The 57,671-nt window shown below is 57.4% G+C and carries 45 protein-coding genes, 3 tRNA genes and 1 pseudogene (2 of these 49 running past the window's edge); 18 read left to right on the top strand and 31 right to left on the bottom strand.

The window, feature by feature from the left end:
• The 8 genes from AC1MEA_RS15580 to AC1MEA_RS15545 form a co-directional block, all read right to left on the bottom strand.
• Nucleotides 1–125: the 5' end (the start) of an HU family DNA-binding protein gene (locus AC1MEA_RS15580; protein WP_002552737.1), read on the bottom strand. 148 nt of this gene lie to the left of the window's left edge; the window shows 125 of its 273 coding nt (coding positions 1–125); it begins with the start codon at nt 123–125; its stop codon lies beyond the left edge, outside the window.
• Between the two features lie 142 nt (nt 126–267).
• Nucleotides 268–2,664, bottom strand: a complete 2,397-nt coding sequence (gene lon / locus AC1MEA_RS15575) for an endopeptidase La (protein ID WP_219061474.1) — start codon at nt 2,662–2,664, stop codon at nt 268–270.
• 156 nt (nt 2,665–2,820) lie between these two features.
• Nucleotides 2,821–4,104: an ATP-dependent Clp protease ATP-binding subunit ClpX gene (clpX, locus tag AC1MEA_RS15570; RefSeq protein ID WP_219061475.1), complete on the bottom strand. Its 1,284-nt coding sequence runs from the start codon at nt 4,102–4,104 to the stop codon at nt 2,821–2,823.
• Nucleotides 4,105–4,209: 105 nt separating this feature from the next.
• The gene (clpP, locus tag AC1MEA_RS15565) at nt 4,210–4,851 is read right to left on the bottom strand and encodes an ATP-dependent Clp endopeptidase proteolytic subunit ClpP (protein ID WP_480416692.1); all 642 of its coding nucleotides are present in this window, start codon (nt 4,849–4,851) and stop codon (nt 4,210–4,212) included.
• A 91-nt stretch (nt 4,852–4,942) separates the two neighbouring features.
• On the bottom strand, nt 4,943–6,253 hold the full coding sequence (gene tig, locus AC1MEA_RS15560) for a trigger factor (protein ID WP_219061477.1): 1,311 nt from the start codon (nt 6,251–6,253) through the stop codon (nt 4,943–4,945).
• A 391-nt stretch (nt 6,254–6,644) separates the two neighbouring features.
• Nucleotides 6,645–6,729 (bottom strand) — tRNA-Leu (locus AC1MEA_RS15555).
• A 56-nt stretch (nt 6,730–6,785) separates the two neighbouring features.
• Nucleotides 6,786–6,861, bottom strand: a tRNA-His gene (locus AC1MEA_RS15550).
• A 49-nt stretch (nt 6,862–6,910) separates the two neighbouring features.
• Nucleotides 6,911–6,987: transfer RNA gene (locus tag AC1MEA_RS15545), tRNA-Arg, on the bottom strand.
• A gap of 280 nt (nt 6,988–7,267) precedes the next feature.
• Here AC1MEA_RS15545 and folD point away from each other — a divergent pair.
• Nucleotides 7,268–8,122: a bifunctional methylenetetrahydrofolate dehydrogenase/methenyltetrahydrofolate cyclohydrolase FolD gene (gene folD / locus AC1MEA_RS15540; RefSeq protein WP_480416691.1), complete on the top strand. Its 855-nt coding sequence runs from the start codon at nt 7,268–7,270 to the stop codon at nt 8,120–8,122.
• Nucleotides 8,123–8,186: 64 nt separating this feature from the next.
• Here folD and cysS read toward each other — a convergent pair whose 3' ends face one another.
• Together cysS and AC1MEA_RS15530 are read right to left on the bottom strand one after the other, a co-directional pair.
• The gene (cysS, locus tag AC1MEA_RS15535; RefSeq protein WP_449634946.1) at nt 8,187–9,569 is read right to left on the bottom strand and encodes a cysteine--tRNA ligase; all 1,383 of its coding nucleotides are present in this window, start codon (nt 9,567–9,569) and stop codon (nt 8,187–8,189) included.
• Between the two features lie 9 nt (nt 9,570–9,578).
• Nucleotides 9,579–11,276 carry a glutamine--tRNA ligase/YqeY domain fusion protein gene (locus AC1MEA_RS15530; protein WP_480416690.1) on the bottom strand — a complete coding sequence of 566 codons (1,698 nt, stop codon included), beginning with the start codon at nt 11,274–11,276 and terminating at the stop codon, nt 9,579–9,581.
• A gap of 132 nt (nt 11,277–11,408) precedes the next feature.
• On the opposite strand from AC1MEA_RS15530, the gene AC1MEA_RS15525 reads away from it, so the two are divergent.
• Together AC1MEA_RS15525 and AC1MEA_RS15520 are read left to right on the top strand one after the other, a co-directional pair.
• On the top strand, nt 11,409–11,909 hold the full coding sequence (locus tag AC1MEA_RS15525; RefSeq protein WP_480416689.1) for a peptidylprolyl isomerase: 501 nt from the start codon (nt 11,409–11,411) through the stop codon (nt 11,907–11,909).
• Nucleotides 11,906–12,649 (top strand): UDP-2,3-diacylglucosamine diphosphatase, encoded by a 744-nt coding sequence (locus AC1MEA_RS15520; RefSeq protein WP_480416688.1) that lies wholly within the window; start codon nt 11,906–11,908, stop codon nt 12,647–12,649. Before AC1MEA_RS15525 ends, AC1MEA_RS15520 begins: the two co-directional genes overlap by 4 nt.
• A 387-nt stretch (nt 12,650–13,036) precedes the next feature.
• Here AC1MEA_RS15520 and AC1MEA_RS15515 read toward each other — a convergent pair whose 3' ends face one another.
• The 10 genes from AC1MEA_RS15515 to AC1MEA_RS15470 all read right to left on the bottom strand — a co-directional run bounded on the left by AC1MEA_RS15515 (nt 13,037) and on the right by AC1MEA_RS15470 (nt 25,593).
• Nucleotides 13,037–14,569 (bottom strand): DHA2 family efflux MFS transporter permease subunit, encoded by a 1,533-nt coding sequence (locus AC1MEA_RS15515; protein WP_219061483.1) that lies wholly within the window; start codon nt 14,567–14,569, stop codon nt 13,037–13,039.
• Between the two features lie 63 nt (nt 14,570–14,632).
• A complete protein-coding gene (locus AC1MEA_RS15510) occupies nt 14,633–15,865 on the bottom strand; it encodes an EmrA/EmrK family multidrug efflux transporter periplasmic adaptor subunit (RefSeq protein ID WP_480416687.1) in 1,233 nt (410 codons plus the stop codon).
• Between the two features lie 15 nt (nt 15,866–15,880).
• Complete coding sequence (locus AC1MEA_RS15505; protein WP_480416686.1) at nt 15,881–17,350, bottom strand: efflux transporter outer membrane subunit; 1,470 nt, start codon at nt 17,348–17,350, stop codon at nt 15,881–15,883.
• Nucleotides 17,347–17,835 carry a MarR family winged helix-turn-helix transcriptional regulator gene (locus AC1MEA_RS15500; protein ID WP_480416685.1) on the bottom strand — a complete coding sequence of 163 codons (489 nt, stop codon included), beginning with the start codon at nt 17,833–17,835 and terminating at the stop codon, nt 17,347–17,349. Before AC1MEA_RS15500 ends, AC1MEA_RS15505 begins: the two co-directional genes overlap by 4 nt.
• 171 nt (nt 17,836–18,006) lie before the next feature.
• The gene (locus AC1MEA_RS15495) at nt 18,007–18,846 is read right to left on the bottom strand and encodes an ABC transporter ATP-binding protein (RefSeq protein ID WP_219061487.1); all 840 of its coding nucleotides are present in this window, start codon (nt 18,844–18,846) and stop codon (nt 18,007–18,009) included.
• Entirely contained in the window at nt 18,834–19,637 is an 804-nt protein-coding gene (locus AC1MEA_RS15490) for an ABC transporter permease (RefSeq protein ID WP_219061488.1), read from the bottom strand. The genes AC1MEA_RS15495 and AC1MEA_RS15490 overlap by 13 nt, the downstream gene beginning before the upstream one ends.
• Before the next feature lie 9 nt (nt 19,638–19,646).
• A complete protein-coding gene (locus tag AC1MEA_RS15485) occupies nt 19,647–20,633 on the bottom strand; it encodes an ABC transporter substrate-binding protein (RefSeq protein WP_480416684.1) in 987 nt (328 codons plus the stop codon).
• Between the two features lie 336 nt (nt 20,634–20,969).
• Nucleotides 20,970–22,634: a GMC family oxidoreductase gene (locus tag AC1MEA_RS15480; protein ID WP_480416683.1), complete on the bottom strand. Its 1,665-nt coding sequence runs from the start codon at nt 22,632–22,634 to the stop codon at nt 20,970–20,972.
• Between the two features lie 75 nt (nt 22,635–22,709).
• Nucleotides 22,710–24,080, bottom strand: a complete 1,371-nt coding sequence (locus AC1MEA_RS15475; RefSeq protein ID WP_480416682.1) for an aspartate aminotransferase family protein — start codon at nt 24,078–24,080, stop codon at nt 22,710–22,712.
• 22 nt (nt 24,081–24,102) lie between these two features.
• On the bottom strand, nt 24,103–25,593 hold the full coding sequence (locus tag AC1MEA_RS15470; RefSeq protein WP_480416681.1) for an aldehyde dehydrogenase: 1,491 nt from the start codon (nt 25,591–25,593) through the stop codon (nt 24,103–24,105).
• Nucleotides 25,594–25,856: 263 nt separating this feature from the next.
• Here AC1MEA_RS15470 and AC1MEA_RS15465 point away from each other — a divergent pair, with 263 nt between their 5' ends.
• Nucleotides 25,857–26,774 carry a LysR substrate-binding domain-containing protein gene (locus AC1MEA_RS15465; protein WP_219061493.1) on the top strand — a complete coding sequence of 306 codons (918 nt, stop codon included), beginning with the start codon at nt 25,857–25,859 and terminating at the stop codon, nt 26,772–26,774.
• A gap of 27 nt (nt 26,775–26,801) precedes the next feature.
• On the opposite strand, the gene argE is transcribed toward AC1MEA_RS15465, so the two are convergent.
• From argE to AC1MEA_RS15445, 4 genes are all read right to left on the bottom strand, one after another.
• Nucleotides 26,802–27,965 carry an acetylornithine deacetylase gene (argE, locus tag AC1MEA_RS15460; RefSeq protein ID WP_480416680.1) on the bottom strand — a complete coding sequence of 388 codons (1,164 nt, stop codon included), beginning with the start codon at nt 27,963–27,965 and terminating at the stop codon, nt 26,802–26,804.
• The gene (locus AC1MEA_RS15455; RefSeq protein WP_480416679.1) at nt 27,962–28,639 is read right to left on the bottom strand and encodes a DUF1028 domain-containing protein; all 678 of its coding nucleotides are present in this window, start codon (nt 28,637–28,639) and stop codon (nt 27,962–27,964) included. The genes argE and AC1MEA_RS15455 overlap by 4 nt, the downstream gene beginning before the upstream one ends.
• Complete coding sequence (locus AC1MEA_RS15450; protein WP_480416678.1) at nt 28,636–29,067, bottom strand: RidA family protein; 432 nt, start codon at nt 29,065–29,067, stop codon at nt 28,636–28,638. The genes AC1MEA_RS15455 and AC1MEA_RS15450 overlap by 4 nt, the downstream gene beginning before the upstream one ends.
• A 64-nt stretch (nt 29,068–29,131) precedes the next feature.
• On the bottom strand, nt 29,132–30,640 hold the full coding sequence (locus AC1MEA_RS15445) for a 4-hydroxyphenylacetate 3-hydroxylase family protein (RefSeq protein WP_219061497.1): 1,509 nt from the start codon (nt 30,638–30,640) through the stop codon (nt 29,132–29,134).
• A 226-nt stretch (nt 30,641–30,866) separates the two neighbouring features.
• Here AC1MEA_RS15445 and AC1MEA_RS15440 point away from each other — a divergent pair, with 226 nt between their 5' ends.
• Complete coding sequence (locus tag AC1MEA_RS15440; RefSeq protein WP_449634934.1) at nt 30,867–31,421, top strand: flavin reductase family protein; 555 nt, start codon at nt 30,867–30,869, stop codon at nt 31,419–31,421.
• Here AC1MEA_RS15440 and AC1MEA_RS15435 read toward each other — a convergent pair.
• The gene (locus AC1MEA_RS15435; RefSeq protein WP_480416677.1) at nt 31,418–32,092 is read right to left on the bottom strand and encodes a MiaE family protein; all 675 of its coding nucleotides are present in this window, start codon (nt 32,090–32,092) and stop codon (nt 31,418–31,420) included. The genes AC1MEA_RS15440 and AC1MEA_RS15435 overlap by 4 nt on opposite strands.
• Before the next feature lie 182 nt (nt 32,093–32,274).
• On the opposite strand from AC1MEA_RS15435, the gene AC1MEA_RS15430 reads away from it, so the two are divergent.
• Nucleotides 32,275–33,138 carry a universal stress protein gene (locus tag AC1MEA_RS15430; RefSeq protein ID WP_480416676.1) on the top strand — a complete coding sequence of 288 codons (864 nt, stop codon included), beginning with the start codon at nt 32,275–32,277 and terminating at the stop codon, nt 33,136–33,138.
• A 47-nt stretch (nt 33,139–33,185) separates the two neighbouring features.
• Here the strand turns inward: AC1MEA_RS15430 and AC1MEA_RS15425 are convergent, their stop codons facing one another.
• Complete coding sequence (locus AC1MEA_RS15425) at nt 33,186–33,659, bottom strand: DUF1289 domain-containing protein (RefSeq protein WP_219061501.1); 474 nt, start codon at nt 33,657–33,659, stop codon at nt 33,186–33,188.
• A gap of 405 nt (nt 33,660–34,064) precedes the next feature.
• On the opposite strand from AC1MEA_RS15425, the gene acnB reads away from it, so the two are divergent.
• Nucleotides 34,065–36,665, top strand: a complete 2,601-nt coding sequence (gene acnB / locus AC1MEA_RS15420) for a bifunctional aconitate hydratase 2/2-methylisocitrate dehydratase (RefSeq protein WP_219061502.1) — start codon at nt 34,065–34,067, stop codon at nt 36,663–36,665.
• A gap of 312 nt (nt 36,666–36,977) precedes the next feature.
• Here the strand turns inward: acnB and AC1MEA_RS15415 are convergent.
• A pseudogene (locus AC1MEA_RS15415) lies at nt 36,978–37,205 on the bottom strand (IS630 family transposase); the annotation flags it as partial.
• Between the two features lie 324 nt (nt 37,206–37,529).
• On the opposite strand from AC1MEA_RS15415, the gene AC1MEA_RS15410 reads away from it, so the two are divergent.
• Together AC1MEA_RS15410 and AC1MEA_RS15405 are read left to right on the top strand one after the other, a co-directional pair.
• On the top strand, nt 37,530–38,702 hold the full coding sequence (locus AC1MEA_RS15410) for a hypothetical protein (RefSeq protein ID WP_480416675.1): 1,173 nt from the start codon (nt 37,530–37,532) through the stop codon (nt 38,700–38,702).
• Nucleotides 38,703–38,705: 3 nt separating this feature from the next.
• A complete protein-coding gene (locus tag AC1MEA_RS15405; protein ID WP_480416674.1) occupies nt 38,706–39,830 on the top strand; it encodes a hypothetical protein in 1,125 nt (374 codons plus the stop codon).
• A 692-nt stretch (nt 39,831–40,522) separates the two neighbouring features.
• Here AC1MEA_RS15405 and AC1MEA_RS15400 read toward each other — a convergent pair.
• The 4 genes from AC1MEA_RS15400 to AC1MEA_RS15385 all read right to left on the bottom strand — a co-directional run bounded on the left by AC1MEA_RS15400 (nt 40,523) and on the right by AC1MEA_RS15385 (nt 48,477).
• Nucleotides 40,523–41,416 carry a transporter substrate-binding domain-containing protein gene (locus AC1MEA_RS15400; protein WP_480416673.1) on the bottom strand — a complete coding sequence of 298 codons (894 nt, stop codon included), beginning with the start codon at nt 41,414–41,416 and terminating at the stop codon, nt 40,523–40,525.
• A gap of 616 nt (nt 41,417–42,032) precedes the next feature.
• Nucleotides 42,033–42,575: a DinB family protein gene (locus AC1MEA_RS15395; RefSeq protein ID WP_480416672.1), complete on the bottom strand. Its 543-nt coding sequence runs from the start codon at nt 42,573–42,575 to the stop codon at nt 42,033–42,035.
• A gap of 321 nt (nt 42,576–42,896) precedes the next feature.
• Nucleotides 42,897–47,759 (bottom strand): NAD-glutamate dehydrogenase, encoded by a 4,863-nt coding sequence (locus AC1MEA_RS15390; RefSeq protein WP_480416671.1) that lies wholly within the window; start codon nt 47,757–47,759, stop codon nt 42,897–42,899.
• A gap of 499 nt (nt 47,760–48,258) precedes the next feature.
• Nucleotides 48,259–48,477, bottom strand: coding sequence for an alkylphosphonate utilization protein (locus tag AC1MEA_RS15385; RefSeq protein WP_257604287.1), 219 nt, complete (start codon nt 48,475–48,477; stop codon nt 48,259–48,261).
• Nucleotides 48,478–48,650: 173 nt separating this feature from the next.
• Between AC1MEA_RS15385 and AC1MEA_RS15380 the strand changes: the two genes are divergently transcribed.
• From AC1MEA_RS15380 to AC1MEA_RS15340, 9 genes are all read left to right on the top strand, one after another.
• A complete protein-coding gene (locus AC1MEA_RS15380) occupies nt 48,651–49,010 on the top strand; it encodes a hypothetical protein (protein WP_449634930.1) in 360 nt (119 codons plus the stop codon).
• A 44-nt stretch (nt 49,011–49,054) separates the two neighbouring features.
• Nucleotides 49,055–49,804: an amidohydrolase family protein gene (locus AC1MEA_RS15375; RefSeq protein WP_480416670.1), complete on the top strand. Its 750-nt coding sequence runs from the start codon at nt 49,055–49,057 to the stop codon at nt 49,802–49,804.
• Nucleotides 49,805–50,024: 220 nt separating this feature from the next.
• Nucleotides 50,025–50,984, top strand: a complete 960-nt coding sequence (locus tag AC1MEA_RS15370) for an AAA family ATPase (protein WP_219061506.1) — start codon at nt 50,025–50,027, stop codon at nt 50,982–50,984.
• 4 nt (nt 50,985–50,988) lie between these two features.
• Nucleotides 50,989–51,933: a DUF58 domain-containing protein gene (locus AC1MEA_RS15365; protein ID WP_219061507.1), complete on the top strand. Its 945-nt coding sequence runs from the start codon at nt 50,989–50,991 to the stop codon at nt 51,931–51,933.
• Nucleotides 51,930–52,424: a DUF4381 domain-containing protein gene (locus tag AC1MEA_RS15360; RefSeq protein WP_480416669.1), complete on the top strand. Its 495-nt coding sequence runs from the start codon at nt 51,930–51,932 to the stop codon at nt 52,422–52,424. The genes AC1MEA_RS15365 and AC1MEA_RS15360 overlap by 4 nt, the downstream gene beginning before the upstream one ends.
• A complete protein-coding gene (locus tag AC1MEA_RS15355) occupies nt 52,417–53,487 on the top strand; it encodes a vWA domain-containing protein (RefSeq protein WP_480416668.1) in 1,071 nt (356 codons plus the stop codon). Before AC1MEA_RS15360 ends, AC1MEA_RS15355 begins: the two co-directional genes overlap by 8 nt.
• Complete coding sequence (locus AC1MEA_RS15350; protein ID WP_480416667.1) at nt 53,484–55,217, top strand: vWA domain-containing protein; 1,734 nt, start codon at nt 53,484–53,486, stop codon at nt 55,215–55,217. Before AC1MEA_RS15355 ends, AC1MEA_RS15350 begins: the two co-directional genes overlap by 4 nt.
• Nucleotides 55,214–56,875: a BatD family protein gene (locus tag AC1MEA_RS15345; protein WP_480416666.1), complete on the top strand. Its 1,662-nt coding sequence runs from the start codon at nt 55,214–55,216 to the stop codon at nt 56,873–56,875. The genes AC1MEA_RS15350 and AC1MEA_RS15345 overlap by 4 nt, the downstream gene beginning before the upstream one ends.
• Before the next feature lie 93 nt (nt 56,876–56,968).
• Nucleotides 56,969–57,671, top strand: the 5' portion of a protein-coding gene (locus AC1MEA_RS15340) for an exonuclease SbcCD subunit D C-terminal domain-containing protein (RefSeq protein WP_480416665.1). The gene runs 542 nt beyond the window's last position; only the first 703 of its 1,245 coding nucleotides appear in the window; the start codon lies at nt 56,969–56,971; its stop codon lies off the right edge, out of view.

Here is a 57,671-nt window from a genome sequence, read left to right as displayed (position 1 = left end):
ACAGAGTCGCCAGCCTTCAGAGCGCCAGTGACGGATTCGATTACTGCGTCCAGCGCACGGCCAGCAGCAGCTTTCGGGATATCAGCAGATGCAGCGATAGCATCAATCAGTTCCGACTTGTTCACTCTAAGTCCCCTTATATCTATATTGAGTATGTTTCTAAGTTTTTTGGTGTAGACAAAAACGAGTGCTGAATGGCCTACAGACACTTTAAAGAGCCGCTTTATAACAAGGGCTCTAAAAAGCTGTCAAGGAAGGCCATTCAGGCTAATGCGTGCTGATTCTCTCCTTAGAGTCAGTCTCGCGCTTTTCGTCCTTTGCAACCATCTCCGGGGCCACATCCGGCAAGGGCTCCGGCGCGTATTGCAGCGCAATTTGCAGGACCTCGTCAATCCATTTAACCGGTTTAATCTGCAGGTCCCGTTTGATATTGTCCGGAATCTCTTTCAAGTCCCGTACGTTTTCCTCGGGAATGATCACCGTTTTGATTCCGCCACGGTGTGCCGCAAGCAGTTTTTCCTTCAAACCGCCGATGGCCAGAACCTGCCCCCGCAGGGTGATTTCACCGGTCATTGCCACGTCGGCACGGACCGGGATCTGTGTCAGCGCTGAAACAAGGGCCGTGCACATGCCTACGCCAGCGCTAGGGCCGTCTTTCGGGGTGGCCCCTTCTGGCATGTGGATATGAACGTCACGCTTCTCATGGAAGTCCACGGGGATTCCCAGGCTTTTCGCACGACTGCGCACAACGGTCAGGGCAGCCGTGATGGATTCGACCATCACATCACCCAGTGAACCGGTCTTGATCAACTGACCTTTGCCAGGCACTACGGCCGCTTCGATGGTCAACAATTCGCCGCCCACCGACGTCCACGCCAAGCCTGTCACCTGTCCGATTTGATCCTGTTGCTCGGCCAAACCGTAGCTGAATTTGCGCACACCCAGGAAATGCTCAAGCATTTCCGCGGTAACACGGACCTGGAAGCGTTTTTCCAGCGAGTGTTCCTTGACCGCCTTGCGGCAGATCTTGGCGATTTGCCGCTCCAGGCTCCGCACGCCGGCTTCACGGGTGTAGTAGCGGACGATGTCGCGAATCGCTTCCTCGTCTATCTCAACCTCGCCTTTCTTCAAGCCGTTGGCCTGAATCTGTTTTGGCGACAGGTATTTGACCGCGATGTTGATTTTTTCGTCTTCGGTATAGCCAGGCAGACGGATGACTTCCATCCGGTCCAGCAATGCCGCAGGAATGTTCATCGAGTTCGCGGTGCACAGGAACATCACGTCGGAAAGGTCGTAATCGACTTCCAGGTAATGGTCGTTAAAGTTGTGGTTCTGCTCAGGGTCGAGCACTTCCAGCAATGCAGAAGCGGGATCGCCACGCATATCGCTGCCCATTTTGTCGATTTCATCGAGCAGGAACAGCGGGTTGCGCACGCCCACTTTTGTCATCTTTTGTATCAATCTTCCCGGCATGGAACCGATATATGTCCGGCGATGACCACGAATTTCCGCTTCATCACGCACACCACCGAGGGCCATCCGCACGAACTTGCGGTTAGTCGCATTGGCAATCGACTCTGCTAGAGACGTTTTACCCACACCCGGTGGACCTACCAGGCACAAAACCGGACCGCGAATTTTCTTCACGCGTTTTTGCACGGCGAGGTATTCAAGGATGCGTTCCTTGACCTCATCCAGACCATAGTGGTCGGCATCAAGAATGTCTTCAGCGCGAGCCAGGTCCAGACGCACCTTGCTCTGAGCCTTCCACGGCACTTGCACCAACCAGTCGATGTAGGTACGCACCACGGTCGCTTCAGCCGACATCGGCGACATTTGCTTGAGCTTGTTCAGCTCAGCCAGCGCTTTGGTCAAGGCATCCTTAGGCAAGCCGGCAGCGTCGATGCGTTTTTTCAGCTCTTCGATTTCGTTGTGACCTTCGTCACTGTCGCCCAGCTCTTTCTGAATGGCCTTCATCTGCTCATTCAGGTAGTACTCGCGCTGGCTGCGCTCCATCTGCTTTTTGACGCGGCCGCGAATACGCTTCTCGACCTGCAACAGATCAATTTCAGCATCCAGCAAAGCCAGTACGTGCTCTACCCGTGCAGGCAGATCGACGATTTCAAGAATGGCCTGCTTCTGCTCGATTTTCAGCGCCATGTGCGCAGCCATGGTATCGACCAGGCGGCCCGGCTCATCAATGCTATTGAGAGATGACAAGACTTCAGCCGGGACTTTTTTGCCCAACTGCACATACTGCTCGAACTGGGCCAGCAAGCTGCGCACGAACACTTCAGATTCGCGGTCAGGTGCATCGACCTCGTCGATCAACGTCACTTCAGCGCGGCAATGGCCATCGACCTCAATGAAGCGTTCGACGGTGCCACGCTGCTCGCCTTCGACCAACACCTTAACGGTGCCATCAGGCAACTTGAGCAGCTGCAATACGGTTGCAACGGTGCCGACGCTATAAAGCGCCTCTTCACCTGGATCATCGTCTGCAGGATTTCTTTGCGCGAGCAAAAGAATCTGCTTATCCCCCGTCATCGCGGCCTCGAGGGCTTCGATAGATTTCTCGCGCCCCACAAACAGCGGGATAACCATGTGCGGATAAACCACGACATCGCGCAATGGCAAGAGAGGCAATTCTATGGTGGTCTTCATGATTTCGCCTCTACGGCGGCCATAAGGCCGGAACATATGGAAGTTAGCTTGAAGTCAAGATGGGGGTAGCGTCTTAAAAAAACAAGCTCTGACGCAGGAAAAGCAAAAGGGGCCCGAAGGCCCCCTCTTTATTACCTGTCAACGCAGCAGTTTCGCTTACGCGTCTGGGGCAGCCTTGGCAACCGGCTCGCTGTTTTCGTAAATCAACAACGGCTTGGACGTGCCCTCGATGACGCTCTCATCGATCACCACCTTGCTCACCTCGGACTGCGAGGGGATCTCGTACATGGTGTCGAGCAGAACACCTTCGAGAATGGAACGCAGACCGCGAGCGCCTGTTTTGCGCTCAAGTGCGCGTTTGGCGATCGACTTCAGTGCGTCAGCACGGAACTCGAGTTCCACACCTTCCATTTCGAACAGTTTTGCATACTGCTTGGTCAACGCGTTTTTCGGCTCGGTGAGAATCTGCATCAGAGCAGCCTCATCCAATTCGTCCAACGTCGCCAGAACCGGCAGACGGCCCACGAACTCTGGGATCAGACCGAACTTGACCAGATCGTCAGGCTCAACCTCACGCAGCGATTCGCCAACCTTCTTGCCTTCCTCCTTGCTGCGTACCTCGGCATTGAAGCCGATGCCGCCGCGAGTGGAACGGCTCTGGATAACCTTTTCGAGGCCCGAGAAAGCGCCACCGCAGATAAACAGGATGTTACGTGTGTCCACCTGCAGGAATTCCTGCTGTGGATGCTTGCGACCCCCTTGAGGAGGAACGGAAGCCACGGTGCCTTCAATCAGCTTCAGCAAGGCTTGCTGCACGCCCTCGCCGGAAACATCGCGAGTAATCGAAGGGTTGTCGGATTTGCGCGAAATCTTGTCGATTTCATCGATGTAGACAATGCCCATCTGGGCTTTTTCTACGTCGTAGTCACATTTCTGCAACAGCTTCTGAATGATGTTTTCCACGTCCTCACCCACATAACCAGCTTCGGTCAGGGTGGTGGCGTCAGCGATGGTGAACGGCACATTGAGCAAACGAGCCAATGTTTCAGCGAGCAGCGTCTTGCCGGAGCCCGTTGGGCCGATCAGCAGGATGTTGCTTTTACCGAGTTCAACATCATCATTCTTCTTGTCGCGCTGGTTCAAACGCTTGTAGTGGTTGTACACCGCTACTGCCAGAACCTTTTTTGCACGTTCTTGACCAATCACATACTGATCAAGGATGCCGCTGATTTCTTTAGGCGATGGTAATTTATGCGCGCTGCTTTCGGCCTGAGCTTCTTGCACCTCCTCACGGATGATGTCGTTGCACAGGTCGACGCACTCGTCGCAGATAAAAACCGAGGGGCCGGCAATCAATTTGCGCACTTCATGCTGGCTTTTGCCACAGAAGGAGCAATAGAGCAATTTGCCGTTGTCCTCGCCGTTGCGGGTGTCAGTCATTCGATCGATCCAATCCGGTAGGCTTGCAACACAAGATGAAGGCTATTGCGGGCTTTTTCAAGTCCGCAGGTGGCCAGTTGTTCCAACCACCTACGATTGAGCTGCTTAGCGAGCCATTTGACGCTGAGTAAGAACCTGATCGATCAAACCATATTCAGCAGCGCGCTCGGCGCCCATGAAGTTATCCCGATTGGTGTCTTGCTCGATGGTCTCAATCGTTTGCCCGGTGTGGTGCGCGAGAATTTCATTCAAGCGAGCACGAATGGACAGGATTTCCTTGGCATGGATATCAATATCCGATGCCTGCCCCTGAAAACCGCCCAGTGGCTGGTGAATCATCATTCGCGAGTTTGGCAGGCAGTAACGCTTTTTAGCGGCGCCGCCAGCCAGCAGGAAAGCACCCATGCTGCAGGCCTGACCGATGCAAATGGTCGACACGTCTGGCTTGATGAACTGCATGGTGTCGTAGATCGACATGCCCGCAGTCACCGAACCGCCTGGTGAGTTGATGTAGAGATGGATGTCCTTGTCCGGGTTTTCGGCTTCAAGGAACAACAGCTGCGCCGCAATCAGGTTGGCCATGTAGTCTTCTACCGGACCTACCAGAAAGATCACCCGCTCCTTGAGGAGGCGCGAGTAGATGTCATAGGCGCGTTCGCCACGGGCGGACTGCTCGATAACCATCGGGACCAGGCCGCCAGCGGCCTGGATGTCAGAGTTCTGCTGAATATAAGAATTGCGGGACATGTCTCGCATTCACTCCCAAATAGTCATTTCTTGAATACACATAAGCCAGCACGAAGGCTGGCTTATGGGTGTTTTCGAACGAGAGAAAAAATCAGTCGGCTTGTGGAGCTTCTACCGGCTTGACTGCTTCTTCGTAAGAGACCGATTTGTCGGTCACGCTAGCTTTCTGCAAAACAGTATCCACAACTTGTTCTTCCAGCACAACCGAACGCACTTCGTTCAGCTGCTGGTCGTTCTTGTAGTACCAGGACACGACCTGCTCAGGCTCTTGGTAAGCCGATGCCATTTCCTGAATCATCTCGCGAACACGAGCGTCATCAGGCTTGAGATCGAACTGCTTGACCACTTCAGCAACGATCAGGCCCAGCTCTACACGGCGCTTGGCTTGTTCTTCGAACAGCTCGGCTGGCAGTTGATCCGGCTTGATGTTACCGCCGAACTGCTGAACAGCCTGCACGCGCAGACGGTTCACTTCGTTTTCGAGCAGTGCTTTAGGCACTTCGATCGGGTTGGAGGCCAGCAAGCCGTCCATCACCTGGTTCTTGACCTTGGACTTGATCGCCTGACGCAGCTCACGGTCCATGTTCTTGCGAACTTCGGTACGGAAACCGTCGATGCCTGTTTCCTTGATGCCGAACTGAGTGAAGAACTCTTCGTTCAGCTCAGGCAATTTAGGCTCGGAAACAGTGTTGACCGTCACGGTGAACTCGGCGGCTTTATTGGCCAGCTCCAGGTTCTGGTAGTTTTCCGGGAAGGTCAGGTTCAGAACACGCTCTTCGCCGGCTTTAGCGCCAACCAGACCGTCTTCGAAGCCAGGGATCATACGACCGGAACCCAGCACCAGCTGAGTACCTTTGGCAGAGCCGCCAGCAAACACTTCGCCATCAACCTTGCCAACGAAATCGATGTTCAGTTGATCTTCGTTCTGAGCAGCACGCTCAGTGACTTCGAAACGAACATTTTGCTTGCGCAGGATTTCCAGCATTTTGTCCAGATCGGCGTCAGCCACGTCTGCACTCAGACGCTCGACAGCGATGGACTCGAAGCCTGCAACCGTGAATTCCGGGAATACTTCAAAAGTAGCCACGTATTCCAGGTCTTTACCTTTTTCAAAGGTTTTTGGCTCTACAGAAGGTGCGCCAGCTGGATTGAGCTTCTGCTCAACCACTGCTTCGTAAAACGTTGCCTGAATCAGATCGCCCAGTGCTTCCTGACGAGCGCCGTCTTCATAACGCTGACGGATCACGCTCATAGGCACTTTGCCAGGACGGAAGCCCGGGATCTTAGCTTTACGGGCAGTCTGCTGCAGACGCTTGTTGACTTCAGTCTCGATGCGTTCGGCAGGCACGCCAATGGTCATGCGGCGCTCAAGAGCGGAAGTATTTTCAACAGAAACTTGCATGGATATTCCTCGTTGCACAGACGTTAGCCGGCCGTTTCCGACCCCAGAATCAAGGGCATGCATTCTAGTGGGTCAAACTCAAGAAGTCACCCCACTGAAAAGGGTAAGTAAGCAGCATGAATTCAAGCAGCCGGCAGGGGGGCGACGACGCCCATTGCGAACGATTGACGCAAGGCAGCAAGCGACGCGTCTGGCACACCCTATATAAGGAACCCCTGGTGCGCAGCCTGCCCTTTATATCAACCAAAAAACCGCCGAACGCCAGTAAAAACGGACGAAGCGGGTGGTCGCGCCGGGCGAAATTTTCAATATTCCGAAACAAAAAAAAGCCGCACTAGGCGGCTTTCTGTTGCTTTATGAATGCCGCGGGCATTTCACAAAGCTTGTATCTTGGTGCGGACGGAGAGACTCGAACTCTCACACCTTTCGGCGCTGGAACCTAAATCCAGTGTGTCTACCAATTCCACCACGTCCGCGCTTCAAGCCTTTAAAGCAAAGGCGCCTGATTTTTAAGTCAGGCGCCTTTCGAATATGGGGTGGACGAAGGGGATCGAACCCTCGACAACGGGAGTCACAATCCCGTGCTCTACCAACTGAGCTACGCCCACCATATAGCGTGTGACCGATGTAACATTACTTGTGCCAAAGTTGCCTAAATGGCGCACCCGGCAGGACTCGAACCTGCGACCATCCGCTTAGAAGGCGGATGCTCTATCCAACTGAGCTACGGGCGCTTATTTAATCTGTATTCATTAACCGATTACAAATTAAGAGCTTCAGTCACGCTGAGCCAATCTACAACTCTGCCCGACATTCTTAACCAGTGCTAGGCTGTGCCCGACAAGTGCGACGAATCTTATAGACGAGCCCCGAGGTCGTCAACTCTTTTTCGAAAAAAATTCAGTTAGATAAAGGAGTTAGAGGAATATACAGACCAAGCGCCTTTGCCCTCGCGCCACGGCATGCGAGAATGCGCGCTCTTTTTCAATCCCTTTCGATGGTTAATCACGCGTCATGACAGCAAAACTAATCGACGGTAAAGCGATCGCAGCCGGCCTGCGCCAGCAGATCGCTAAACGTGTCACCGAGCGTCGCGAACAGGGCCTGCGGACACCGGGCCTCGCGGTGATTCTGGTTGGCAACGACCCCGCGTCCCAGGTTTATGTCTCGCACAAGCGTAAAGACTGTGAAGAAGTCGGCTTCAACTCCAAAGCCTATGACTTGCCTACCGACACCTCGCAGGATGAGCTGACCGACCTGATCGATCGCCTCAACGACGATCCGAATATCGACGGCATCCTGGTGCAACTGCCACTGCCCGCGCATCTGGATGCCTCAAAACTGCTGGAGCGCATTCGCCCGGACAAAGACGTGGATGGCTTCCATCCTTATAACGTCGGTCGGCTGGCGCAACGCATCCCCCTGCTGCGCCCATGCACCCCCAAGGGCATCATGGCCTTGCTGGAAAGCACCGGTGTCGATCTTTACGGGATGGACGCAGTCATCGTCGGCGCCAGCAACATCGTCGGCCGCCCGATGGCGATGGAACTGTTGCTCGCGGGCTGCACGGTCACCGTGACCCACCGCTTCACTCGCGACCTGCCAGGCCATGTGGGCCGTGCGGATCTCGTGATTGTCGCTGCCGGCAAACCCGGCCTGGTCAAAGGTGAGTGGATCAAGGAAGGCGCCATCGTGATCGACGTTGGCATCAATCGCCAGGAAAACGGCAAGCTGGTCGGCGACGTAGTGTATGAAACCGCCCTGCCCCGCGCTGGCTGGATCACTCCGGTACCGGGCGGCGTTGGCCCGATGACCCGTGCCTGCCTACTGGAAAACACCTTGTACGCTGCGGAAACCCTGCACGTCTGAGTGCCCGGGATCAGGCATAAAAAACGGCACCCTCGGGTGCCGTTTTTCATGACTCAACAGTCAGTCAGTCCGCCAAACGCCAGGTCGTACCGCCTTTGCCGTCTTCCAACACCACGCCCATCGCCGTGAGTTGGTCGCGAATGCGGTCCGATTCAGCCCAGTCCTTGTTGGCACGAGCACTCAATCGAGCCTGAATCAGCGCTTCGACTTCAACCGCATCGACCCGACCCTCTGCGCCTGCACGCAAAAAGTCATCCGCCTCGAGCTGCAAAACACCCAACACACTGGCCAACTCTTTCAGACGTGCCGCCAAACCCGCAGCAGCCGCCAGATCGGTGTCACGCAGACGGTTGATTTCGCGCACCATCTCGAACAGCACCGCGCAGGCTTCCGGCGTGCCGAAGTCGTCGTTCATCGCCGCAGAGAAACGCTCGACGAACGCGTCGCCACCGGCAGGCGCTACGGCAGGCAAGCCTTTAAGGGCGTGATAGAAACGCTCCAGCGCGCCCTTGGACTCTTTCAGGCTGTCTTCGGAGTAGTTGATCGAGCTGCGGTAATGGCTGGACACCAGCAGATAACGCACCACTTCCGGCTGGTATTTCTCCAGCACGTCGCGAATGGTGAAGAAGTTGTTCAAGGACTTGGACATCTTCTCGCCATTGATGCGGATCATGCCGCAGTGCATCCAGGCATTGGCGTAAGGCTTGCCAGTGGCCGCCTCGCTCTGGGCGATTTCGTTTTCGTGGTGCGGGAACTCTAGATCGTTGCCGCCGCCATGAATATCGAAGGTCTCGCCCAGGCAGCAAGTCGACATCACCGAGCATTCGATGTGCCAGCCCGGACGCCCTGCGCCCCACGGCGACTCCCAGCTCGGTTCGCCCGGCTTGACGCCCTTCCACAGCACGAAGTCCAGCGGATCGTCCTTGGACTCATCCACTTCGATCCGCGCACCGATGCGCAGGTCTTCGATCTTCTTGCGCGACAGCTTGCCGTACCCCATAAACTTGCCGACGCGGTAATACACGTCGCCATTGCCCGGAGCGTAGGCATAACCTTTGTCGATCAAGGTCTGGATCATGGCGTGCATGCCCGCGATATGATCGGTCGCGCGCGGCTCCATGTCCGGCGGCAAAATGTTCAGCCGCGCCTCGTCCTCGTGCATCGCATCGATCATGCGTGCAGTGAGCGCCTCGAAGGACTCGCCGTTTTCACGGGCACGGTTGATGATCTTGTCGTCGATATCGGTGATGTTGCGCACATAGGTCAAGTCATACCCACTGAAACGCAACCAGCGGGTGACCAGATCGAACGCGACCATGCTGCGGCCATGCCCAAGGTGGCAGAAGTCGTACACGGTCATGCCGCACACGTACATCCGCACCTTGTTGCCGTCCAGAGGCTTGAAGACTTCCTTGCTCTTGGTGAGCGTGTTGTAAATTGAAAGCACGATGATTCCTTAGCTCTGACCCCATGAGTCACGCAGCGTCACAGTACGGTTGAACACCGGCTGACCGGGTTTCGAGTCCTTGATGTCCGCGCAGAAATAACCTTCGCGCTCGAACTGGAAACGGTCTTCCGGCTGCGCTTGCGCCAATGACGGCTCAGCACGGCAACCCGTGAGCACTTGCAGGGAATCAGGGTTGATGTTGTCCAGGAAACTGTCGCCGTCTTCCGCTTTGTCCGGGCTCGGCGAGCGGAACAGACGATCGTACAGACGCACTTCGCACTCGAGGCTTGCAGCGGCCGGCACCCAATGCACCACGCCTTTGACCTTGCGCCCTTCAGGGTTTTTACCCAGGGTTTCCGGATCGTACGAGCAACGCAGTTCGACGATGTTGCCGTCGGCGTCCTTGATCGCTTCGTCGGCGCGAATCACGTAACTGCCACGCAGGCGCACTTCGCCGTTGGGCTCGAGACGCTTGTAGCCTTTTGGCGGCTCTTCCATGAAGTCATCACGGTCGATGTAGATTTCGCGCGCAAACGGCAGTTCACGTACCCCCATGTCTTCTTTCGGGTGACGCGCCAGCTCGAGCATCTCGACCTGACCTTCCGGGTAGTTGGTGATCACGACTTTCAGCGGACGCAGCACACACATGGCACGCGGCGCGCTGTGGTCGAGGTCATCGCGGATGCTGAATTCGAGCATGGCGAAATCGACAACGCCATCGGAACGGTTAGTGCCGACCATCTCGCAGAAGTTACGGATCGAACCGGCGGTGTAGCCACGACGACGGAACCCCGACAAGGTCGACATGCGCGGGTCGTCCCAGCCATGCACGTGCTTCTCGTCGACCAGTTGCTTGAGCTTGCGCTTGCTGGTGACGGTGTAGCTCAGGTTAAGACGCGAGAACTCGTACTGACGCGGATGGCTCGGCACTGGAAGGTTGTCCAGGAACCAGTCGTACAGCGGACGATGGCCTTCGAACTCAAGGGTACAGATCGAGTGGGTAATGCCTTCGATGGCGTCCGACTGACCGTGGGTGAAGTCATAGTTCGGGTAGATACACCACTTATCGCCGGTCTGATGGTGATGCGCATGGCGAATGCGGTACAGGATCGGGTCGCGCAGGTTCATGTTCGGCGAGGCCATGTCGATCTTGGCCCGCAGTACACGCTCACCGTCTTTGAACTCGCCAGCCTTCATCCGGGCAAACAGGTCCAGGTTTTCCTCGACGCTGCGCTCACGGAACGGGCTGTTCTTGCCAGGCTCGATCAGGTTACCGCGGTATTCCTTGGACTGCTCGGGGCTCAGGTCGCAGACGAACGCCTTGCCCGCCTTGATCAGCTCTACGGCCCAGTCGTGCAATTGATCGAAGTATTGCGAGGCATAACGCACTTCGCCGGCCCACTCGAAGCCCAGCCACTTCACGTCGCTTTCGATGGCGTCGATGTATTCCTGGTCTTCCTTGGCCGGGTTGGTGTCATCGAAACGCAGGTGCGTTACGCCACCGAACTCCTGAGCCAGACCGAAGTTCACGCAGATCGCCTTGGCGTGGCCGATATGCAGGTAACCGTTGGGCTCAGGCGGGAAACGGGTCACGATCTGGGTGTGCTTGCCCGAGTCCAGGTCTGCCTGCACGATTGCGCGCAGGAAATTGGTCGGGACAGCAGGACCTGCCTTGGAATTCGCAGTGGAGTCAGTGGGCTTGCTCATAGGATCCTTGAACGTACAAGTGCGCGGCCAGGGTAGGCCGACTAAATCAAAGCGCTTATCATAGCCGAAGCTGTCAAGGTGTTGCGACCAGCGCGCGCGCCTTCCACGAATTCAAAACGAGCGATTTTCACAATGTCCAAAGTCAAACTGAGCACGAACCACGGCGACATCGTCCTGCAACTGAACGCCGATAAAGCGCCGGAAACCGTGGCCAACTTTGTGCAGTACGTTAAAGAAGGCCATTACGACAACACCATATTCCATCGTGTGATCAGCAACTTCATGATCCAGGGCGGCGGTTTCGAGCCGGGCATGGCACAGAAAAAAACCCGCGCCACGATCAAAAATGAAGCCAACAACGGCCTTTCCAACCTAAAAGGCACCGTGGCCATGGCCCGCACCATGGAGCCGCATTCGGCGTCCTCGCAGTTCTTCATCAACGCGGGCGACAACGATTTCCTCGACCACACCGCACCGACTGTTCAAGGCTGGGGCTACACCGTGTTTGGTGAAGTGGTAGACGGCATGGACGTGGTCGAGAAAATCAAAGGCGTGGCCACCACCATGAAAGCGGGTCACCAGGACGTGCCTGCCGAAGACGTGATCATCGTGAAAGCCGAGATCGTTGAGTGATATTGCTGATCTCTGATCTGCACCTGGAAGAGCAGCGCCCGGACATCACCCGGGCGTTTCTGGCATTACTCGACGGCCGGGCCCGCGCGGCCGAGTCGCTGTACATCCTCGGGGATTTTTTCGAGGCATGGATCGGCGATGACGCCATGTCGCCGTTCCAACTGTCGATCTGCAAAGCTCTGCGCGCACTAAGCGACAGCGGCACGCAGGTGTTCCTGATGCACGGCAATCGCGATTTCATGATCGGGAACGCGTTCTGCAAGGCTGCAGGCTGCACCTTGTTGAAAGACCCAAGCGTGGTGCAACTCAATGGCGAGCCTGTGCTGCTGATGCACGGCGACAGCCTGTGTACCCGCGACGAAGCCTACATGCGCATGCGCCGCTACCTGCGCAACCCGCTGACCTTGTGGGTCTTGCGCCATTTGCCCTTGGGCACCCGGCACAAGCTGGCGCGCAAGCTGCGCAACGAAAGTCGCGCGCAGACCCGCATGAAAGCCAACGACATCGTCGACGTCACGCCCGAGGAAATCCCACGGATCATGGCGCAATACGGTGTGCGCACGCTGATCCACGGCCACACCCACCGCCCGGCAATTCATAAACTGCAGGTCGGCAACGATGCAGCAAAGCGGATTGTCCTGGGGGATTGGGATCGTCAAGGCTGGGCGCTGCAGGTCGATGAACAGGGTTTCCAGCTGGCGGCGTTTGATTTTGTGCCTGTACCGGCATTGACTCACTGACGCCATCGCGGCGGGGTCGCGTCCGACGGAACCGGTCGCTTTCTTGAGACCGCTGAAGGTCCTTTGGACCTTATCGCAGCCTTCGGCAGCTCCTACAGGACCCAGTTTGCTGCGCGACAGCGCGGCGTCGAAGACGGGACGGTATCTCTTATCAAGCAACCTTTAACTCATTGAAAAATAAAAATAAATTTTATTATATTTTCATCCGAACGCTGATCCTTTGTAGGAGCGTGCTTGCCCGCGATCGGCTGCGAAGCAGTCGCAAAATGGCTGGATTCACTATCGCAGGAAGGTCCTTCGTGTCGGACGCCACCCCCGGCCTATCGCGGGCAAGCGCGCGCCTACAGTTTGCTACGCGGTTGCAGACGGGGCGGCGGGGTCCGCCTATCAATGCCCCGCCGGCGGTCCCGCCTTCGCCGTAAACGGTGGTTTGGCCATCCACACCAGCACGATCAAGCCCATAAAAGCCCAGCCCAGCATGTGGAAGTAGTCGACGGTCGACATCATGTACGCCTGGCTGTTGAGCATCCCCTCAAGCTGCGCATACGCCTGACTGCCCGCCCCGCCCAGATTGTTCAGCGCGTCGCGGGTCGCAGGTTCGTAGGTGCTGATGTTTTCGCTCAAATAGGCATGGTGCTGATTCGCCCGCCGAATCCAGATCCAGGTGGTGAGCGATGCGGCAAAACTGCCCCCCAGGTTCCGCAGAAACGTCGCCAGCCCCGAACCGTCGGCGATCTGATCAGGCGGCAAGTCAGACAGCAGGATGGTCAACGTCGGCATGAAGAACAGCGCCACGCCCGCCCCCATGAAGAGTTGCACCAGCGCAATATGCTCAAAATCAACCTGATTGGTGAAATCGGCACGCATGAAGCAGCTCAGCCCTATCGCAAAGAACGCCAGCCCGGCCAGCAGTCGCAGGTCGAATTTGTGCGCGTATTTTCCGACAAAAGGCGACATCAGCACCGGCAGAATACCAATGGGCGCCACCGCCAGCCCGGCATAGGTCGGGGTATACCCCATCTGTGTCTGTAGCCATTGCGGCAGCAGCAGGTTGATGCCGAAAAATCCCGCATAGCCCCCCACCAGGGTGATGGTCCCGATGCGGAAGTTACGGAAGGCGAACAGGCGCAAATTGACGATGGGATGACGGTCGGTCATTTCCCAGATGATAAATATCGCCAGGAAGACCACTGAAATGATGGTGCCTATCACGATGAAGCTGGACGCGAACCAATCCAGGTCATTGCCCTTGTCGAGCACGATTTGCAACGCACCCACACCCACAATCAATGTCAGCAGGCCGACGTAATCCATGGGCTGACGGCTGGTAACCACCGGCCGCGTGCGCATTTGTGTACGCACTACGAACGCAGCGAACAGGCCGATTGGAATATTAATGAAGAAAATCCATGGCCAGCTGTAGCTGTCGGTGATCCATCCGCCGAGGATCGGCCCGGCAATGGGCGCCACCACCGTGACCATCGCCAGCAATGCCAGTGCCATCCCCCTTTTGGCCGGGGGATAGACCGCAATCAATAGCGTCTGTGTCATGGGGTACAGCGGACCGGCGACCACACCTTGCAGCACGCGGAAGCCGACCAGCTCGGGCATCGACTGGGAAATCCCGCACAAAAACGACGCCATCACGAACAGCACGGTGGCCCAGATAAACAGTTTTACCTCACCCACCCGACGGCTGAGCCAACCGGTCAGCGGCAAGGCGATCGCGTTACTGACCGCAAACGAGGTGATGACCCACGTGCCCTGCTCCGAACTTACCCCCAGATTACCGGAGATGGTCGGCAAAGCGACGTTGGCGATGGTGGTGTCGAGCACCTGCATAAAGGTCGCCAGCGACAGGCCGATGGTGCACATCAACAAACTGGGCGGCGTAAAAGAGGCCGGGGCGGTCGAGCTCATCGCGAATCCTTTAACACTTGAACGTCGCTCCGGCCAGAAGGCCGGAGCACACGGATTGGCGAATCAGCGCTGAACCGTTCGGCTGTTGTTGGCGCTGTTATCGTGGATTAAACGCGTGATCAGGGCGTCAGCGTCAGCCAGTTGTTCCTCGTAGATACGGGTACTGAACGAGGCCTTCTGCGGCGGTTGCTGTGCCAATACCGGGCCACTCTGATCGTGCAGGTTGACGTTGACCACGGTCGACAGGCCAATGCGCAACGGATGCTCTTTCAACTGCTCAGCGTTGATGTGAATCCGCACCGGCACGCGCTGTACGATCTTGATCCAGTTACCCGTGGCGTTCTGCGCTGGCAGCAAGGCAAACGCGCTACCCGTGCCGGCACCCAGGCTGTCAACCGTGCCGCTGAACTTCACGTCACTGCCGTACAGATCAGACTCAATGTCCACCGGCTGACCGATGCGCATCTTGCCCAGCTGGGTTTCTTTGAAGTTGGCATCGATCCACAGCTGATTCAGCGGGATCACCGCCATCAACGCGGTGCCGGGTTGAACCCGCTGGCCCAATTGCACGGTGCGCTTGGCCACGTAGCCGGTGACCGGCGCAATCAAGGTGCTGCGGGCGTTACCCAGGTAAGCCTGACGCACCTGCGCGGCAGCCGCTTTCACATCCGGGTGCGAGGACACCACCGTGTCGTCCACCAGCGCGGAGCTGGTAGCCAATTGCTGCTGGACGTTGTTCAACGCATTTTGCGCGGTCGTCAGGTCGTCGCGGGCATGGGACAACTCTTCCTGAGAGATCGCCCCGCCTGCGGCAAGATTCTTACGGCGGTTATAGTTGTCCTGGGCTTTCTGCACCTCGGCCCGTTGCGCGGCCAACTGAGCCCTCATCCCGTCGACATTGCTGTAAAGACCGCGCACCTGGCGCACCGTTTTGCCCAGATTGGCTTCGGCGCTTTGCAGGCTGACTTCGGCATCGCTCGGGTCGAACTGGATAAGCACCTGGCCCTCACGGACCAGATCGCCATCGTCGGCGCCGATGCTCACCACCGTCCCGGTAACCAGCGGCGTAATGGCGACCACGTTGCCGTTTACATAGGCGTCATCGGTGCTTTCGTTCCAGCGCCCGTAGATTTCATACCAGCCCCAGATACCGAGACCGCCGAGGATCACCAGCATCAGGACCACCAGCAACCAGATCTTGCGCTTGCGCGGGTTCTGATCCCGATCTTTGTTCTGAACTGCGTTCTGAGCTTTTGGGTCGTTTACAGACGTATTTTCGGTAGCGGCAGTAGCCATGACGATTACCTTGAGTTATTCAGTCAGCGAAGCGGTTGATGAGGTGTTCAGGCCTTGGCTTTCACCCTGAAAGCCTCCACCCAGTGCCTGCATCAACTGGATCGACAAATCGATTCGTTCGGCGTTGAGATCCGCCAGTTGGCGTTGTGACTGGAGCAATTGCTGTTCAATGCTCAGCACATCGAGGTAGTTGCCTATCCCCGAACCAAATCGTTGAACCACCGTGTTGTAGGAGTCTTGAGCGATGTCGGTGGCGCGTTGCTTGGCGTCGATCTGACCACCGATGGCACGCAGTTGAGAGAGCGTGTCGCTGACATCACCCAACGCCCGAACCAGGCTTTTGTTGTACTGCGCGACGGCCAGGTCGTAATCGGCATCGCGAGCATCGAGATCGGCGCGCAGGCGTCCACCATCGAACAACGGCAAGGACACGGCAGGCGCGATATTGAAGAAGCGGCTGGCCGAACCGAACATCGCGTCACCCAGCAAAGACTCGGTGCCTGCGGCGGCACTGAGGTTCAGGTTCGGGTAAAAACGGGTTTTGCCAGCGACAATACTTTTGCTCGCGGCTTCTACCCGCCAACGCGCGGCCACCAGATCGGGACGACGCCCGAGCAGCTCAGCTGGCAGCGCCGACGGCAAGGCGACGGCGCTGGGCTGAAGAATAGTCGGGCGGGCGATGTCTTCACCCCGGTCCGGCCCTTTGCCCAGCAACACCGCCAAGGCTATTTTCGCGCTGTGCAGACGTTTTGCCGCATTGATCAGTTGTTCTTCAGAACTGGCTTCGAGGCTTTCGGTCTGCTGGAACTGATAGCGACTGTCGATCCCGGACTTCAGACGACGGTTACCCAGTTCAAGCATTTGCTGGGTGCGTTTCAGGTCTTCAGCCGCCAGGTCATGGACCACATGGGCCTGACCAAGGTCGCTGTAGGCGCGGGCAACGTCGGCAGCGAGGGTCAGTTGCGCGGCTTGCTGATCGACTTCGGCGGCACGCGCCTGACCCAGCGCAGCTTCCCAGGTGGCGCGTTGGCCGCCCCACAGGTCGAAGGTGTAATTGAAATTCACACCCAGATTACGCACGGTAGAGTAGGTGCCGCCCTCGCCTGTCGGGCTCTGATCGCGCGCCAGACGTGACCGCGTGCCCCCCCCTTCGGCGTCGACAGTCGGCATCCGCGCGGCATCGGCAGCATACGCCGCAGCACTGGCCTGATGCGCCCGGGCGCTGGCGATTTGCATGTCGGGGCTGTCGCGCAAGGCTTCGCTGATCAGACCATCGAGTTGCGGGTCACCGAGGCTTTTCCACCAATCGCTTTTTGGCCAGGCGGCGGGCGACAACGTCACGCCATCGAGCGTCTGCGCGGCCTGGAGGTTTTTCGCATCCAGGCGTGTGCCTTCAGTGCCAAGACCACGGTAACTGGCGCACCCGGCCAGGCTCATGGCGAGAAACACCAGACTCAATGAGGTCCGCAGGGTCACGTTACTCATTTCGCACCTGTCGCTTTAAAACCCAGGCGGGCAATGGTGATCTGATCATCGGCCGCCACCAGCACCTTGGTCAGTATCTGCTCAAGGCTCTTCAGTTCGGCCGGTTCGAGCGCACCCAACAGCTCGTTCATGGCCTCGGCACCGATCTGCGGAAGCCGGTCCGAAAGCGTTTGTCCCTCTTCGGTCAACGCCAGATGTACCTGACGCCGATCAGCGTCCGAGCGGGTGCGGGTGATCAGCTCTTTTTGCTCAAGGCGGTCCAGCATGCGGGTCATTGAGCCACTGTCGAGCGACAGGTGACGGCACAGCTCGGCCGGGGTGTCGGCAGCAAACTGGGCAATGATAACCAGCACTTTAAACTGCGATGCGGTCACACCGTAGGGCACCAGATGCATGTCCAGCAGGCGGTCTTTGAGCGCGTTCGTGCGCCCGATCAACAGACCCATGAGACCGGAGTTGAAGTTGTCAGACGTGAAATGCTTCATCGAGCCACCAAAAAGCTGCCTAGGCAGAGAGTTGGCGAAATATTACTGCCTAGGCAGCGAATGTCAACGCATTAATTAGCAAGCTCACTAACTGAATGACAAACGATCCCACTCTCAAGAGAGGGGATCGATTGATAGCAGAGGGTCAACGAACGTGGAGGGACCGGGGCGTCAGTGCGCTTCTTCCAGTTCATCATGAAGCAGTCCGAAAATTTCGCGCTTCATGTCGATGAATGAACGCTCCATGACCATGTCCAGAGTACGAGGACGTTCGATCGGCACATCAAGAATCTGCTTGATACGCCCAGGGCGCGCGCCCATGACATAGACGCGATCACCCAATAGGATGGCTTCGTCAATGTCGTGGGTGACGAACAGTACGGTCTTTTTGCTATGCCCCCAAACCCGCAACAGCAATTGCTGCATCTGCAGGCGGGTCTGGCTGTCGAGTGCGCCGAAGGGTTCATCCATCAGCAAAATCTGCGGATCGTTGGCCAAGGCACGAGCAATGGCGACCCGTTGCATCATGCCGCCGGAGAGTTGTTTGGAGAAGTTATCGGCAAACTGCGTCAACCCGACTTCGTTGAGGTAATAGTCGACGATTTCCTTGCGCTGGGCGGCGGGCATTTTCCGCCGTTTAAGGCCGAACTCGATGTTCTGCCGTACGGTTAACCATGGAAACAATGTATAGCCCTGAAAGACCATGCCGCGGTCGGCGCCCGGACCTTCCACACGCTCACCGCCGACATAAATCTCGCCTTCCGTAGGCTCCGCCAGCCCTGCCGTGAGGTAGAGCAAGCTCGACTTACCGCAGCCGGACGGCCCGACCAACACCGCGAACTGCTGGTCGGGAACCTCGAAGGAGACCTGCTCCAGCGCGGTGAAGGTGCCGCCACTGGGGCTTTGATAGCGCAGGCTGACGTTGTCCACTTGCAAGCGTGGCGCAGCGTGCGATGAAGGCATGGCCGGTGGCGTGACAACACGTGGTTTCGCTGCAGTTACAGAGCCCATGCGGCCACCTTCAGTCGTAGGAATCGAAACAGTTGATCGGTGATCAGCCCCAACAGGCCAATGATCGCAATCGCCAGGAAAATCACATCCACCTGGAAACCACGCATGGCTTTCAGGCTCAAGTAACCCAAACCGCTGGAGGCGGCCACCAACTCGGCAACCACCAGGTAGGTCCAGGCCCAGCCCATGGTCACTCGCAGCGTATCGAGCACGCCCGGCAACGACGCCGGGGCGATCACATGCACCACCGCGTCCCGGCGGCTCGAACCCAGGGTGTAGGAGGCGTTGATCAAGTCCTTGGAAATACCTTTGGACACGTCGGCGATCATCACCAGTTGCTGAAAGAACACCCCAAAAATAATCACCGAGACCCGCTGCTCCAGACCGATCCCGATCCAGAGAATGAACAGCGGTACAAAGGACGTCACCGGTAAGTAGCGGATGAAGTTGACCATCGGTTCAAGGAACGCCTGAACGATGCGAAAGCTGCCCATCAGCAAACCCAGGGGTACCGCCACCAGGGACGAGACGATGAAACCCACCATCACCACCTCCAGGCTGGCCCAGACGTGCAGCCCAAGCGTGCCGTCACGGCTTAACCGCACTGCGGCGTCAAAAACCGCCCCCGGTGTCGGCAGAAACATGCCCGGCACCACGCCGCCGTATGACAATCCGGCCCACAGGCCGATCAATAACAGCCAGGCCAACCCGCCTGCACTCCAGATCAATTGCACCGGCAGCCCGGTCTTGGGCGTAATACAACGGTTCAGCCATGAATTGCGCTTGGACATGCTGAGCTCCTATCGCGGGGTAACAAACCGGCTGTCGACCAGGTCGTCATAGCTGACGTTGAAAGGCTTGCCCTGCAGCTCGCTGGCGGTTTCATTTGCCAGCTTGATCACGGTAGAGCCCTCACCCGGCTTGCCCGGCGAACCCAACAATTTCTCGCTCATGGCCTGATCGTAGAAACGCACGCCTTTGGCGGCGGCAGCCAGCTCTGCAGGATCGGCCAGGTAACCGCCGACGCCCTTGGCCATGATGGTGTATGCCTCTGTCGGGTGGTCCTTGGTGTACTGCACCGCTTTGTACAAGCCCGCAACCAATGCCTTGACGTCACTCGGTTGTTTTTCGATGACGGAACAGTTGAGGGCTACCACGTCAACGATTACACCGGGGGTCGAGCTGCTGTCGATCAACACCTTGCCTTGTTGCTTGGAGCGCACCAATGAGAGATGCGGTTCCCACGTCACGGCAGCGGGCACACGACCGGCAATGAATGCAGTGGCGGCATCGTCAGCGGTCATGTTCTGCACGGTGATGTCACTCATTTTCATGCCGTTCTTTTTCAACAGATAAGACAGCCAGAACTGCGACACCGAACCTTCGTTCACCGCCACGGCTTTGCCCTTGAGCTCCTGCAGACTGTTGACCTCCTTGCCCACTAACACGCCATCGCCGCCATGGCTTTCATCGAGCGCGGCAACCGCTCTGAAGCAGAACTGCGGACGATACTTGAGCACTTCATCGAGAGTCGAGGCCGACCCGGAAAGCTTGCCCGAGGCTTGGGCGGCCATGTACATCGAGGCTTCTTCAATGACTGGCAATTCGACGGTCAGGCCGTTTTCCTTGAAGTAGCCAAGCTCCTGGGCCAGGTACAAGGTGCCGTAGCCGACCCAGGTGGTATGACCGATAGACAGCGTTCCGGCCTGGGCGCTGGTGGCGACACCGATAGCGATGGCGGTCAGGGCAAGGGGACGAGCAAAGCGTGTTAGCAAGGGCTTGATCATGAAGGCACTCCCACAGTTATTGATTTAGTTTTGTCTTGCGGGGCAGTACGGCCAATGGCCTTGAACGGGTGCGACGTACGGTCTCTGATGGACCTTGAAGTGCCAGTCGTTGGCTGACTGGCGTGGTCGATGTTGGCCTAAGCCAAGGGATAGGAAAAATACTAAATATGTCTTTGCGAACGATGAAAAACCTCATCAGCCCGCACTGCAAAAGGGCGCCGTAACCGCCAATGCCCGGGGTGGGTGCGGTTTTGATAGAGGGGTATGCAGAACACTACTTTCGCGCGTGAACCCGCTTCCGTTGAGGCTCGACAAAGCCCCTCCGTGAGAGCGAGTTTATTCGCGAATGGCGTGACGCGGCCTTCCTGACACGCTGCCTCCAGAACGCAAGCGGGCCTCCTCCCCATGCTCCTGCACGATCATCTCCGCAGCCTTCTCGCCGATCATGATGCACGGTGCATTGGTATTGCCGCTGACCAGTGTCGGCATGATCGAGGCATCGGCGACGCGTAGCTTGCTGAGACCATTGACCTTCAACTGGGGAGTGACCACGCTCATCGCGTCCACCCCCATTTTGCAGGTGCCTACCGGATGGAACACCGTGGCTGCGTGTTGCCGGACGTACGCCAGCCATTGCTCGTCCGTCTGCACCTGATCACCCGGCAGCATTTCCTTGCCGCGCAGGCCGTCAAAGCTTGCGTCCGCGAGAGTCCTGCGAGCCAGTTTCAGGCCCTCGATCAGTACCCGGGCGTCGTCCATGTCGTCGAGAAAGTTGTAATCCAGCTCAAGCTGGCGGTTCTTGCCCAGACGCAGGCTGCCGATGCTTTTGGGCCGCAGCACGCACGTGTGGATCGCGTAACCGTGCCCCCATTCGAACAACCGACCGCGATGGCTGCGATAACCCGGCACAAAATGAAACTGCACATCCGGCAGCGCGCCCGCTAAAGGCGTTCGCGCAAACCCGCCCGCCTCAACATAGTTGGTGGTGAGCCAGCCGGTTTTTCGCCAAAGGTACTTGAACGGCGACAGCAACACCGTGGGCAGGGACCCCAGGGAAAAGCCCAGCGTCAGCGGGCTCGGCGAGCGCACCGTGACCAACCCGTCGAGGTGATCCTGAAGGTTCTTGCCAACCCCGGGCAGGTCGACCTTAACGGCGATGCCGGCCGCTTCCAGCTGGGCTTTGGGCCCGACACCGGATTCCAGCAGAATCTGCGCCGAGCCGATTGTGCCCGCACACAGCAACACTTCCCGGCTGGCGCCAAGCCGCAACAACTGGCCGTTCATGTCAACCAGCACGCCTTGCGCCGCGCCGTTCTCGATGACCAGCGAACGCACCTGACAATCGCTAAGCACCGTCAGGTTAGGCCGCTGTAATACTGGGGCGACAAAAGCGCGATAACTGCTCAGGCGCTTCGCCTCTTTTTGCGTCAGGTTATAGAGGCCGGCGCCTTCGAGGGTCGCACCATTAAAGTCATCGTTGCGCCCTAAGCCTATGCGCCCGGCGGCTTTGACAAACAGTCGCGACAGCGGATTGGGGTCACGCGCCTGATCAACGCACAGCTCACCTTGGGTGCCGTGGTAGTTCAGGTCCTGGCCCAGCAGGTTGCGCTCGGATTTTTTGAACAGCGGCAACACCTGCGCCCAACTCCAGCCGTGACAACCCAGTTGCGCCCAACGGTCGTAATCAGCTGATGCGCCACGGATGTAGATCATGCTGTTCATCGACGTCGAGCCGCCGAGCACCTTGCCTCGCGGGCAATGCAGCGATCGTTCGTTGAGTTGTGCTTGCGGCGTGGAGTGGAAGTTCCAGCTGTAGGTTGGGCTTTTATAGAGCGTGATGGTGCCGGCTGGCGTCTGGATACGCGGGCTGTTGTCATGCCCACCGGCCTCGATCAGACATACCCGCCAGGCCGGGTTGGCACTCAAGCGGTTTGCCAGCACACAGCCAGAGGACCCCGCGCCGACAATAATGAAATCGTACTGCTGTTCAGCGATGGTCATAAGCGCTCTCTCAGATCCGTATCGTGTAGCGACCGCATGGAGGGCAAGCCCGCGATACGGTCCGCAGGGCCGTCCTCAGAGCCGACCCAACTCCTCGGCGGTGCGGTCTACCGCACGCCGGGTTTTCTCGATCAGTTCATCGATTTCAGCGTGAGTGGCCACCAAGGCCGGGGCCATGATCATCCGCCCCAGCGTTGAGCGAATAATCACGCCTTCCTCAAAGCCCAGGGTCCGGCAGCGCCAGGCAATGTCGTTTTCGTTGGCAAAGCGTTTGCGCGTGGTTTTGTCCTCGGCAAACTGCAAAGCCGCCAGCATCCCCACCCCCTGGATATCGCCCACCAACGGGTGCGCGCTGAACACTTCGCGCAGACACTGCTGCAGGTACGGACCGATATCGGTTTTCACCCGACTGACTACGCCCTCGTCCCGCAACGCCTTGAGGTTGGCAATGGCGACCGCCGCTGCCACCGGGTGCCCGGAGTAGGTCAGGCCGTGAGCGAACACACCACCCTGCTCCACCAACACTTCGGCCATGCGCCGGGACAGCACCAGGCCGCCCATGGGGATGTAGCCGGACGTCAGGCCTTTGGCGATTGACAGGGTGTCCGGTTCAAACCCGAAATATTCATGGGCGAACCATTCGCCGGTGCGACCGAAACCGCCGATCACTTCGTCGGCACACAGCAGCACATCGTATTTGCGGCAGATGCGTTGAATCTCCGGCCAGTAGCTTTCAGGTGGAAAGATCATCCCGCCTGCGCCCTGGAACGGCTCGGCGACAAACGCCGCCACCTTGTCTGCGCCTAGCTCGAGAATCTTCTCTTCCAACTGCCGGGCGGCGCGCAGACCGAACTCGGCCGGGCTCAAATCGCCTTCGTGGGCATACCAGTAGGGTTCGTCGATGTGCTCGACGTCGGGGATCATCCCTCCCATCTCATGCATGAACTTCATGCCACCCAGCGCAGAACTGGCCAGGGTCGAACCGTGGTAACCGTTCCAGCGACCGATCATGATTTTCTTCTCGGGCTTACCGAGGATCGTCCAGTAACGCCGCACCGTGCGGATCAGTACTTCGTTGGCCTCAGAACCGGAGTTGGTATAGATCGCGTGGCTGTAGTGGTCGGGCAACAAGCTGAACAGCAGTTCCGACAGCTCAATCACCGACGGGTGCGTGGTGTGGAAAAACAGGTTGTAGTACGGCAATTGCTCCAACTGCCGGGTGGCTGCGGCAGCCAGGTCCTTGCGCCCGTAACCCAGATTGGTGCACCACAGCCCGGACATGCCGTCCAGGTAACGCTGACCATCGTTGTCCCACAAATTCAGGCGGTCCCCCCTGACCATCACGCGCGGGCCTTCGGCGTTCAAGGCCTTTTGATCGACAAACGCATGGATGTGGTGGGCGGCATCGGCTGCCTGGTAGTCGCGGGTTTCACGTTGGATCGTCATCGCCAGATCTCCCTTTTTATAATCAGCGCAGTTGAAACCAGGTGGTCTTCAACTGGGTGTATTTGTCGAATGAATGCAGGGACAGGTCGCGGCCGAAACCGGACTGTTTGCCGCCGCCAAACGGCACCGTCACGTCCAGCGCGTCGACGGTGTTCACTGAAACAGTACCGGCACGCAATTGCCGCGCCACGCGATGGGCGCGGTTGAGGTCGTCGGTCCACAGTGAAGCGGCCAGGCCATACACGCTGTCATTGGCCAGCTGCAGGGCGTGGGCTTCGTCATCGAAAGCGCTGACCGCCAGCACTGGACCGAAGACTTCCTCGCGGAACAAGCGCATGTCCGCTCGCACGTCGGTGAAGATGCAGGGCGTAATGAAGTTGTCGGAGCCATTGAACGTCTGTTTCCGTCCGCCGCAAACCCAGCGTGCGCCCTGCTCCTGGGCGCCGTGGATGAAATTCATGATGCGTGCGGTCTGGCGGCTGTCGACGATGGCGCCGAGTGTGCTTGCCGGGTTCAGCGGATCGCCCGGCTGCCAGTACTCGGCATGAGCCTGCAGGCGCTCGACGAACTGATCATGGATTGAACGCTCGACCAGTAACCGCGAATTGGCCGAACAGACTTGGCCCTGATTGAAGAAGATACCGAAGACGGCTTTTTGCGCAGCAAGGTCGAGGTCCTGGCAATCGGCAAAGACCAGGTTCGCGCTCTTGCCGCCGCATTCCAGCCACACCTGTTTGAGGTTGGATTGTGCGGAATACTGCATGAACAATTTGCCGACTTCGGTGGAGCCGGTAAACACCAGGCAATCGACATCCGGGTGCAACCCCAAGGCCTTGCCTGCTTGCTCACCCAGGCCAGGCACCACATTCAGCACCCCTTCGGGCACACCGGCTTCCAGCGCCAACTCGGCCAGGCGCAACGCGGAGAACGGCGATTGCTCGGCAGGCTTGAGCACCACCGAATTGCCTGCGGCCAGCGCCGGGGCAAGTTTCCAGGCGGCCATGTCCAGCGGGAAGTTCCACGGGACCACGGCCGCAACCACCCCAAGCGCTTCACGGGTGATGGTCGCGAGCACATTCTGCGCACTCGGCGCGACCTGGCCGTAGAGCTTGTCGAGGCTTTCTGCGTACCAGCGAAATACCCCGGCAGCACCCGGCACATCGACGTTGTAGGCGTCCATCACCGGCTTGCCCATGTTCAGCGAGTCCAGAAGCGCCAGTTCTTCACGGTTGGCCATGATCAAGTCGGCCAGGCGCAACAGCACCTGTTTGCGTTCAGTCGGTGAACGCGCCGACCAACTGCCCGACTCGAACGACTGACGAGCACTGAGCACTGCGGCATCGACCTCTTCACTGTCGCACGCAGCCACCTGCGCCAGGCACGCTCCAGTGGCGGGGTTGATCGCAGCGAAGGTCTGCCCCGACTGCGCGACCACCTGACGGCCGCCGATCAATGCGCGGTCACGAAAACGCAGCGCTGCAGCCTGGCGTTGCCAATATTCAAGTTCGAACACCTTCAGACTCCTTTTACCGGGCGCACTCGAATCGGCGCGCGGGCTCGTGGGTTCGATGGTGGCTGAACCCGGCAACGAGGAAAAATATTAAATATGTGTTCGCAGGCCATGAAAAAACTGGGCAGCCGACAGGCCTCGTCGTGGGCTTTAGTCGCTAAAGTGCGTAGGTACCAAGGTGCGACGGTGTGCAAATTGCTTGTACTTGAAGCGGGGTCATTACGTGCTTCGAAATCACCCACACACCCTATTGAACGAGGTTCGCTGTGGCTGCTTACAATCTGCGTCAACTGAAGTACTTCATCACCACGGTCGAATGCGGCAGTGTCGCCGAGGCCTCGCGCAAGCTGTACATCGCACAGCCGTCGATTTCCACGGCGATCAAAGGGCTGGAGGAAAGCTTCGGCGTGCTGCTGCTGATCCGTCATCACGCCCAAGGCGTTTCACTGACCCCCAGTGGTGCACGCTTCTACCGCAAGGCGCAGGAATTGCTGCGCATGGCCAAGGAATTCGAACAGAACGCACTGGCCGACAATGATGTGGTTGCCGGACAGATTGATATTGGCTGCTTCGAAACCGTCGCGCCGTTGTACCTGCCGCAGCTGATTGCCGGGTTCAATGCGCTGTATCCGGGGGTGGAGATCCGCATCCGCGATGGCGAACAACAGGAACTGGTGCAGGGTCTGACCTCTGGCAGTTTCGACCTGGCGATTCTGTATGAGCACGACCTGGACAGCACCATCGAAACCCAGCCGCTGATGCCTGCACAACGCCCCTACGCGCTGTTACCCGCCGACCATCGTTTCGCCCAGCAAGCCCAGGTTTCGCTGCGTGACCTGTGTCTGGAACCGATGATTTTGCTGGATGTACAGCCAAGCCGGACGTACTTCGTCAGCCTGTTCGAAGAACTGGACCTGACACCCCGCATCGCGTTCAGCTCGCCATCGATTGAGATGGTTCGAGGCATGGTTGGCCAGGGCTTCGGCTTCTCGATCCTGGTCACCCGCCCGCACTCGGAATGCACCTACGACGGGAAGAAGGTGGTGTGCGTGGACATCGTGGAAGATGTCACCGGCTCAGGGCTGGTGGCCGCCTGGCTCAAGCGTGGGCAACTGACCAAACCGGCACAGCTGTTTGCCGATTACTGCTGTGAACAACTGACGGCAAAATCCCAACAGCCTTGAGCCCATCACAGTACAAAGACCCAAGCGTCAATCCGGCGCACGCAACCACTGCACCAACCGATCAAGCATTCGCTCACAGCCCTGCATCTGCTCGACAGTGACGAACTCGTCCGGCTTGTGGCCCTGCTCCATGCTGCCCGGCCCGCAGACCACGGTGGGAATGCCGGCTTCGTCAAACAACCCCCCTTCCGTGCCAAAGGCCACCGTGCCGAAATCGCTGGAACCGCTAAGCCGGGCAATCAATTGAGCGGCAAACCCTTGTGGATCGGTCGCCAACCCAGGGTAGCCACTCAGCGGCTGAAAACGGATGGCGGTCTCTGGACGCACGGCCTGCATCCTTGGCAACAGTTCTGCTTCGGCAAACGCTTGCAGTTCCGTCACCACCTGTTGCGGATCGAAGCAGGGCAAGGCCCGTACCTCGAAATCGAACTCACACTGCGCCGGGACGATATTAAGCGCCGTGCCGCCATGAATGATGCCGGTCTGCACGGTTGACCACGGCGGATCGAAACGCGAGTCATGGGCCTCGACCCGCGCCAACGCCTCACCGATGTGCCCCAACTTGCCGATCAAGCGGGCCGCATATTCGATGGCATTCACCCCTTGCGGCGCATACGCAGAGTGACAGGCCGCACCCTGGACGCAGCAACGCATGGCCAGCTTGCCTTTATGGCCGAGCACCGGTCGCAACGCTGTCGGCTCGCCGATAATGCACGCCAGGGGTTTGGGCTCGCGCTGCGCCAATTCGGCTAATAACGAACGCACGCCGAGGCAGCCGACTTCTTCATCATAAGAAAACGCCAGGTGCAGCGGCACCCGTAAGGGTCGTGCGACAAAGTCCGGCACGGCGGCCAACACGCAGGCTATATAACCTTTCATGTCCGCCGTGCCCCGGCCGTACAAGCGCCCGTCACGCTCACTCAAGGCGAACGGGTCGACGGTCCACGACTGGCCGTCCACCGGCACCACGTCGGTATGGCCGGACAAGACAACCCCCGGACGCTCGCCGGGTCCGATGCTGGCGAAGAGATTGGCCTTGGTCTTGTCCTCGTTGAAGAACAGTTCACTGACCACGCCAAAACCCGCGAGGTAGTCGCGGATGAACTCGATCAAGGCCAGGTTCGACTCACGACTGACGGTATTGAAGGCGATCAGCCGTTCCAGCAGCGCATGACTTTTAAACAGGTTCATTCATCACCGGGGACGCCATACCGAGGGGCGCGAGTCGGGTCCAACGCACGGATAACGTAGTCATCCATCTGCGGACGATAGGCTTGCCAGAGTTGATCCAGTTGGCCTATCGGGTCGTGTTCCGCCCAGTCCACCCGCAGGTCCACAATCGGCCAGAGCAAATCGCTGACCACTGACAATGCCGCCGAATGCACCGGGCCGGCTTCACCGCCAGCCGCCATGGCAGCGTGCATGGCCGCCAGCAGACGATCGGCCAGTGCTTCACCGTTTGTTGCCTCGAAAGCGGCGACCATCGCCGAGATGACCGCTGTATCGGCCAATAGATTTCCGGCGGCCACGCATTGCTCACCCGCCAGCGCATGGTGCAGACCCAGCGCCTGATTGCCGGTGAACAGCGCCGTTGCGCCGTGCTGGTCAATCACTGCCACCTGCCGGTATTGGCTGAAACCATGCCGGGTCAAAGCCTTATCCAGCGCAGCACTCGCGCTCTCCCCGGCCTCCAGCAGGTCGAGAATTTCCGGACCGAGCGCGGGCAGCGTGATGTTCTGGGTCGCCACGGCCCCTGCCCCGGCCCGTAGCCACGGGCAACGTGCGCCCACGGCGATACTTGACGAACTGATGGCGATACCGAACTGCCCGGTTTCGGCACAACGGCCAACAATAGAGAAGGTCATGGCGTGCCTCCTGCGTCCGGGATGACTGCGATGACGTCGATTTCCATCAACCATTCAGCTTGGCCGAGACCGGCGACCACCAGCCCGGTAGAAATCGGAAACACGCCCTTGAGCCACTTGCCGACCACCCGATACACCGGCTCACGGAAACGCGGATCGGTGATGTAGGTGGTGGTCTTGACGATATGGCTCAGGTCGCTGCCGGCTTCTTCGAGCAATTGTTTGAGGTTTTTCATTGCCTGTTCAGCCTGGGCAGCTGGATCGCCAAGGCCGACCAACTGACCTTCGAAATCGGTACCGACCTGGCCCCGCACATACACCGTGTTACCCGCCACAACGGCCTGACACAGATCGTTGTCCAGGGTCTGGTTCGGGTACGTCTGTTTGGTATTGAACATCCGGATACGCGTGTGAGTGGGTGTGCTCATGCTGGGAACCTGCAAAAAATCGTCAGGGCCTGGCCGCTAAAAGCGGCCAGTTCTAATAGGTGGATCAGGCTTTCACCGCCAGCTTGGGCGGCATTACCGGCGCGGCGGCTACCGGCTTGGCTTTGTTGCCCATGACACGTTCGGAAAGCCCGGCAGACTTGCGCACGAAATCCAGAGGACCGTCCCAGTCGAAGTTGCGATAGACCGCCGCCAAATGCGCGAACGGCGGCGATTGGGCAAACAGCTGGAAGGTCAGTCGATGCCCGGCGTAATCCGAATTCATCAGGTCGCGGGCGAAAGCCAGCAGTTTGCGGCGGTCTTCGGCGACCCAGTCTTCATTGACCGAGTAATACTTGTTCAGCCACTTGCCCGCTTCCGGGTGTTTGAAACTGGCGGCGTCCGGGGTCACGCAGATCTGCCCGCCGCACAATTCGCGGGCGATGTGGGTCATGTTGTGCAACTGCGAGGTTGCCAGCACGCGCCCGGTGTACAGCAGCGACTGGTTGGGCATCAGCAAACCGCCGGGGCTCTTCTCCGCCAACGCGATGGACGCGGTCAGGTGCGCATTGATCCCTTCGCGATAACAGGCCAGTTGTGCGAGCTTTTCCTGCACCGCCTGCTGATTTTCCAGGCCGGTCTGACGGGCATTGAACAGCGCCGCCCCGATCAGCATGTCTGCCACTTTCAAGTTGCGCTGCACAAAGGCGAATGCGCTGTAGCGGTGCAAGGTCGAGCGAATGAAGGTCGCGGCTTTGGTGTGCTGGTAGAACAGCACGTTTTCCCAAGGGATCAGGACGTTGTCGAAAATCACCAGCGCATCGACTTCATCGAAACGGTTGGCCAATGGGTAGTCATCATCGCTGCCACGCCCGGCAAAACCGCTGCGACAGATAAATTTCAGCCCCGGCGAACCCAGGTCGCAAATAAAGCCGACGGCATAGTTCGACAGCTCGGAGTTACCCCAGTTGGCGATGGTCGGTTTAGTGAACGCCTGGTTCGAATAAGCGGCAGCGGTCTCGTACTTAGCCCCGCGAACGATAATCCCGGCATCGGTTTCCTTGACCACATGCAAGAGCATGTCCGGGTCCTGATCCTGCGGACGCTTGGATCGGTCGCCTTTGGGATCGGTGTTGGCCGATACGTGGAAGGTGTCGCTGTAGAGCACCTTGTCGATGTGATTACGAATATTGGCCGAAAACTGCGGATTGACCTCGTTGAGCACATCCTGGCCGTCGAACAGCGACCACATTTCACCGACCGTTTCGTCACCCACACGGGTAACCACACCACCGATATCGTTGAGCACCGCATCGGTGGAATTGCGTTTATCCCACCAGTCCTGCTGGGTACGCGGCAGCTTCAGGCCAATGGCATGGGATTCACCGCTGGCGTCCTGATAGGTCATTTTGCTTTTGGTGGCGGCATCATGCTGCATGTCATAGATGCGGGCCCGAATGTCCACCAGCGGTTTGAAGGCAGGGTGTGAAGGAACGTCCAGCACCCGCTCGCCATTGATGTAAACCTCACGGCCGTCGCGGATGGAGTCGCGATACTGCTCACCTGTTCTGATCATTGTGAATCCCCATGATGTGCCAACGGTTGTTTGCGCCGGGCGCTGTGTCTGGGGGCATTCTGTTCATGAGGTCGGGCACAAATAAATTAGGTTATTTGTGGTTGTTGCCTAGCTAAAAGCTGGCCTTCAGCTTTTTAGGGTCAAGCCAAACAAATTAAGTAATTTCGGTATTGAGCGTCCACTCGCAGAATCAAGCCATCTCCCAGCGACAAAGAGGATGTGCGCAATGAATACTTCCGTGCGGTTTCAACCCGATGATGTCAGCGTGCTGACCGCCGCGACCCTTGCGGCCAGCCCGGCCGAATTCATTGCCGCCATGGGCAAATGTGCCACGGGAGTAACGGTGATCACCACCGACGGTGCCGGTGGTCGCTTTGGCGTAACCGTTAGCGCGATGACCTCGGTCTCGGCTGAACCGCCGCTGTTGCTGGTGTGCGTGAACCGCAACAACCTGGCGTCGAAAGCCATTGATCAGAACGGCTGTTTTTGCGTCAACGTGATCGAAACCGAACAGCAGCCGGTGGCCCAGGTGTTTGCCGGGCAGATCAAACTGGAAAACGGCGACCGCTTTGCCTGCGCTGACTGGACCCAACACACGACAGGGGCGCCCCTGCTGGACAACGCGCTGGCCAGCTTTGATTGCCATATCGAACAGCAGATGGATCTAGGGACCCACACCGTGTTCATCGGCAAAGTCGTGGCCGTCAAAAGCCGCGAAGGGGCGCCGCTGGCCTATTCACACAGAAAGTTCTGCGGGCTGCAGGCGCTTGAGGGTCTTTAATCGCGGGACAACTGGCTCGGAATACCACTGTGGAAGCGGAACTCGACATCGGGACTGTCGATGAGACTGGCTTCGAGCACCCTGACTTTTTCGACGGTCCGCTCGACGTCGGCGGCTTCACCGTATTGATAGGCCAGCTTGAGGTAACCCTGGAAATGCCGGGCTTCACTTTTCAGTAACCCGTCATAGAAGCGGCCCAGCTCTTCATCCAGATACGGCACCAAGGCTTCGAAACGCTCACAGCTTCGCGCTTCGATAAACGCGCCCACCACCAGCGTATCGACCAGTTTAACGGGCTCGTGGGTCCGCACCGCCGCTCTCAGCCCAGAGGCATAACGACTGGCTGACAAGGCGCGCCATTCGATTTTGCGCTTTTTCATCAGCCGCAAGACCTGTTCATGGTGCACCAACTCCTCACGAGCCAGGCGCGACATCATCATGACCAGGTCAGGATACGAACCGTATTTGGCGATCATGCTCATGGCCGTGCTGGCGGCCTTGAACTCACAGTTCTTGTGATCAAGCAGCATCCTTTCCTGATTGACCAACGCCGCCTCGATCCAGCCCGCGGGGGTCCTGCACCCTAGAAACTCATGGATTTCAGGCAGCACGGGCGTCCTCGAAACCTTGGTTACAGGATGTGAAGCGTCGATTTCAGGGTTCAGTTGCATAGGCTCACAGCACGGCTGGGTGGGCAAAACGCAGCATTATACGAGGGCGGAGCGAATGAACCAGCGCCTTGCAGCAGATTTGACCTGATCTGGATCAACAACCCGGTCGGCAGACTGCAACTATAGTTGTACTTAAACAGCCGCTGTGAAAATAGCCAGTCGCATCCAGGGAGATCCAACTCATGCAAGCCGTTCGCAGCATCCTCGTGATAATCGAGCCTCAACATGCCGAAAGCCTGGCCCTTAAACGCGCCAAACTGATATCCGCGGTCACTGGAGCGCATCTGCATTTGCTGGTCTGCGACAAAAAACATGACCATTTGGCCCTCCTCAGCGTTCTCACGACCGGGTTGGTCAGCGAAGGCTTCAGCGTTACCGCTGAGCAGCAGTGGAACGAGACGCTGCATCAAACCATCATTGATGCTCAGCTGGACAAAGGGTGTGGCCTGGTCATCAAGCAGCACTTCCCCGATAACCCACTAAAAAAAGCCCTGCTGACCCCCGATGACTGGAAATTGTTGCGGCTGTGCCCGAGCCCGGTGCTGATGGTCAAAACCTCGACGCCGTGGACTGGCGGAGTGGTTCTGGCGGCGGTTGATGTCGGTAACTCTGACGGCGAGCACCGCGCCCTGCATTTCAGCATCGTTGATCACGGCTTCCAGATTGCCGCGCTGGCCAAGGCGCAACTGCATGTCATCACCGCGCACCCTTCACCCATGCTGTCAGCAGCCGACCCGGTGTTTCAGCTCAAGGAAAGCATCGAAGCCCGCTACCGCGATCAATGCCGGGCGTTTCAGGCCGAGTTCGATGTCGATGACGCCCACCTGCACATCGCCGAAGGCCCGGCCGACGTTCTGATCCCCTATACCGCGCGCAAACTCAACGCCGTCGTCACCGTGATCGGCACTGTGGCGCGCACGGGTATTTCCGGCGCACTGATCGGCAACACCGCCGAAGTGGTGCTCGATTCACTGGAAACCGATGTGCTCGTGCTGAAAACCGAAGAGATCATTGCTCATCTGGAAGAGCTGGCGGCCAAGGGCTGATAGCGTTTGCGCTTGTTACATCGCCTTCGCGAAGGGCTTGAAGCGATTTACCTGACGCCAAACGCATCCTTGAGAAAACCCGGGGCGATGTACCGTTCGTAATGGGCTTCTGACAGCAGAAAAAACTCGCGATCAATCGCATCGCGCAATTCTGGCAGAGCCCAGCTACGAAACTCTGGCATCAGCACCACGCCATACGCGTCGAGTTGACTGATAACCCGCGCACCGCGGGCAATCAGTTGGTAGGCCCAGCAATAGGCCGACTGATGCGGCACAAAGCGGATTTTGCGTTTTTCCAGCTGCTGACGCAGCTTGGCGGCGTCGAACACTTCAAGCTTGGCGGTCATGACCTGGACGAGCAGTTGCTCCAGGCGTAGCCAGACCGCACGCTTTTCATCCTCGTTGTAACCATTCCAGTTGATCACTTCGTGGTGGAATCGCTTGCAACCACGGCACACCAGATCCCCATAAACAGTGGAACAGAGGCCGATGCAGGGGGTCTTGATGGTTTGATTGGACATGGTCGAGAGGACGGCAACAGGCAAAACAAGCGCGTATGTTAGCCCTTTGTCTAACGAGGGTCACCCCTGAACATGCAGGGTCTAACTTACCTTTACCCGATTTTTGCCGTAGAATCATGGAGCCTTTTAAGGCGCCAATGTCCGTTAGAAGCTGTTTTCAAAGCGTCACGAGCACAGTCAAGTAACCCAGCAGTCCGGTGTTGATGCAGGTATTTCTCTTCGAAAAATCCTGTGTCGACACTCATCAGCCGTCCTGCAGGCGTAAAACTTTGAAAACAGCTTCTGTAAGAAATTACCGACTCCCCGGCCAAATGGCTCAAAAAGCCTAAAAAGCGCATGGGTGCGGATAATTTTCTGGATGAGCGTCCCGGACACCCATTTGGGACCACTGATGAGGGTAATACTGTGCTTGAAGCCTACCGTAAACACATCGAAGAGCGTGCCGCCCAGGGTATCGTGCCCCAGCCGCTTAACGCCGAACAAACCGCAGGCCTGATCGAGCTGCTGAAAAATCCCCCGGCTGGCGAAGAAGCTTTCCTTGTCGACCTGATTACAAATCGCGTTCCACCAGGCGTTGACGAAGCTGCATACGTCAAAGCTGGCTTCCTGTCCGCTCTGGCCAAAGGTGAAGCCACCTCTCCGCTGATCGACAAAAAGCGTGCCGTTGAGCTGTTGGGCACCATGCAAGGTGGCTACAACATCGTCACCTTGGTTGACCTGCTGGACAACGCTGAACTGGCACCAGTCGCGGCCAAAGAACTCAAGCACACCCTGCTGATGTTCGACGCGTTCCACGACGTGGCTGAAAAAGCCAAGAACGGCAACGTTCACGCTAAAGGTGTTCTGCAATCCTGGGCCGACGGCGAGTGGTTCCAGAAGCGCCCTGTTCTGGACGACAAAATCAGCCTGCGCGTGTTCAAGGTCACCGGCGAAACCAACACCGACGACCTGTCCCCTGCACCTGATGCCTGGTCCCGTCCTGACATCCCGCTGCACGCCCTGGCCATGCTGAAAATGGCCCGTGACGGCATCGTGCCTGATGAACAAGGCGTGACTGGCCCGATGAAACAGATCGAAACCATGCGCGGCCAAGGTTTCCCTATCGCCTACGTCGGTGACGTGGTCGGTACCGGTTCTTCGCGTAAATCAGCTACCAACTCGGTGCTGTGGTTCTTCGGCGACGACGTTCCTTTCGTACCGAACAAGCGCTCCGGCGGCTTCTGCTTCGGTAACAAGATCGCTCCAATCTTCTACAACACCATGGAAGATGCCGGCGCTCTGCCGATCGAATTCGACGTTTCCCTGATGAACATGGGCGACGTGATCGACCTTTACCCGCATGCCGGTAAAGTCACCAAGCACAACAGCGAAGAAGTCCTGGCCACCTTCGAAATGAAGACCCCGGTACTGCTCGACGAAGTTCGTGCTGGCGGCCGTATCCCGCTGATCATCGGCCGTGGCCTGACCGAAAAAGCCCGTACCGAACTGGGTCTGCCACCTTCGACCCTGTTCAAGCTGCCTGAACAACCGGCTGCCAGCACCAAGGGTTTCACCCTGGCGCAGAAAATGGTCGGCAAGGCATGCGGCGTCGCCGGCGTTCGTCCAGGCACGTACTGCGAGCCGAAGATGACCACCGTCGGTTCCCAGGACACGACTGGCCCGATGACCCGCGACGAATTGAAAGACCTGGCTTGCCTGGGTTTCTCTACCGATCTGGTCATGCAGTCTTTCTGCCACACCGCGGCATATCCAAAGCCGATCGACGTCAAGACTCACCACACACTGCCTGACTTCATCATGACCCGCGGCGGCGTTTCCCTGCGTCCGGGCGATGGCATCATCCACAGCTGGCTGAACCGTATGCTGCTGCCGGACACCGTCGGTACCGGTGGTGACTCGCACACCCGTTTCCCAATGGGGATTTCCTTCCCGGCCGGTTCCGGTCTGGTCGCGTTCGCTGCTGCCACTGGCGTTATGCCGTTGGACATGCCGGAATCGATCCTGGTCCGCTTCAAAGGCAAAATGCAACCGGGCGTCACCCTGCGTGACCTCGTTCACGCCATTCCTTACTACGCGATTCAGGCTGGCCTGCTGACCGTAGAGAAGAAAGGCAAGAAAAACGCATTCTCCGGTCGCATCCTGGAAATCGAAGGCCTCGACAACCTGAGCATCGAACAGGCTTTCGAGCTGTCCGACGCCTCTGCCGAGCGTTCCGCTGCCGGTTGCACCATCAAGCTGTCGAAAGAGTCCATCTCCGAGTACCTGAAGTCCAACATCACCCTGCTGCGCTGGATGATCGGCGAAGGCTACGGCGATGCTCGTACTCTGGAACGTCGTGCTCAAGCGATGGAAGCCTGGGTTGCCAACCCTGAGCTGATGGTTGCCGATGCTGACGCCGAATACGCCGAAACCATCGAAATCGACCTGGCTGACATCAAAGAGCCTGTGCTCTGCGCGCCAAACGACCCGGACGACGCCCGTCTGCTTTCCAGCGTTGCTGGCGAGAAGATCGACGAAGTGTTCATCGGTTCGTGCATGACCAACATCGGTCACTTCCGCGCTGCAGGCAAACTGCTGCAGAAAGTTGAAGGTTCGCTGCCAACCCGTCTGTGGCTGTCGCCTCCGACCAAAATGGACGCGCACCAGTTGACCGAAGAAGGCTACTACGGCATCTACGGCAAAGCTGGCGCACGCATGGAAATGCCAGGTTGCTCGCTGTGCATGGGTAACCAGGCACGCGTTGAACCTAACGCTACCGTGGTGTCCACGTCGACCCGTAACTTCCCCAACCGTCTGGGTGATGGCGCGAACGTTTACCTGGCCTCGGCCGAGTTGGCGTCTGTTGCATCGATCCTGGGTCGCCTGCCGACCGTTGAGGAATACATGGCCTACGCGAAAGAAATCGACACCATGGCAGCGGACGTTTACCGCTACCTGAGTTTCGACCAGATCGCAGAATTCCGTGAGTCGGCAGCCAATGCCAACATCCCGGTAATTCAAGCGTAACGAAACACTGCGTTGAAAAAACCCCGTCCTGGTGACGGGGTTTTTTTATGGGTTCAAGATCGTCCCCGTGCTACAGAGCGCGAGAACGCATATATTCCGAACGCCGCTGATACTAATAGTTAAGAATATCAACAGAGCGGAACCCGTACTAAATCAAAGTCCCGCCGCATCGGCATGCCATTAATACCGTGAATACTCATCATCTTACCGCTAATTTTGTAGCCCATATGTGAGTAGCATTTCAGCGCGGTAACTGTGCTAACGATTACACCTCTAGTGACTCCTAGTGTGCTGTCTCACAAATAAAGCGCCTCATGCCTGTGCGGCAATTGCCACACGGGCTCGCTGTATCTTGTTCAAAATATCCTCTCCCTTGGCGTTCCAAACGTAGCGAGTCGGCTGTGCATTTCGCAGCGCCAGGAACATGATGATCGAGCTTTCCAATTCACGAACCGAGCTGAAGCTGCCCTCACGCAGGTACACCGTGATGTCGCGAAAGAAGCGTTCAACCCTGTTCATCCACAAGCTGGATTGCGGTGTCACGGGGCAAAGTGACTGAATGGCCGCCTACGACCCAGGCTGTCGGTGGCGATAGGCAGTAATCGGCCAAAGCCGACGGTTGCAGGTCAAGTCAATCGCTACCCCACGGTGATCAGCAGCATGAGCCCGATCTAGATTTCTAGTTGACAAGCACCTTGCGGGTTGAGAGTTTAAGACCATTCACCCATCGGAATAGATCTCTGTGTCGAGCAATAATCTCAAGCCAAGAACCACCTACATCAAGTTCGCTTACGGCATCGACGGTGACGGATCACCCAGCACAACACAAAATTCAAACTAGAAAAAATTTTCTTGGAGCATCCAATGACATTCAAAGTTATCGGAAAAACGATCGATCTAAAAAGTGGTTCTCACGTAATATACTGCCAGGCATCACCAGGGCGATATTTAGAAATTGTCGGAGAGAGATTTGGAGAGTTCTCTATACAGCGCAAAAGAGAAACTCACAAAGCATATAAACGACTGAAGAACGATATAATCGAAGGCTCCTTACTTCCTTCCATAACGCTATCCGTTAAGCATCATCTCGTGGACGAAATCACTAAAAGTTTCGATGATAATGCTGTACTGGAAAGACTGCTATCTGGGCATGATGTGGTAGACATCCTCGATGGCCTTCAAAGAACATTTATTCTTTCTGATATTAAATCAGAAGGAATACAATTCAAAGAAAATCAAGAGCTTCTTTTAGAGTTTTGGCTTGAGCCGGAAATTAGCAAATTAATCTATCGAATGATAGTACTTAACTCTGGACAAAAGGCAATGTCCATGAGGCACCAAGTTGAGCTATTGTTTCTTTCGCTTCGAGAAACTATTGTCAACAAGGTTGACGGAATCGAAATCATCAGAGAAAAAGACACGAAAAGAAGAACTCAGCCAAACAAGTATTCCCTAAACAATATTGCCTCGTCGTATCACGCTTTTATCACGGCACAACACGAGACCGACAAGGAAAACCTCGTAGCACAGCGTTTAATCGATGAAGATGCTTTCGATTCCACCGAGCAAGAACTTACAGAGCAATTCGAAAACTATATAAAATACCTACGAATATTTTATGAACTAGATCAACTATGCTGGCAACACTATACTAATATAGACTTTGATAAACTATTTGCAGAAAGAGATGATGACAATCTGCAAATTCAACGAGATGCTCTGGAAGACGCCTCCCCGTGGTTAGGCACAGAAAACGTAATGCTGGCTTTTTTCGGGGCTATATCACAATACATTAACCTTGGCAAAAAGAATAGAGTTGACAATGCGCTCGCCTCATTAATTGAAGACGCCAAAAATGCAGATATAATCGATCCGCTGGGAATCGTAAGCTTTAATACAGTCAAGTCAGGTTTGAATGCGAGAAAAACAAACGTCGGTTTTGCCACAAGGAAGCTCATAGCAACGGGATTCAAAGAATTTTTCCGCGAAGACGGCGAAGTAAAACTGCACAGATGCTGGCCATCTGCAGCGGAGTGACCAATGAACGTTATAGGGATTTCGAAGCATATTCAGTCAATTGTTCAGCTATTTGAAAATGCTGGCAGTGAATTTAATCCTGAATGGAACGCAGAAGAACATTTTATTATTAATGACTTTATCGCCCTACCTGTATTCGAGCTAGAATGCTCAATCAACGCCGAGGAAGATATTGATATTAATGATGAGCACGGAAATTTATTGGGAGTGCTTTGCCCAATGGGGGCTCCAGGGGATATTTATTCAATAAACGAATTGAGTACTCATAAGCTCAATGCATTTATTCACGATATAGACGACGACCAATTTGGGCTGAGTCAGTCACACATCTTTAAAAGCCACTACCTACTTATTCATAAAGACTTCATTACTCAATACACCTCAGATTTCCAAGAATCCGCCCCAATTTGGGGTGGATTCACTCACAAACCGAGATCCCCAAGATACAAAAAAACAATTACAAAAATAACAATCTCGAGGAAGATGTTCACGCCAACAATTCGCCACAACGCTGACCTTGAAAGAGCGATATCAGCGGCGAATGGTTTTGATCGATTCCTAAAATACTATCATCAGCTTGAGCTTCTATTTGATGTTATTTTTGTTTCGAAAATCAGAAGTCTACCCAAACACTCCATTGAAGGATTTAGCTCTGTTGTAAAGGATTACCAAAGGAAAGAGCTTGAGTCACTAAAGGGAATTTTTAAAGATTATGTTACCGACTCACAAGCACTACTATCTATCATGACAAGCTGTACGCCATACATTCAAATCATGGAAGCTGTTTTCCAAGATTACTCAAAAGAGGGAAACCCTGTATCTTCTGACCGGACAAAATGGGCTAACCTCCTCACATTTCTTCAAGGCAATGACCATACTTTCGCCAGAGCAAAGCAGCTAACGTTAATCACCCAGAGCACAAGCAGCTTACTCGATCAATTTATATTGAACCTAACAGCGTACTGGGTTTACCGTATACGCTGCTCGATAGCTCATAACAAAATCGGAGAGTTCATCTTCAGCGACTCACATGAAGAATTTATCGTTGAGTTTGGCGAGAGGCTAATCAAAGAGGTCATAATGCAAATTTTTTCGAACAACGACCTCGAAGGAGTTTTATCCAGTTAGGACAAAAACCATTAAAGTCCGAAGCCTTCATAAGAAGGGGGATACCTTGAGGGCACCCCCTTTAACGTTAAGTTCTACAGATCTGAAAACAATAGGGGCTCTAAGATTGAGATCACATACTGTGGTAATCGTTATTAACGACTCACGGAAATTTTCTACATTTGTGACATGAAAGCCTAGCGAACATCAGCCCGTTACCTTCCAGGCGCACTCAGTCAATACTTAGCAACTTTCGAAGGCTATACAATTGAGCCGCATAAAAATGCTTGGTCACTTCAGTCTAGTCGCCTGAAACTGTTCCTAACGAAGCGTCCGCTTTCGGCCGATTCCGGACCTTGGTGCTTTCGCTTCAAAGAAGACGTTCGCACCCACTCAAGCAACACTAGGCGTTGCTTAAAGGCGGTCTAGCCGCAAAGCGCAGATAATTCCGTCCGGAATGGATGCATGAAATTATTGAGGTGTCCGAAAATCATATTGCTTGGTTTCGAATACTTGAAAAGTATGAGATTACGCAACCGACCGGCTTTGTACTCAATTAAGTGAATGGAGCCAACTCTAATCTGAGCTTTGCGGCTGGAACCGCCTCTCAACGAGCGTTAGTGCCGACCCGATGCGATTCGGAACCGGCAGCTGCTCGCAATGACCGAGTTAAGTCGGACTTCTGTGTCATTTGCTCAGGTACTCGTCAAGCGTTACAGCACTGGTTTGTCACTGCGCGCCTTGAGATTGGCTTTGAGCTGTTCGCTCATCGGCATATTCAGATTCATTCCTTTTGGAGGAATCGGTGATTGAAACCACTTGGTGTATAGCCTTGCGAATTCGCCCGACTCCATGAGGCGGGTTATGGTGCCATCGACCAATTGCTTGAATTCAGGATCATCTTTGCGAAGCATGCAGCCGTAGGGTTCGACTTGCAGCGCATCACCCACGACTTCGAGCGAATCGGGATTTTTGGAGTTCGCCATGAGGCCAAACAGCAGGATATCGTCCATGGCAAACGCCACGGCACGATCATTTTCAACCAGCGCCAAGGAGTCGTCATAGTCTTTGCCCAAGACGACCTGTATGTCTAGATTGTTGTCGGCACTGTATTGGCGGAGGACCTTCTCGTTCGTGCTGCCGACGGTACTTGCGACAGTCTTCTTTGCGAGATCGGCGTAGTTCTTTATGCCGGAGGTCTTCTTAGTCAATAGGCGCGTGCCGGTGTAGAAATGGCTAATTGCAAAAGCCACGTCCTTGCCACGCGCAGCGTTGTTGGTGGTGGAACCGCACTCCAGATCGTAATTGCCGTTGACCAGCAACGGAATTCGGGTTTGTGAAGACACAGGAATGTAAGCCACTTCTAAGTTCGGCTTCTTGAGCTTCCTACGCACATCATCAACGATGGCATCGGTTAAATCGACTGAGAAACCCACGGCTTCGGTAGGACCGATCAAGTAGCTGAAAGGTACCGATGCCTCGCGGTAAGACACGGTGATTTTGTTGCTATCGGCAATTTTTTCGAGTGTCTGCGAGTTGGCGGGAGATGCAATGGCAGACAAGCCTGCGGCGAGGATTGTCGTTGCTACGAAATATGAGGTTTTCATGGGACACCCTTTAAAGTATGAAAAAGGCAAAAACATCTCAAAAACACACTGAAAAACGTAAAGGACGTGAGCACCAATTTCCGGCGTGTCTACGAAACGTTATTGCAAACACTACGCCCAGGGACGGTAGATACTTTGAGCCAGATCAGAAAACCGAGTCATGTGCGAAGTCGCACGAATTCCATCGCGACGTTCAGGCGCAGAACAGGTAGTTTTATTATATTAATACCGCTCGGATCGCCGGCGCGTCAGCTTCAGACGCCACGCTGCCGATTGGAGTATTTGGGGTTGCGGAAACGAGGGAAGATGTTTCGCTGACACTTAGGCGCATCTAAAGCCTGGGGCTTAACGTATCGATCGATATGGGCGCCGGGCGAAGAAGCCGCGTAGCGCCGGGTTAGGCCAGACCTTGAATGTCTGCTCCCCAAGCTGGCTACTTCAGCTTTTGGCCGACTTCTGCCGGTGGCGACCGGTAGAAATCGGCCAATAGCGGTCGCTGACGAATGAGCCGATCACCCCTAGCGTCCGTTCAGGGCACAGTAGTCATTTAAGATGGCCACGCTGGTTTACCGACCCGGCATGACATGAAAATCCCGGTCTAGTACTGGTTTTTAGATTATGTGCGGGACTCGGAAGGAATGAGGACGACCAGATCAGTATCGCCTACGTCGACACCCGCTTGTGACAGCAAGGTAGTAACTTGGCCTCGGTGATGAGTCTGGTGGTTGAAGAAATGCATGACCAAGCCATAAAAGCTCTTGTCAGCGGGGGCTCCTTTCATGCTTGTATAATTGAGGGTGTAATCTAAATCCGACTCTGTAATGGAGCGAGACCACTCGACAATTACCTGATCGAGCCAAACGCGATGTGCCGAAAGTTCTCGGATATTTGAAAGCAGTAACTGGTCGAGGCTTTGGGGGGCAGGGAGCTGTCGAATCGGCTCCAGAGCCAAGTGATTCGCTGGGTGTTTGGCAAATCGCTTTAGCCAGATAGTGTCCCCGACCACCAAGTGGTTCAACGTCCCGAAAATAGAACCAAAGAATGCCTTCCTATCCACTGACAGCTCTTCATCGGTCAGACTTCTGGCCGCCTCATAAACCTTTGCGTTCATCCAATCGTTATAGATCGCCATCAGGCAGATATGGTTGGTGCGGCCCATCGTGTTCATCCTTTGAGTGAATACTTGACAAGCAATGCACGCTCATCTGGGGGGCCATTCTAGAGCAGGGCTTTTTGAATCGCCCCTGACTTCGTAGACACGTGACCGGCTGCGACGGGGCGTGCTCTGACCTTGAGCACTGCCGCACGCGTAGGTCAGGTCGAATGCAAACGGCTGGTCAGCGGCTATGCAAATGGGTGGTCATGCGCCATGCAATTACACAGGTGGCCAAATTCATACAATTTCCCAGAGCCCTCAATCAACAAAAAAGCCCTACATCTCTCGATGCAGGGCCCTTTGTTACCGCGTCAACTCAAACCATCAAACCACAACAGCCTGACCACTCATCGCCAGATCCAGCAACTCACGGTTGGCGACCGCATACATCGCGTAGTCAGTTCCGCTGGCCGCACGCAGCTCGACCAGCATTGCGCGCCAGCGCTCGACCATTGGCAGGTGCTGTTCAAGCCACAACGCCAGACGTGCTTCGACATCCGCTGGAGCATCCGGCATCTGCAGGACCGACACGGTGATCGCCCGTTGCTGCCAGTCGATGTCGTCACGGAAGGCTTCACGTGCCAGGGCCTGCCAGTTGTTTTCCACCGGCAGGTTGCTGATCTGTTGCAAGTACCAGGTCACGTCCAGCGCGCTGCCCACGGCGAAGTAAGCCTTGGCCACGTCGGCAGCATTCTGCCCGGTGACGTCCGACGCCTCGATGATTGGCAACAGCGTGTACAAGTGGCTGGTGCCTGCGACCATGCGCGCCAGCAACTCGGGTACGCCGGCTTCGACATACGCCTGATAACGGGTCTGCCAGACTTCCCGGGTCGGGCCTTCCAGCAGCTCGTCGAGCTTGAGACCCAACGCCGCGATGTGCGGACCGAAGTGTGCGACGTCGCGTCCAGCATCCAGTTCGTTGCGACGACTGCGCAGGAACCAGCGCGTGGCGCGACGCCCCAGACGCATCAGCTCGTCCATCAGGGCCAGCTGGATTTCGGCCGGAACCTTGTAATCCAGCGCCTCGATCTGACGGAACCAGTGTGGCAGGTGGAAGATGTCCCGCACGATCACGTAAGCGCCCGCCACATTGGCCGCACTCATGCCAGTGGACTCTTTGAGCCGCTGAACGAAGGTGATGCCCATATGGTTGACCAGGTCGTTGGCGATCTGGGTGCTGACGATTTCGCGTTTTAGGCGGTGACGACGCATGGCCTCGGAGAACTTGGCGGCCAGTGAAGGCGGGAATGCCGTCTCCATGTCGCGCACCAGATAATCGTCATCGGGAACGCGGGATCCGAGCAGTGCTTCCTTCAGGTCGATTTTGCTATAAGAGATCAGCACCGACAGTTCGGCACGGGTCAGACCATGGCCCGCCGCAGTGCGCTCGGTCAGCTGCTCTTCGGTCGGAAGGAACTCGATGGCACGGTCCAGCTTGCCCCGCGCTTCCAGATCGCTCATCAGACGCTTGTATTCAGCGATCCGCTCATAGGCGCGACGCGCGGCCAGGGACAAGGCCTGCGTCTGCTTATAGTTGTTGCCCAGCACCAGGCTGCCGACTTCATCGGTCATGCTTTCGAGCAGCAGGTTGCGCTGCTTCTCGGTCATGTCACCGGCCTGAACGACTTCGTTGAGCAGGATCTTGATGTTCACTTCGTGGTCGGAGCAATCCACACCACCGGCGTTGTCGATGAAGTCGGTGTTGGAGCCGCCGCCATTGAGGCCGAACTCGACCCGACCCAGTTGGGTCATGCCGAGGTTGCCGCCCTCGCCCACTACTTTGCAGCGCAGTTCGTTGCCGTTCACACGCAGCGCATCGTTGGCCTTGTCGCCGACATCGGCGTGGCTTTCTTCGCTGGATTTGACGTACGTACCGATACCTCCGTTCCACAGCAGATCCACCGGCGCCTTGAGCAAGGCATTGAGCAGTTCGGTCGGGGTCAGCTTGTCGGCCGTGATGTCGAAGCGTTCTTTCATCTGTGGACTGATGGCGATGCTTTTCGCACTGCGCGAGAAGATCCCGCCGCCTTCGGACATGATGCTGGCGTCGTAGTCGCTCCAGGCAGAACGCGGCAGATCGAACAAGCGCTGACGCTCGACGAAGCTGTTGGCCGGCTCAGGGTTAGGATCGATGAAGATGTGCAGGTGGTTGAACGCAGCAACCAGCAGCAGCTTGTCGGACATCAACAGGCCGTTGCCGAACACGTCACCGGCCATGTCACCGATACCGATCACACTGATGCTGTCTTGCTGGACGTTGATGTTGCGTTCACGGAAGTGACGCTGCACACCGACCCACGCGCCTTTAGCGGTGATGCCCATTTTTTTATGGTCATAACCGGCTGAACCACCCGAGGCGAAAGCATCGCCGAGCCAGAAGCCGTAATCGATGGCAATGCCGTTGGCGATATCGGAGAACGTTGCGGTGCCTTTGTCGGCAGCAACGACGAGGTAGGGATCATCCTCGTCATGACGTACCACATTGGTCGGCGGCACCAGGCCACCGTCCTTGAGGTTGTCAGTGATGTCCAGCAAGCCGGAAATGAAGATTTTGTAGCAGGTGATCGCTTCAGCCTGAGTCTCGTCACGGCTGCCGCCAATCAACGGCAGGCGACGCGGAATGAAGCCACCTTTGGCACCCACTGGCACGATGACCGAGTTCTTCACTTGCTGGGCTTTTACCAGGCCCAACACTTCGGTACGGAAATCTTCCTCACGGTCCGACCAGCGCAGGCCGCCGCGAGCAACATTACCGAAACGCAGGTGAACGCCTTCAACACGTGGCGAATAGACGAAGATCTCGAATTTCGGCACCGGCTTGGGCAGCTCGGGAATCAGACGCGGGTTGAACTTGAAGCTGAAGTAGCTCTTGTTATGACCGTGGGCGTCTGGCTGGTAGAAGTTGGTCCGCAGGGTGGCCTTGATGAGGTCCAGGTAGCGACGCAGGATGCGGTCTTCGTTGAGCACCTGAACGTTGTCCAGTGCCGCCAGAATCGCTTGTTCCAGACGCTGCTGCTTGTCTTCCAGGTCGTCGGCAGTCAGTTTGCGCGCCAGATAGAAGCGCGTTTTGAACAACCGCGTCAGCTCGCGAGCGATATCGGTGTGGTTGTTCAGGGTGCTGGCGATATAACCCAGATCAAAGCCCAGACGAATCTGCTTCATGTAGCGGGCATAAGCACGCAGCAACGCGACATCGCGCCATGGCAGACCCGCCGTCAACACCAGACGGTTGAACGCATCATTTTCGGCATCGCCGCTCACGATGTGCACGAACGCGTCTTGCAGCGTGTCATTGAGCTGCTGAATGTCGAGATTCAGGCCTTCACCCGCCGTAAAGGCAAAGTCGTGAATCCAGAACTCGCGGCCATTTTTTCGACGCAGACGATAAGGGAACTCGCCCAGCACGCGCAGGCCAAGGTTTTCCAGAATCGGCAGGACGTCGGACAAGGCCAGCGGGGTATCGGCGTGATACAGCTTGCAATGCAGTTGCTGCTTACCGGCTTGCGCCAGCGGCTGGTAGAAGCTCATCACCAGCGGATTGGCTTCAGTCAGGCTGAGCAAATGCTGCATGTCGACCACGGCCGAATGCGCAGCGAAGCGCTCGCGGTAACCGGCCGGGAAACCTTTAGGGAAGTCGGACAGCACATTGGTGCCGTGGGCTTCGCCGAAGCTTTCAATAACAAGGCTGGAGTAATCGTCCTGCCACGAACGGCAGGCCTGTACCACTTCGTTTTCCAGCTGCTGTGCGTCGATGTCGAGACGGCTTTTCGGGTCCACTCGCAGGATCAACTGCACGCGCGCCAGGACTGACTCGGAGAAGAAGGTCCAGAATTCGCAATCGCTGGCCTTCAGGCGATCCATCAGTACTTGCTGGATTTTCTGCCGGACTTCGGTGGAATAGACGTCGCGTGGCACATAGGCCAGGCAGTAGCAGAAGCGGCCATACGGGTCTTTGCGCAGGAACACGCGAATCTTGTTGCGCTCCTGAATCTGGACGATGGACATCACGGTGCTGAACAGCTCGTCCACCGGGGTCTGGAACAGGTCGTCGCGCGGCAGTACTTCCACCACCTGCGCCAATTCCTTGCCCAGATGCGCCTTGGCGTCGAAACCGGAGCGACGCTCGACTTCGGCAACCTTGCGGCGAATGTAAGGGATCTGACGCACGCTCTCGCCGTACACCGACGAGGTGTACAGGCCCATGAAGCGGCATTCCTTGATCACTTTGCCGGTAGCATCGATCTTGCGGATCGACACGTAATCGGGGTACGCCGGGCGATGCACGCGGCTTGGGTGTGCAGCCTTGGCGAACGACAGCAACATCGGCTCTTGCAGGTAATTCACTGCATAGTCTTCGATGTGCAGGTCTTCTTTGGTCAGCCCTGCGCGCAGCAGCTTGGTCAGACCGAGGAAGGACGACTCGTCATACACCAGGTAGCCGCCGCCATTGTCATTACGGACTTCGAACTCTTCGTAGCCAAGGAAGGTGAAGTGGTTGTCCACCAGCCATTGCAGGAAGACCTTGACCTCGGACTTCTCGCCTTCTTCAACGGCAAACTCAAGGGTGTCGATACCGGCCAGCAGTTCGTTGATCTTGACCTTCATCGGCTCGAAGTCAGCGACCGCGATCCGTACTTCATCCAGCACTTGCTCAAGTTCACGAACCAGCACATTCATTTCGGCAGCATTGGCGCAGCGATCAATCTCCAGGTACATCAGAGATTCTTCCAGGATGTCCTCGCCGTGAGAACCCTTGGGCAACAACTCCAGCAATTCGCCCTTGCTGCCGCGACGCACGCTCAGCACGGTGGTTTGCAGGGTGTGAATGCTGTAACCGCGACGGTTCAGCTCGGTACGAACCGAGTCCACCAAAAACGGCAGATCGTGATGCAGAACCTCGACCGCGGTGTGGGTCGATTGCCAGCCATGGCGCTCGTAATCAGGGTTGTAGACCCGCACTTGCGGATGAATATGTTCAAAACGTTCAAGCAGTCGCCAGGCAGACAAGGTGCAACCGGCCAGGTCGGATAGCCGGCGCTGGGTCAGTTCATCAAGGGAAATAATGCCGAAGAATTGCTCAGCGAACAGCGCCACTTGTGGCAGTGCCTGTTCACTGATGTGCTGCGCCAGTGCCGCTTGCAGTTGATGCTGGAAGTCGGACTTGCTGGCTGCGGTGAAGAACGCCATCTGTGGTACTCCGCTTGGGCTTTTTATTGATGGAAGCGTCGCATCCCGTTCAGGGGATCGCCATCACGCGTGCTGGGTTTCAAACAAAAGCAGCACAGCATGACAGGGTAGTGAAGCTAAAGAACAAACGCTCGTCACGATCGGGTAGTCACATTCATTTTCCCGGGAGTGAACCCGGTGAAGAAAATGGGCATCTACAAAAACGACTGCCCAGGCGGGCTGTGTCTTTAGAGGTGTCCATCCTGCTGCGAAGCTTAACGATAGCGGGCCCGGCCCTGCTTGCGGTGCTGCGACATATTCGGTCATCGGCACGTAACAGGCGCGCGAAATCCCCTCTAAACAGAGGTCGACACCGAATGAGGTGTTCTTGAATGATCAAGGGAAGGCATTGCCGATACTGAGAAGAGGATCACAGCCAGCAGGATGAAGCGGGGGATTGTGGGTAAAACGTCACGGGGTGCGATTGCGCACCCCTGGACAAGCAGCCGATGATCAGGGATCAGGCTTTTTTCAAGAACTCGGTACGCAATACCAGGCCTTTGACTTTCTCGACCTTGCATTCAACTTCGTCTTCGTTATCGGTCAGGCGAATGCCCTTGACCATGGTGCCGCGCTTCAGGGTGACCGAAGTGCCTTTGACTTTAAGGTCCTTGATCAGCGTCACTGAGTCGCCGTCGGCCAGTTGGGTGCCATTGCTGTCTCTAACAATCAGGGTCATATCGAGTAAACATTCTTAAGCATTACGAAGGTGTAATGGCCCGCATTATAGCCCCTGCCCCGACCAATAAAAACCTAGCGGGCCGCTGGGACATAGCGTGTAATTAACCGACAAACAATCGCCGAGACTGGCAAAATCGCATTCCGCCCGTCTCGATAGATCAGGAAACCATCATGCAAATCAACACGACCGCCCTCATCGTCAACCCATGCGATGACGAATACGACGACATGGCCTTGTTCTGCTGCCACGGGGAAACAGGCGATCTGTTCTCGCTGACCCGCTTCCCTGACGAGAATCAGGTGGAGATCACGGTCGGTGACGACAAGACAATCACCCTGGAAAATTTGAAAGTCACCTTCAGCGCCGAACGCCTGCTGGTTGAAATCGACCCCGCCGACGCTGAGCAGCTCGAGGGTCATGTCACCTATGAAATTCGTCACTCGACACCGGCAGACGAGTTGCGCGATGTCCAGGAAACCCTGGAGATCATTCTGGAAGACATCGGCACCTACGTCAGCGAAATTGCCTGAACCCCATCGCTTGATCGTTAACCGACACCAAGACGGGAACAGTCATGACCCCATCGATTTTCGACGCTCACTGCCACATCATTGATTCGCGCTTTCCCCTGGTGCCCAACAACGGTTATCTGCCCGAGCCTTTTAGCGTCGAGGATTACCTGGCCCAAACCCGGCCACTGGGCGTCACTGGCGGCGCCGTGGTGTCCGGCTCTTTCCAGGGCTTCGACCAGGGTTATCTGCTCGACGCCCTGCATCGACTGGGGTCAGGCTTCGTTGGCGTGACCCAATTGCCTGGCCGCGTGACCAACGCCGAACTGCAAACCCTGAATGGCTTTGGGGTGCGTGCACTGCGCTTCAATCTCAAGCGTGGCGGTTCGGAGCAACTGGATCAGCTTGAAGCGCTTGCCCATCGCGTGCACGAGCAAGTGGGATGGCACTCCGAGCTGTACATCGACTCCCGCGAGTTGCCCGAGATTGAACAACGCCTGCTGCAATTACCGGCGATCAGCATTGATCATCTGGGTTTGAGCAAAGAAGGTCTGCCCAGTGTCCTGCGCCTGGCCGAAAAAGGCGTACGTATCAAGGCCTGTGGTTTTGGTCGGGTGGACTTCCCGGTAGCCTCGACCCTGAAAGACATTTTCGCCGCCAACCCCCACGCCCTGATGTTCGGCACCGACCTGCCCTCCACCCGCGCGCCACGGCCGTTTGCAGCGAGCGATATCGATCTGCTGATCGATGCAGTGGGCGAACAAGGCGCACGGCTGGCGCTTTGGGACAATGCGGCGGCATTTTATCGGGTGTAAGTGCTGCAGAAGGCTGTGATGGAGATCTACCCAGCACCAACTTCCTACACAGCTTCGACACGACACGTCAGACAATTCCGAGACTTCCGCAGTCTTAATCTGACAATCACAGAAAAAAGCCCATAGCCGTTAGTCGGCACAGCCCCGGATGGATTAAAGTAACGCCCCCAACCTCAGTGTCATTTGACGCTGTCGGTCACCCTGCCAGGAACAGTCAACGATGGAACATCGTGAAGCGCTGATTGCGCTGCGAACCTTTCTCTCAACGCAGATTCTCGGCCAGGAAAAACTGATCGAACGGCTGTTGATTGCCCTGCTCGCAGACGGCCATATGCTGGTCGAAGGCGCACCGGGTCTGGCCAAGACCAAAGCGATCAAGGAACTGGCCGAAGGCGTCGAAGCACAATTTCACCGCATTCAATTCACCCCTGACTTGCTGCCTGCCGACATCACCGGCACCGAGATCTATCGTCCGGAAACGGGCAGCTTCGTCTTCCAACAGGGGCCGATCTTCCACAATCTGGTGCTCGCCGACGAAATCAACCGGGCCCCGGCCAAGGTTCAGTCAGCCTTGTTGGAAGCCATGGCCGAACGTCAGGTCAGTGTCGGGCGCAGCACCTATGAACTGTCACCGCTGTTTCTGGTGATGGCGACGCAGAACCCCATCGAGCAGGAGGGCACCTATCCGCTGCCCGAAGCCCAGCTCGACCGCTTCCTGATGCACGTCAAAATCGGTTTCCCGGACGCGGCAGTCGAACGCAAAATTCTTCAGCAGGCTCGCGGCGAAGCACTTAATGGCGAAACCAAGCCAGAACGCCGGGTCAGCCAGCAGGCGATTTTCGCCGCACGCAAGGAAATCCTCGGGCTGTACATGGCCGATGCGGTGGAGGAATACCTGGTGCAACTGGTTATGGCCACGCGCACACCCGCCAAGTTCGACCCGGAAATGGCCGACTGGATCGCTTACGGCGCCAGCCCTCGCGGCTCGATTGCCCTGGACCGTTGCGCGCGGGCTCATGCCTGGCTGGCTGGCCGGGATTTCGTCAGCCCCGAAGATATTCAGGCGGTGCTGTTCGACGTGTTGCGCCACCGGATTATTCTGTCGTTCGAAGCGGAAGCCGCCGGTATCGATCAGGACCGCGTGATCCAGCGCATCCTCGACGTCGTGGCTGTCGCCTGACCCCATGCAACCCCAACCGATTGCCGAGCCGGGAATACGCGTCAGCCTCGCCGAGCTGATCGAGATGCGCCATCGCGTGCGCGAAGTGCAACTGTTTTCCACCCCGAGCCAGCGCAGCCCGTTGATCGGCCTGCACCACTCGAAGCTGCGCGGGCGTGGCGTGGACTTCGATCAGGTGCGGGTTTACCAGGCCGGCGACGACGTGCGCACCATCGACTGGCGTGTCACCGCCCGCACCCAGGAGCCGCACACCAAGCTGTTCCATGAAGAGCGCGAGCGCCCAATCTTCATTCTGGTGGAGCAAAGTCGTCGGCTGTTTTTCGGGTCGGGCCTGATGTTCAAATCGGTCCTCGCCGCTCAGGCTGCGGCACTGATCGGCTGGGCCGCCCTGGGCCATAACGACCGGGTCGGCGGGCTGGTGTTCGGCGACAACGAGCACTATGAGATCAAACCCCGGCGCAGCAAACAGAGCCTGTTGCAATTGCTCAACCGGCTGGTACGGGTCAATCAATCGCTGCACACCGAAATCCCCGCCGACCGCGACGCGTTTGGCACCGCCCTGCGACGCGCCCGTGAAGTACTGCGCCCCGGCAGTCTGGTGATCGTGATCTGCGATGAGCGGGCGCTGTCCGATGCGGCCGAGCAGCAACTGAGTCTGCTGTCCAGGCATTGCGATCTGCTGCTGTTGCCGCTGTCCGACCCACTGGATCACGCCTTGCCGGCAGCCGGCTTGTTACGTTTCTCCGAACGCGGCGCGCAGTTGGAACTCGACACCCTCAAACCGGACTTGCGCCAGGCCTATCGTGCTCAAGGCGAAGCCCGGGTCGCACGCTGGGAGTTACTCGCGCAAAAACTGCGTGTGCCATCGATGCCACTGAGCACGCAGAGCGAGATGGTCGAGCAACTGCGCGAATACCTGAACCCCCAGCGCCCCGGTAAACAACGATGAATACCCTGGAGCAACTGCAACCGCTGATCCCTCCCGCAGCGGTGAGCTTCTGGCCACCGGCGCCGGGCTGGTGGCTGCTCCTGCTCTTGATTCCAGTGGCGGCGTGGGGGCTGTGGCGTTTGCGTCGATACTGGCCTGGCAAGCGCCCGGTCAGCCGCGCCGAGCAACCGCTGGACCCTGTGAGGGTCGCTGCCCTGGAAGAACTCGCCGGACTGCCCAAGCCTTACGACGGCGCACCTGCTGGCGCCTGGCTGCAGCAGATCAACGCGCTGCTCAAGCGCCTGTGTCGCAACCACTATCCCTACAGCCAAAGTCACACCTTGAACGGCCGCAAGTGGCTGGCCTTTCTCGACAACCGGTGTCCCGCTGCCGGCCTGACCCGCTGGATGGTGCTGGTCGAAGGCGCGTACAAACCGGAGTGCAAACTCGATGACAAAGCCATCACCGGCCTGAATCAGGCGGTCGAGACCTGGATTCGCAAACATGTTTGAGTTCGCTTGGCTGTGGGTCTTCGCCCTGCTGCCGCTGCCCTGGCTGATGAGAATACTGTTGCCTGCGGCAGACAGCGGTGAAGCGGCGCTCAAGGTCAGTTTTCTCAGCGAACTGGAAAGTCTGGCCGGGCGTCGAGCGCGGGTTCATCTGCCCGGCTGGCGGCAGCAGGCACCGTTTATTCTGCTATGGCTGTTATTGCTGATGGCCGCTGCCCGTCCAGAGTGGCTGGGTGAACCGTTGCCGATCGCCGCCAGCGGTCGCGACTTGCTGGTGGCCGTGGACGTCTCCGGTTCCATGGACTACCCCGACATGCACTGGAACAACGATGAGGTCAGCCGCTTGACCCTGGTCCAGCACTTGCTGGGAGACTTTCTCGAACATCGCGAAGGTGATCGGGTCGGGCTGATTCTGTTTGGCAGCCGGGCCTATCTCCAGGCCCCCCTGACGTTCGACCGGCACACCGTGCGCATCTGGCTGGACGAAGCGCGGATCGGCATTGCAGGGAAAAACACGGCTATCGGCGACGCTATCGGCTTGGGTCTCAAGCGTCTGCGTCTGCGCCCGGCACAAAGCCGGGTATTGGTGCTGGTCACCGACGGCGCCAACAACGGCGGCGAAATCGATCCGGTGACCGCCGCGCGCCTGGCCGCCAGTGAAGGGGTAAAAATCTACCCGATCGGCATTGGCGCCGACCCGGAACAAGGCGGAACGCTGGGCATACAGGGATTGAACCCGAGCCTGGACCTGGACGAGCCCACCCTCAAACACATTGCCGACATCACCGGGGGCAAATATTTTCGCGCACGTGACGGCCAGCAATTGCAAAAAATCAGACAAACCCTCGACACCCTGGAGCCGGTCGCCCAACAACCGACCCAGGCACGCTCGACCCAGGCGCTGTATCACTGGCCGCTGGCCGCCGCGCTGCTATTAAGCATGCTGTTGGTGATCCGCGAACGCTTTCCGAACAACGTGCTGCAACGCTTTTTCAAACAGAAAGTTTTTCTGCCGTCGAATGAGCAATGGCGTCAGCGACTCAAGCGTTTGCGGAGGCGTCGATGATCACGTTCTGGCCGCACTGGCTCAGGCCTTGGTGGTTGCTGTTACTGCCGCTGCTGGGCTGGTTGCTGTGGCAACTCTGGCACCGACAAAAACGTGCAGGACGCTGGCAGATGATCCTGCCTGTGGCTTTCCACGCGGTATTGCTCGGAGGCGGCAGTGGTCGCGACAGCAAATTGCCGTGGGTTGCGCTGGGCCTGGCCTGGACCCTCGCCGTGCTGGCGTTGCTAGGGCCGAGTTGGCAGCACGTCGAGCAATCCAGCCAGAAGCCCGCCGACCCGTTGGTGGTGTTGCTGGAGCTAACCCCGGAAATGCTCGCCACCGACACTCCGCCGACTCGGCTAGAGCAGGCGCGACGTAAACTGCTCGACCTGTTGCAGAGCCGCAGCGATTCGCAGACGGCGATCATCGTCTATGCCGGTAGCGCTCACACCCTGGTGCCACTCTCTGACGACCTGGCCACCAGTCGCAACCTGCTCGAAGCGCTCAAGCCCTCGATCATGCCCGAGGCCGGGCACCGCGCCGATCTGGCGGTAACCAAAGCGCTTGCCCTGCTCAAGCAAAGTGCGCAGGGCCAGGGCCGCTTGCTGTTGATCGGCTCGTCACTCAGCGAACAGGAACGCCAAGGCATCCGCGAGGCGTTGAGCCGCCAGTCGCCGCCGCTGCTGATCCTCGGCGTCGGCACCGCTGACGGTGCCCCGGTCACGCAGGAAAAAGGCGGCTTCCTCAGAGACCCACAAGGCGCGATTCTGCTGCCTCGTCTGGACAGCCCAAGCCTGAAGGACTTCGCCAGCCAGATCGACGGGCGCTATCGTCAGGCCCGACTGGATGACTCCGACCTGCGAGGGCTGGGCCTGTTCGACAGTCCGCAAAGCCTTCGCAGCGATGGTCAGACCGTGCATCTGGACAGTTGGGACGACCAGGGGCCCTGGCTGCTGCTGCCGTTATTGTTGCTTGCGGCCTGCGCCGGGCGCCGAGGCTGGTTGTTGTGCCTGCCGCTGTTGTTCATGCTTCCGCAGCCCAGCTATGCTTTCGAGTTCAACGACCTGTGGTTGCGGCCCGACCAACAGGGCCAGCGCCTGCTCGAACAAGGTCAGCCCGCCGCAGCTGCGCAACACTTCAAGGACAGGCAATGGCAAGGCGTGGCGCTGTACCAGGCCGGCGACTACGCCAGTGCCGCTCAGCGATTTGCTGAAAGTAACAACGCCGCCGACCACTATAATCGCGGCAATGCGCTGGCCAGGGCTGGCGAACTGGAAGCCGCGCTGGATGCCTATGAACAGGCTCTGGAACGCCAACCCGATCTGCAGCCGGCGTTGAAAAACAAAGCGCTGGTCGAGCGTTTGCTGGAACAGGACAAGCAGCAACAGGCCTCCAGCCCCAGCAAGCCGGACGACAGCAAAAAAGACGACATCAGCGAAGACCCACAAGCTGGCGCGGCGACAGCACCGCAGAATCCAAATCAGCCTCCGTCAGGTGACGACAGCAGCGCCAATAACAGCACCGTTACCAGCAACCCGAACAGCCCGGCTGGCGGCAACGACGTTCCAGGCTCACAACTGGGCGATGAAAACACCACCCGACCACCGATCAAACCCGCCGAAACCGCCCTCGACGGAGAGCGACGGCAAGCTCTGGAACAATGGTTGCGACAGATCCCGGACGATCCCGGCGAATTGTTGCGACGTAAATTCTGGTATGAACAGCAACAGCGTCAGGAACAGACCCGATGAGTCGCCCGTACACTTTATTGATCAGCCTCATGCTGGGTCTTATGGCTCTGTCGGCTCAGGCTGCCGAGCTGGTGGCCAGCGTCGATCGTGCGCGCCTGAACTCCGGCGAGACCGTAGAGCTGACCCTGGAATCCAATGACGTCACGTTGTTCGGCAAACCCGATCTGACCACGCTGGAGGCTGATTTCGACGTACGCGGCACGCGGCAGATCAACCATCTGACCACTCTGGATGGCGGCGCTCAAGCCACCACACGATGGATCATTACCCTGCTGCCGAAGCAGAATGGCACCGTGATCATCCCCTCGTTGCAACTGGGCGAACTGAAAAGCCAGCCCATCACGTTGCAAGTGGTGCAAAGCGAAGCCCAGGACCAGGGCACGCTGGCGCCGGTGTTCATCGACGCCAGCCTCGATCAGGAAAGCGTCTACGTTCAAGCTCAAGTCGTGCTGACCCTGCGCATCTATCACTCGGTCGCACTGTTCGACGACAGCAACCTGACGCCCTTGCAGATCCAGGATGCACGGATCGAGAAACTTGGTGATTCGCGCACCTATGAAAAACTGATCAATGGCATTCGCCACGGCGTCATCGAGATACGCTATGCGATTTATCCACAGCACAGCGGCGAGTTGCTGATTCCCGCGCAAGTCTTCAGTGCAACGTTGGTGCAGGACGCTCAGGCCCAGAATCAGGGGCAAGCCCAGAGTGTCAACCCGACCGGTCCCAAGCCAGGCAAGCAGGTGCACGTCAGCTCCGCCGAAATCCCCCTGTGGATAAAACCCCAGCCCGCCGACTACCCTGCCGACGCTCCATGGCTGCCCGCACGCAGCGTGAGCCTGAGCGAAGCCTGGAACCCGGATCCGGAACACAGCCAGGTCGGCGACTCCCTGACCCGCAGTCTGACGATCCGCGCCGAAGGCTTGTCCAGCGCGCAACTGACGCCACTGCCAGGCACCGACGTCAGCGGCCTGCGTCGTTACCCCGATCAGCCTCAATTGGCCAACCTGACCAGCGAACGGGGCCTGATAGGCAGCCGTGAAGAACGCGAAGCCCTGGTGCCTACACGCACAGGCGCAATCGATTTGCCGGCGGTGGACGTGGTCTGGTGGAACACCCTTGAAGATCATCTGGAGCACAGCAGCCTCCCCGCGCGCACCCTGCAGGTGGTGAACAACCCGAGTCTGTCCATGGACGCTCCGATGGGCACCGACGCGAGCGGCCTGACCATCACCGGGCAATCGTTGTGGGCGTGGCAACTGAGTACGTTATTTCTGGCCTGCACTACCCTGCTCGGCTTTGGCCTGTGGTGGCGCGCGCGTTGGCAACCGGCAGTGTCTCGGGTTGTGCAAACGGGTCCGAGCCCGCGCACCGTGCTCGATGAGCTCAGGCGTGCCAGTCAGGCCAACGATCCACAGGCGACCCGTCAGGCTCTGGATGCCTGGGCTCGCCAACAACCGGAAACCCTGGCCGACATGGCAGCACGTTTCGTGCCCTTGTCCGACGCCCTCGACGGCCTGAACGGCGCGCTGTACAGCGAGGCCGGCCAGTACTGGCAAGGTGAAGAGCTGTGGCGCGCCGTGCGTACCTTGCCAGCAGGTGAGCGGGTTCAAAATCCGGCCACCGACACCAGCCTGCCACCGCTGTACCCGAAATAATGCTGAATATCTGCGGTTTTTATTCGATCTTCATTGACTGACCCGGCCTCTTCGCGGACAAGTCCGCTCCTACAGGCTGTACAAGGATTCCCCATGCGTTTGTTCCACACCTCCGACTGGCACCTCGGCCAGAACCTGCATGGCCAGGAGCGAGACTTCGAACACGCCTGCTTTCTGACCTGGCTGCTGGGCCGCCTGGTCGACCGCCAACCTGACGTGCTGTTGATCGCGGGGGACATTTTCGACACCGTCAACCCGCCGGTCAAAGCCCAGGAGCGCCTGTACGACTTCATCGTCAACGCTCACGAACAGCTCCCGCTGCTGACTATTGTGATGATCGCCGGCAACCACGACTCCGGCTCGCGCATCGAACTGCCCGCACCACTGATGCGCCGTTTGCGCACCCATGCTCTGGGGCGGGTGTTGTGGCTTGATGACGGACAACTGGATGCCGAGCGCCTGTTGCTGCCGCTATCCAAGGCAAACGGCGACATCGGCGCCTGGTGCCTGGCGCTGCCCTTTCTTCGGCCCGCTGAAGTCACGGGCGCCACCCTGGGCGACGACTACCTGCGCGGTATTGGTCGGGTCCATGAACTGCTGATCGAAGCCGCCAACCTCAAGCGCCAACCGGGACAGGCCTTGATCGCCATCAGCCACGCGCACATGGCCGGTGGCTCGGTGTCCGAAGACTCTGAACGCAGCCTGATCATCGGCAACGCCGAGGCCCTGCCCGCCAGTCTGTTCGGTCCGAGCATCACCTACGTTGCCCTTGGCCACCTGCACAAACCGCAGAAGG

It is taken from the genome of Pseudomonas sp. ASL8, from assembly GCF_056680355.1.
The sequence above is the reverse complement of the archived record's forward strand: the minus strand, read 5'-3'. Positions and strand labels throughout refer to the sequence as shown.

Excerpts from the sequence above, each read along its gene's own strand:
- AC1MEA_RS15380 (WP_449634930.1), top strand. The coding sequence starts at position 48,651 with ATGCAAATCAACACGACCGCCCTCATCGTCAACCCATGCGATGACGAA.
- AC1MEA_RS15355 (WP_480416668.1), top strand. The coding sequence starts at position 52,417 with ATGTTTGAGTTCGCTTGGCTGTGGGTCTTCGCCCTGCTGCCGCTGCCC.
- AC1MEA_RS15430 (WP_480416676.1), top strand. The coding sequence starts at position 32,275 with ATGCAAGCCGTTCGCAGCATCCTCGTGATAATCGAGCCTCAACATGCC.
- AC1MEA_RS15440 (WP_449634934.1), top strand. The coding sequence starts at position 30,867 with ATGAATACTTCCGTGCGGTTTCAACCCGATGATGTCAGCGTGCTGACC.
- AC1MEA_RS15435 (WP_480416677.1), bottom strand. The coding sequence starts at position 32,092 with ATGCAACTGAACCCTGAAATCGACGCTTCACATCCTGTAACCAAGGTT.
- AC1MEA_RS15370 (WP_219061506.1), top strand. The coding sequence starts at position 50,025 with ATGGAACATCGTGAAGCGCTGATTGCGCTGCGAACCTTTCTCTCAACG.
- AC1MEA_RS15515 (WP_219061483.1), bottom strand. The coding sequence starts at position 14,569 with ATGAGCTCGACCGCCCCGGCCTCTTTTACGCCGCCCAGTTTGTTGATG.
- AC1MEA_RS15500 (WP_480416685.1), bottom strand. The coding sequence starts at position 17,835 with ATGAAGCATTTCACGTCTGACAACTTCAACTCCGGTCTCATGGGTCTG.
- AC1MEA_RS15375 (WP_480416670.1), top strand. The coding sequence starts at position 49,055 with ATGACCCCATCGATTTTCGACGCTCACTGCCACATCATTGATTCGCGC.
- AC1MEA_RS15425 (WP_219061501.1), bottom strand. The coding sequence starts at position 33,659 with ATGTCCAATCAAACCATCAAGACCCCCTGCATCGGCCTCTGTTCCACT.
- AC1MEA_RS15400 (WP_480416673.1), bottom strand. The coding sequence starts at position 41,416 with ATGAAAACCTCATATTTCGTAGCAACGACAATCCTCGCCGCAGGCTTG.
- AC1MEA_RS15410 (WP_480416675.1), top strand. The coding sequence starts at position 37,530 with ATGACATTCAAAGTTATCGGAAAAACGATCGATCTAAAAAGTGGTTCT.
- AC1MEA_RS15405 (WP_480416674.1), top strand. The coding sequence starts at position 38,706 with ATGAACGTTATAGGGATTTCGAAGCATATTCAGTCAATTGTTCAGCTA.
- AC1MEA_RS15490 (WP_219061488.1), bottom strand. The coding sequence starts at position 19,637 with ATGTCCAAGCGCAATTCATGGCTGAACCGTTGTATTACGCCCAAGACC.
- lon (WP_219061474.1), bottom strand. The coding sequence starts at position 2,664 with ATGAAGACCACCATAGAATTGCCTCTCTTGCCATTGCGCGATGTCGTG.
- folD (WP_480416691.1), top strand. The coding sequence starts at position 7,268 with ATGACAGCAAAACTAATCGACGGTAAAGCGATCGCAGCCGGCCTGCGC.
- AC1MEA_RS15525 (WP_480416689.1), top strand. The coding sequence starts at position 11,409 with ATGTCCAAAGTCAAACTGAGCACGAACCACGGCGACATCGTCCTGCAA.
- AC1MEA_RS15385 (WP_257604287.1), bottom strand. The coding sequence starts at position 48,477 with ATGACCCTGATTGTTAGAGACAGCAATGGCACCCAACTGGCCGACGGC.
- AC1MEA_RS15475 (WP_480416682.1), bottom strand. The coding sequence starts at position 24,080 with ATGACGATCCAACGTGAAACCCGCGACTACCAGGCAGCCGATGCCGCC.
- AC1MEA_RS15485 (WP_480416684.1), bottom strand. The coding sequence starts at position 20,633 with ATGATCAAGCCCTTGCTAACACGCTTTGCTCGTCCCCTTGCCCTGACC.
- clpX (WP_219061475.1), bottom strand. The coding sequence starts at position 4,104 with ATGACTGACACCCGCAACGGCGAGGACAACGGCAAATTGCTCTATTGC.
- AC1MEA_RS15445 (WP_219061497.1), bottom strand. The coding sequence starts at position 30,640 with ATGATCAGAACAGGTGAGCAGTATCGCGACTCCATCCGCGACGGCCGT.
- AC1MEA_RS15350 (WP_480416667.1), top strand. The coding sequence starts at position 53,484 with ATGATCACGTTCTGGCCGCACTGGCTCAGGCCTTGGTGGTTGCTGTTA.
- AC1MEA_RS15450 (WP_480416678.1), bottom strand. The coding sequence starts at position 29,067 with ATGAGCACACCCACTCACACGCGTATCCGGATGTTCAATACCAAACAG.
- AC1MEA_RS15395 (WP_480416672.1), bottom strand. The coding sequence starts at position 42,575 with ATGGGCCGCACCAACCATATCTGCCTGATGGCGATCTATAACGATTGG.
- AC1MEA_RS15345 (WP_480416666.1), top strand. The coding sequence starts at position 55,214 with ATGAGTCGCCCGTACACTTTATTGATCAGCCTCATGCTGGGTCTTATG.
- clpP (WP_480416692.1), bottom strand. The coding sequence starts at position 4,851 with ATGTCCCGCAATTCTTATATTCAGCAGAACTCTGACATCCAGGCCGCT.
- AC1MEA_RS15505 (WP_480416686.1), bottom strand. The coding sequence starts at position 17,350 with ATGAGTAACGTGACCCTGCGGACCTCATTGAGTCTGGTGTTTCTCGCC.
- AC1MEA_RS15390 (WP_480416671.1), bottom strand. The coding sequence starts at position 47,759 with ATGGCGTTCTTCACCGCAGCCAGCAAGTCCGACTTCCAGCATCAACTG.
- AC1MEA_RS15510 (WP_480416687.1), bottom strand. The coding sequence starts at position 15,865 with ATGGCTACTGCCGCTACCGAAAATACGTCTGTAAACGACCCAAAAGCT.
- argE (WP_480416680.1), bottom strand. The coding sequence starts at position 27,965 with ATGAACCTGTTTAAAAGTCATGCGCTGCTGGAACGGCTGATCGCCTTC.
- AC1MEA_RS15530 (WP_480416690.1), bottom strand. The coding sequence starts at position 11,276 with ATGAGCAAGCCCACTGACTCCACTGCGAATTCCAAGGCAGGTCCTGCT.
- AC1MEA_RS15365 (WP_219061507.1), top strand. The coding sequence starts at position 50,989 with ATGCAACCCCAACCGATTGCCGAGCCGGGAATACGCGTCAGCCTCGCC.
- AC1MEA_RS15360 (WP_480416669.1), top strand. The coding sequence starts at position 51,930 with ATGAATACCCTGGAGCAACTGCAACCGCTGATCCCTCCCGCAGCGGTG.
- AC1MEA_RS15455 (WP_480416679.1), bottom strand. The coding sequence starts at position 28,639 with ATGACCTTCTCTATTGTTGGCCGTTGTGCCGAAACCGGGCAGTTCGGT.
- AC1MEA_RS15480 (WP_480416683.1), bottom strand. The coding sequence starts at position 22,634 with ATGACCATCGCTGAACAGCAGTACGATTTCATTATTGTCGGCGCGGGG.
- tig (WP_219061477.1), bottom strand. The coding sequence starts at position 6,253 with ATGCAAGTTTCTGTTGAAAATACTTCCGCTCTTGAGCGCCGCATGACC.
- AC1MEA_RS15495 (WP_219061487.1), bottom strand. The coding sequence starts at position 18,846 with ATGGGCTCTGTAACTGCAGCGAAACCACGTGTTGTCACGCCACCGGCC.